This is a genomic window from Rhizobium herbae (assembly GCF_019511375.1).
Lineage (GTDB): Bacteria > Pseudomonadota > Alphaproteobacteria > Rhizobiales > Rhizobiaceae > Pararhizobium > Pararhizobium herbae_A.
Map to the genome: position 1 here is coordinate 1 of NZ_JAEUAO010000008.1, position 57,671 is coordinate 57,671.

At 62.5% G+C, this 57,671-nt stretch carries 43 protein-coding genes and 1 tRNA gene (1 of these 44 running past the window's edge); 26 read left to right on the plus strand and 18 right to left on the minus strand.

The genetic code is table 11. The features are described 5' to 3' along the window. Positions 1 to 472 precede the first annotated feature (472 nt). Complete coding sequence (locus JNB71_RS23605) at positions 473 to 1,951, plus strand: aldehyde dehydrogenase family protein (RefSeq protein ID WP_220374212.1); 1,479 nt, start codon at positions 473 to 475, stop codon at positions 1,949 to 1,951. Positions 1,952 to 2,036: 85 nt separating this feature from the next. Here JNB71_RS23605 and JNB71_RS23610 read toward each other — a convergent pair whose 3' ends face one another. Both JNB71_RS23610 and JNB71_RS23615 read right to left on the minus strand, forming a co-directional pair. After that, positions 2,037 to 2,255: a hypothetical protein gene (locus JNB71_RS23610; RefSeq protein WP_220374213.1), complete on the minus strand. Its 219-nt coding sequence runs from the start codon at positions 2,253 to 2,255 to the stop codon at positions 2,037 to 2,039. Positions 2,256 to 2,409: 154 nt separating this feature from the next. After that, positions 2,410 to 2,862 (minus strand): Lrp/AsnC family transcriptional regulator, encoded by a 453-nt coding sequence (locus JNB71_RS23615; RefSeq protein ID WP_220374214.1) that lies wholly within the window; start codon positions 2,860 to 2,862, stop codon positions 2,410 to 2,412. Positions 2,863 to 2,982: 120 nt separating this feature from the next. Between JNB71_RS23615 and JNB71_RS23620 the strand changes: the two genes are divergently transcribed. Beyond that, a complete protein-coding gene (locus tag JNB71_RS23620) occupies positions 2,983 to 3,960 on the plus strand; it encodes a nucleoside recognition domain-containing protein (protein ID WP_220374215.1) in 978 nt (325 codons plus the stop codon). A gap of 132 nt (positions 3,961 to 4,092) precedes the next feature. On the opposite strand, the gene metH is transcribed toward JNB71_RS23620, so the two are convergent. The 4 genes from metH to JNB71_RS23640 all read right to left on the minus strand — a co-directional run bounded on the left by metH (position 4,093) and on the right by JNB71_RS23640 (position 10,618). After that, the gene (gene metH / locus JNB71_RS23625) at positions 4,093 to 7,866 is read right to left on the minus strand and encodes a methionine synthase (RefSeq protein ID WP_220374216.1); all 3,774 of its coding nucleotides are present in this window, start codon (positions 7,864 to 7,866) and stop codon (positions 4,093 to 4,095) included. Between the two features lie 165 nt (positions 7,867 to 8,031). Next, entirely contained in the window at positions 8,032 to 9,189 is a 1,158-nt protein-coding gene (locus JNB71_RS23630; protein WP_220374217.1) for an AGE family epimerase/isomerase, read from the minus strand. Positions 9,190 to 9,208: 19 nt separating this feature from the next. Further along, positions 9,209 to 9,703, minus strand: coding sequence for a heme-degrading domain-containing protein (locus JNB71_RS23635; RefSeq protein WP_220374218.1), 495 nt, complete (start codon positions 9,701 to 9,703; stop codon positions 9,209 to 9,211). An 18-nt stretch (positions 9,704 to 9,721) separates the two neighbouring features. Next, positions 9,722 to 10,618: an ROK family protein gene (locus tag JNB71_RS23640; protein ID WP_220374219.1), complete on the minus strand. Its 897-nt coding sequence runs from the start codon at positions 10,616 to 10,618 to the stop codon at positions 9,722 to 9,724. Between the two features lie 219 nt (positions 10,619 to 10,837). Between JNB71_RS23640 and JNB71_RS23645 the strand changes: the two genes are divergently transcribed. Next, positions 10,838 to 10,914, plus strand: a tRNA-Arg gene (locus JNB71_RS23645). Between the two features lie 238 nt (positions 10,915 to 11,152). On the opposite strand, the gene JNB71_RS23650 is transcribed toward JNB71_RS23645, so the two are convergent. After that, positions 11,153 to 12,436 carry a cystathionine gamma-synthase family protein gene (locus tag JNB71_RS23650; RefSeq protein WP_220374220.1) on the minus strand — a complete coding sequence of 428 codons (1,284 nt, stop codon included), beginning with the start codon at positions 12,434 to 12,436 and terminating at the stop codon, positions 11,153 to 11,155. Between the two features lie 285 nt (positions 12,437 to 12,721). Beyond that, positions 12,722 to 14,458, minus strand: coding sequence for a cation:proton antiporter (locus JNB71_RS23655; protein ID WP_220374221.1), 1,737 nt, complete (start codon positions 14,456 to 14,458; stop codon positions 12,722 to 12,724). Positions 14,459 to 15,012: 554 nt separating this feature from the next. On the opposite strand from JNB71_RS23655, the gene JNB71_RS23660 reads away from it, so the two are divergent. From JNB71_RS23660 to JNB71_RS23725, 14 genes are all read left to right on the plus strand, one after another. Then, the gene (locus JNB71_RS23660) at positions 15,013 to 15,600 is read left to right on the plus strand and encodes an ANTAR domain-containing response regulator (protein ID WP_018328237.1); all 588 of its coding nucleotides are present in this window, start codon (positions 15,013 to 15,015) and stop codon (positions 15,598 to 15,600) included. A 46-nt stretch (positions 15,601 to 15,646) separates the two neighbouring features. Then, the gene (locus JNB71_RS23665) at positions 15,647 to 16,933 is read left to right on the plus strand and encodes a CmpA/NrtA family ABC transporter substrate-binding protein (protein ID WP_222857408.1); all 1,287 of its coding nucleotides are present in this window, start codon (positions 15,647 to 15,649) and stop codon (positions 16,931 to 16,933) included. A 361-nt stretch (positions 16,934 to 17,294) separates the two neighbouring features. Next, entirely contained in the window at positions 17,295 to 18,593 is a 1,299-nt protein-coding gene (locus tag JNB71_RS23670; protein ID WP_220374223.1) for a CmpA/NrtA family ABC transporter substrate-binding protein, read from the plus strand. A 62-nt stretch (positions 18,594 to 18,655) separates the two neighbouring features. Then, complete coding sequence (gene ntrB, locus JNB71_RS23675; protein ID WP_220374224.1) at positions 18,656 to 19,549, plus strand: nitrate ABC transporter permease; 894 nt, start codon at positions 18,656 to 18,658, stop codon at positions 19,547 to 19,549. Positions 19,550 to 19,559: 10 nt separating this feature from the next. Then, the gene (locus tag JNB71_RS23680) at positions 19,560 to 20,354 is read left to right on the plus strand and encodes an ABC transporter ATP-binding protein (RefSeq protein ID WP_220374225.1); all 795 of its coding nucleotides are present in this window, start codon (positions 19,560 to 19,562) and stop codon (positions 20,352 to 20,354) included. Between the two features lie 20 nt (positions 20,355 to 20,374). Continuing rightward, positions 20,375 to 20,800 carry a globin family protein gene (locus tag JNB71_RS23685; protein WP_220374226.1) on the plus strand — a complete coding sequence of 142 codons (426 nt, stop codon included), beginning with the start codon at positions 20,375 to 20,377 and terminating at the stop codon, positions 20,798 to 20,800. Positions 20,801 to 20,804: 4 nt separating this feature from the next. After that, entirely contained in the window at positions 20,805 to 23,255 is a 2,451-nt protein-coding gene (gene nirB / locus JNB71_RS23690; RefSeq protein ID WP_220374227.1) for a nitrite reductase large subunit NirB, read from the plus strand. A gap of 5 nt (positions 23,256 to 23,260) precedes the next feature. Further along, positions 23,261 to 23,596 carry a nitrite reductase small subunit NirD gene (gene nirD / locus JNB71_RS23695; protein WP_220374228.1) on the plus strand — a complete coding sequence of 112 codons (336 nt, stop codon included), beginning with the start codon at positions 23,261 to 23,263 and terminating at the stop codon, positions 23,594 to 23,596. 244 nt (positions 23,597 to 23,840) lie between these two features. Beyond that, positions 23,841 to 26,498, plus strand: a complete 2,658-nt coding sequence (locus JNB71_RS23700) for a molybdopterin-dependent oxidoreductase (protein ID WP_220374229.1) — start codon at positions 23,841 to 23,843, stop codon at positions 26,496 to 26,498. Further along, a complete protein-coding gene (cysG, locus tag JNB71_RS23705; RefSeq protein WP_220374230.1) occupies positions 26,470 to 27,960 on the plus strand; it encodes a siroheme synthase CysG in 1,491 nt (496 codons plus the stop codon). The genes JNB71_RS23700 and cysG overlap by 29 nt, the downstream gene beginning before the upstream one ends. Next, positions 27,960 to 28,277, plus strand: a complete 318-nt coding sequence (locus tag JNB71_RS23710) for a hypothetical protein (RefSeq protein WP_220374231.1) — start codon at positions 27,960 to 27,962, stop codon at positions 28,275 to 28,277. Before cysG ends, JNB71_RS23710 begins: the two co-directional genes overlap by 1 nt. 104 nt (positions 28,278 to 28,381) lie before the next feature. Continuing rightward, complete coding sequence (locus JNB71_RS23715; RefSeq protein WP_220374232.1) at positions 28,382 to 28,519, plus strand: hypothetical protein; 138 nt, start codon at positions 28,382 to 28,384, stop codon at positions 28,517 to 28,519. A 197-nt stretch (positions 28,520 to 28,716) separates the two neighbouring features. Next, positions 28,717 to 28,929 carry a hypothetical protein gene (locus tag JNB71_RS23720; RefSeq protein WP_220374233.1) on the plus strand — a complete coding sequence of 71 codons (213 nt, stop codon included), beginning with the start codon at positions 28,717 to 28,719 and terminating at the stop codon, positions 28,927 to 28,929. Positions 28,930 to 29,093: 164 nt separating this feature from the next. Next, the gene (locus JNB71_RS23725; protein ID WP_220374303.1) at positions 29,094 to 30,551 is read left to right on the plus strand and encodes an FAD/NAD(P)-binding protein; all 1,458 of its coding nucleotides are present in this window, start codon (positions 29,094 to 29,096) and stop codon (positions 30,549 to 30,551) included. 113 nt (positions 30,552 to 30,664) lie between these two features. Here the strand turns inward: JNB71_RS23725 and JNB71_RS23730 are convergent, their stop codons facing one another. Next, positions 30,665 to 31,087: an META domain-containing protein gene (locus JNB71_RS23730; RefSeq protein WP_220374234.1), complete on the minus strand. Its 423-nt coding sequence runs from the start codon at positions 31,085 to 31,087 to the stop codon at positions 30,665 to 30,667. 152 nt (positions 31,088 to 31,239) lie between these two features. On the opposite strand from JNB71_RS23730, the gene dxr reads away from it, so the two are divergent. Then, entirely contained in the window at positions 31,240 to 32,445 is a 1,206-nt protein-coding gene (gene dxr / locus JNB71_RS23735) for a 1-deoxy-D-xylulose-5-phosphate reductoisomerase (protein ID WP_220374304.1), read from the plus strand. Between the two features lie 26 nt (positions 32,446 to 32,471). Here the strand turns inward: dxr and hemA are convergent, their stop codons facing one another. Continuing rightward, entirely contained in the window at positions 32,472 to 33,689 is a 1,218-nt protein-coding gene (hemA, locus tag JNB71_RS23740; RefSeq protein ID WP_220374235.1) for a 5-aminolevulinate synthase, read from the minus strand. A gap of 495 nt (positions 33,690 to 34,184) precedes the next feature. Between hemA and JNB71_RS23745 the strand changes: the two genes are divergently transcribed. From JNB71_RS23745 to JNB71_RS23755, 3 genes are all read left to right on the plus strand, one after another. Beyond that, a complete protein-coding gene (locus JNB71_RS23745) occupies positions 34,185 to 34,439 on the plus strand; it encodes a YMGG-like glycine zipper-containing protein (RefSeq protein WP_037128172.1) in 255 nt (84 codons plus the stop codon). 270 nt (positions 34,440 to 34,709) lie between these two features. After that, positions 34,710 to 36,632 carry an autotransporter assembly complex protein TamA gene (locus tag JNB71_RS23750; RefSeq protein WP_220374236.1) on the plus strand — a complete coding sequence of 641 codons (1,923 nt, stop codon included), beginning with the start codon at positions 34,710 to 34,712 and terminating at the stop codon, positions 36,630 to 36,632. Positions 36,633 to 36,696: 64 nt separating this feature from the next. Next, positions 36,697 to 42,408, plus strand: a complete 5,712-nt coding sequence (locus JNB71_RS23755) for a translocation/assembly module TamB domain-containing protein (RefSeq protein ID WP_220374237.1) — start codon at positions 36,697 to 36,699, stop codon at positions 42,406 to 42,408. A gap of 25 nt (positions 42,409 to 42,433) precedes the next feature. Here the strand turns inward: JNB71_RS23755 and JNB71_RS23760 are convergent, their stop codons facing one another. After that, the gene (locus JNB71_RS23760; RefSeq protein ID WP_220374238.1) at positions 42,434 to 42,706 is read right to left on the minus strand and encodes a hypothetical protein; all 273 of its coding nucleotides are present in this window, start codon (positions 42,704 to 42,706) and stop codon (positions 42,434 to 42,436) included. Positions 42,707 to 42,750: 44 nt separating this feature from the next. Beyond that, a complete protein-coding gene (locus JNB71_RS23765; protein ID WP_220374239.1) occupies positions 42,751 to 43,194 on the minus strand; it encodes an Lrp/AsnC family transcriptional regulator in 444 nt (147 codons plus the stop codon). Between the two features lie 146 nt (positions 43,195 to 43,340). On the opposite strand from JNB71_RS23765, the gene rocF reads away from it, so the two are divergent. The 3 genes from rocF to JNB71_RS23780 all read left to right on the plus strand — a co-directional run bounded on the left by rocF (position 43,341) and on the right by JNB71_RS23780 (position 46,248). Continuing rightward, positions 43,341 to 44,276: an arginase gene (gene rocF, locus JNB71_RS23770; protein WP_220374240.1), complete on the plus strand. Its 936-nt coding sequence runs from the start codon at positions 43,341 to 43,343 to the stop codon at positions 44,274 to 44,276. Between the two features lie 29 nt (positions 44,277 to 44,305). Continuing rightward, a complete protein-coding gene (gene rocD, locus JNB71_RS23775) occupies positions 44,306 to 45,511 on the plus strand; it encodes an ornithine--oxo-acid transaminase (RefSeq protein WP_220374241.1) in 1,206 nt (401 codons plus the stop codon). Between the two features lie 257 nt (positions 45,512 to 45,768). Beyond that, a complete protein-coding gene (locus JNB71_RS23780; RefSeq protein ID WP_018328693.1) occupies positions 45,769 to 46,248 on the plus strand; it encodes a chemotaxis protein CheW in 480 nt (159 codons plus the stop codon). Between the two features lie 99 nt (positions 46,249 to 46,347). On the opposite strand, the gene JNB71_RS23785 is transcribed toward JNB71_RS23780, so the two are convergent. After that, positions 46,348 to 48,666 (minus strand): rhodanese-like domain-containing protein, encoded by a 2,319-nt coding sequence (locus JNB71_RS23785; protein WP_220374242.1) that lies wholly within the window; start codon positions 48,664 to 48,666, stop codon positions 46,348 to 46,350. 266 nt (positions 48,667 to 48,932) lie between these two features. On the opposite strand from JNB71_RS23785, the gene JNB71_RS23790 reads away from it, so the two are divergent. Beyond that, positions 48,933 to 49,328 (plus strand): hypothetical protein, encoded by a 396-nt coding sequence (locus JNB71_RS23790; RefSeq protein ID WP_220374243.1) that lies wholly within the window; start codon positions 48,933 to 48,935, stop codon positions 49,326 to 49,328. 52 nt (positions 49,329 to 49,380) lie between these two features. Here the strand turns inward: JNB71_RS23790 and JNB71_RS23795 are convergent, their stop codons facing one another. Continuing rightward, positions 49,381 to 50,760, minus strand: a complete 1,380-nt coding sequence (locus JNB71_RS23795) for a virulence factor family protein (protein ID WP_220374244.1) — start codon at positions 50,758 to 50,760, stop codon at positions 49,381 to 49,383. Next, positions 50,757 to 53,360 (minus strand): bifunctional lysylphosphatidylglycerol flippase/synthetase MprF, encoded by a 2,604-nt coding sequence (gene mprF, locus JNB71_RS23800; RefSeq protein ID WP_220374245.1) that lies wholly within the window; start codon positions 53,358 to 53,360, stop codon positions 50,757 to 50,759. Before mprF ends, JNB71_RS23795 begins: the two co-directional genes overlap by 4 nt. A 227-nt stretch (positions 53,361 to 53,587) precedes the next feature. Between mprF and JNB71_RS23805 the strand changes: the two genes are divergently transcribed. Then, positions 53,588 to 54,385, plus strand: a complete 798-nt coding sequence (locus JNB71_RS23805; RefSeq protein WP_220374246.1) for an ion channel — start codon at positions 53,588 to 53,590, stop codon at positions 54,383 to 54,385. Between the two features lie 46 nt (positions 54,386 to 54,431). Here JNB71_RS23805 and JNB71_RS23810 read toward each other — a convergent pair whose 3' ends face one another. The 3 genes from JNB71_RS23810 to JNB71_RS23820 all read right to left on the minus strand — a co-directional run. After that, on the minus strand, positions 54,432 to 56,039 hold the full coding sequence (locus JNB71_RS23810; protein ID WP_220374247.1) for a phosphoethanolamine transferase: 1,608 nt from the start codon (positions 56,037 to 56,039) through the stop codon (positions 54,432 to 54,434). Positions 56,040 to 56,214: 175 nt separating this feature from the next. Then, the gene (locus JNB71_RS23815; RefSeq protein ID WP_220374248.1) at positions 56,215 to 57,336 is read right to left on the minus strand and encodes a mandelate racemase/muconate lactonizing enzyme family protein; all 1,122 of its coding nucleotides are present in this window, start codon (positions 57,334 to 57,336) and stop codon (positions 56,215 to 56,217) included. Between the two features lie 15 nt (positions 57,337 to 57,351). Then, on the minus strand, positions 57,352 to 57,671 hold the 3' portion of the coding sequence (locus tag JNB71_RS23820; protein ID WP_220374249.1) for an aldehyde dehydrogenase. The gene runs 1,180 nt beyond the window's last position; the window shows 320 of its 1,500 coding nt (coding positions 1,181-1,500); the start codon falls outside the window, past its right edge; its stop codon occupies positions 57,352 to 57,354.

Sequence of the window (57,671 nt, forward strand, 5' to 3'; positions counted from 1 at the left end):
TCGCAATTTCCTAAAGAAACTTCAGAGCGAGTTCGTCGGTCGCCAGCAGCGCCGCCGCCCTCGTTGGTGAGCGGTTTATAGTCCCACCCCTCAAACGAAGTCAACAGCTCAATTTCAAAAAAATCAATTTTCTCGTAAGTATCTGATGTTGCTCAGATATTTCAGCAATCGGCGTAACAGGCCATAGAATCGAGAAAATCAGTCATGTTCCGGCGCCCGAAATCTCATCCCCCGGCGAAAATGGAAGAAGTGCCTTTATACGCCCCGAAAGCACCTTCCCGGATGTCGGCGCCGGACGCCGGATCGATCGCTGTCGCCGGGACCGGCCAAGACCTGGTTGCCGCCCTTACGGGCTCCTCGACAATCCGGCGCCGAACGATAAACTCCAGCCAATTCGATGCGGATAAAAATGGTCACCGGCGTCACGGCGGCAGCCAAGCCATTCTCGAGCTGATCTAGAAGGGACGGCGACATGCAGGACAGGCTTTACATCGACGGCGAATGGGTCAGGCCTGAAAAGGGCGGGACACTGGATGTCGTCGATCCGGCGACCGAAGCGGTAATCCACAAGGCTCCGGCCGGCACCAGCGGCGACATCGACAAGGCCGTGAAAGCGGCGCGTTACGCCTTCGATTCCGGTCCCTGGCCGCACTTCACTGGAACCGAGCGCGCCGGCTATCTGCGCGCCATGGCAGAAAAGATCGCCGAGAAGCGGGAGTTTCTCGCCAGGCTCGAGGTCGCCGACAACGGCAAACCCCTGCCCGAGGCCCTGTGGGACATCGACGATGTCGTCAACTGTTTCAACTATTATGCCGGCCTTGCCGAGGAACTCGATCGCAATCCGGAAGAAACGATCCCGCTCAGCGAACCGCGTTTCTCGTCAAGGGTGGTACGCGAGCCGCTGGGTGTCGTCGGCGCGATCACCCCGTGGAACTATCCGCTGCTGATGGCCGCCTGGAAGGTGGCCCCTGCCCTTGCTGCCGGCTGCACCATGGTGCTGAAACCCTCGGAACTGACGCCGCTCACCGCACTTGAACTGGGCGTCATTGCCGAGGAGGTCGATCTTCCGGCCGGTGTGCTCAACATCGTCACCGGTACCGGGCCGCAGGCCGGCGAGCCGCTGACAGAGCATCCGCTTGTAGACAAGCTCGCCTTCACCGGCTCGGTTTCCACCGGCCGCAAGGTGATGATGGCCGGCGCACAGGACATCAAGAACGTCAGCCTGGAACTCGGCGGCAAATCTCCTTTCGTCATCTTCGCCGACAGCGACATCGACAAGGCCGTCGAATGGATCATGTTCGGCATCTTCTGGAACCAGGGCCAGGTCTGTTCCGCCACTTCGCGAGTACTGGTCCAGGCAAGCATCTATGACGCCGTGGTTTCGCGGCTATGCGAGGAAGCGGCGAAGATCAGGATCGGCAACGGCATGGACGAGGGTACCCTGCTCGGCCCGATCGTTTCCAGGGGGCAATACGACAAGATCGTTTCAGCAATCGAGCGCGCCCGCATCGACGGTGCGACGGTTGCCTTTGGCGGCAGGCGCCCCGCCGGTCTCGACCGCGGCTACTTCATCGAACCGACGGTGCTCACCGACATCAGCGAGGACAGCTACGTCTGGAAGGAGGAGATCTTCGGTCCCGTCGTCTGCGTCAAGCCGTTCAAGGACGAGGACGATGCGATCCGCATGGCCAATGACAGCCGCTTCGGGCTTGCCGCCGCCGTCATGTCGAAGGACGTGATGCGCGCCGAGCGCGTGGCCGAGGCGCTGCGCGCCGGCATCGTCTGGGTCAACTGCTCGCAGCCGACCTTCACCGAAGCGCCGTGGGGCGGCTACAAGCAATCCGGCATCGGCCGCGAACTCGGCCGCTGGGGACTTGCGAACTATCTGGAGACGAAGCAGATCACCCGGTACAACAGCGACGAGCCGTGGGGGTGGTATATCAAGGGGTGAGGTGATTTCGAGAAGGGGGCGGTGACTGTCACGCACGGGTGCCCCTCGCCGGCGTCAGTGATGACGCGATCGAAAACACGGTCTGTCACGTCAGACGTTTGAACGTCCATTTGACCACATATTCGCCGCTGCGCTTCCTTTTGGTTTTGGTCCGCACCCGGACCGGTCCGCCGAGCGCAATCTCGGCCTCCGCGAAGGCCCGGCGCGCCTCGGCGACGGCCTGGTGATAGGCGCTGTTGTCACGTTTCGGGCTTTGAGCAATCGCCTTGAGAAGGGCGATCGTGTCCTGCTTGTCTTCGGCCATGGATCTCCTTTGCGGCCGCGCATCAATCCATGTGGCGATGCCGGACACATAGCGGTCCCATACACGAACCAAGGCGCTCTTCTCAATCCCGGCTTCAAATCTGCGGCAGCATGGGACGAAAGTCATCACGCCAGCCAGAGCACGCGGCGCACAATCAGAGCCGAATTGCCGTTTCCTCTTTCGCCGTGCGAATTATCATCATGGTGAAGAAGCGGGCGACATTGGTCTGATCGCGGAATAACCTCTCGCAGAGAGAGTCGAATTCTTCCATATCGCGCAGGCGCAGCATTAAAACGACATCGGTTTCGCCAGTAACGGCATAGGCGTGTGAAACCGCCTCTTCGGCGATCGCGATGTCCAGAAAGCGGCGCATGTGCTGTTCGCCGTGCAATTTCAGTTCCACCGCAACCAGCGCCTTGATCACACGCCCGGCCTTTGCCGGGTTCAGGATCGCGACAATCCGGTCGATTACACCTGATTTTCGCAGCCGCTGTGTGCGGCGCAGGCAACTGGAGGGAGACAGGCCCACCTCGTCTGCCAGATCGACATTCGTGCGCGATGCATCGCGCTGCATAAGGTTCAAGAGTCTCCGGTCGATCCGATCCATCTTTCACAGCATAACCACCAACCGGGTATTTGCAATAAAATTGCACGGAACTGCAATTTCTGACCAAAAATGCGAATCGGCTCGGATTAACAGATCGAGGCAACCAAAAAGGAGCCTCTGATGCTGTTGTTGATCTCCGCCTTGCGCAAAACCAGGGAAACCCTGGAAATCTACTGGGTGCTCGTCAAGATCACGATCTCCATCGCGATCTTGACGGAGCTGTTGTCGAGAATGGGAGCGATCGAGATGGTGGCCCCTGTTTTTGCGCCGGTCATGCGTCTGGTTGGGCTTCCCCCGGAGCTGGGTCTGGCTTGGCTGACGGCAATGCTCGTCGGGATATGGGGCGCAGTCCCGCTTATCTTCACGCTCGTTCCTGCATCGTCCCTCAGCGAGGCGAATATCACGGTGTTCTCGGCGCTCATCCTGTTCGCGCACGGCTTGCCCGTCGAGCAGAAGATCATCCAGAAGGCAGGCCCGGGCATGATCGCCACGACGGTGCTGCGCATCGCGGGCGGTTTGTTCTACGCATTTCTACTGCACCATGTTCTGACGGCCACAGGCTGGTTATCGGCTCCGGCGAGCCCGGCCTGGATTCCCATAAGCTCCGCACCCGATTGGGCCGAATATCTCCGTGGTCTTGGAGAGACCATGATCTGGATGTTAATCATCCTCGTCGTCCTGTCGTGGGGCCTTGAAATTCTCAAGGTGACGGGAGTGCTGGAATTGCTGATGAAGGCTCTTTCGCCTGTCTTGCGCCTTGCCGGTATTGGCAGCGAAGCGGGGCATCTCACCGCTGTCGGATTGTTCCTCGGAATTTCCTACGGCGCCGGTCTTCTGATCCGCGAGGCGCAATCGGGCGCAATATCACCACGTCAGATCTTTCTTTCCTGTGTGTTCATGGGCTTCGCGCACAGCGTGATTGAGGACACTCTGGTCGTGATCTCGCTTGGCGCCAATGTTCACGGCGTTCTTGCCGGGCGGCTCGCCTTCGCGGTAGCGGCAACTGCCGCAATTGCCGCTCTGCTTCGCCACCTGTCGGATAAGACATTCTTTACGCAGATATTTCGGCTGAACACCATAAATGCTGAGGGACGTTGAGCTATGGACGAAAGACTGCTTCTGGCTGGCGAACTACCGTTCGCCGCTCCGCCCGGAAGCTTTGCACGCTCAACAACGACCGGTGCTGCCGCCGGAGTTCACCTGACCCCGACGAGTAACTCCCGATAGAGCCTATTCCGCTGCTTCTGCCTGCGGCGCCGGGACGTAATTGAGGATCGGTCCCAGCCAGCGTTCGACTTCCTCGATCGGCATGTCCTTGCGCGCGGCGTAGTCCTCGACCTGGTCGCGCTCGACCTTGGCAACGCCGAAATAATAGGCTTCAGGGTGGCCGATATAGAGGCCGGAGACCGAGGAGCCCGGCCACATGGCAAAGCTTTCCGTCAGCGTGACGCCGATTTCCTCCTCCGCCTTCAGCAGACGAAACAGGGTGGCCTTCTCCGTGTGATCGGGTTGCGCCGGATAGCCAGGGGCCGGTCGGATGCCGGCGTAGGGCTCACTGATCAGGTCGGTCGGGGCGAAGGTTTCGTCCGGCGCATAGCCCCAAAGGTCCTTTCGCACATATTCGTGCATGCGCTCGGCAAATGCCTCGGCGAACCGGTCGGCGAGTGCTTTCACCATGATCGAGGAATAATCGTCATTGGCGCGCTCGAAGCGTTCGGCGATCGCCACTTCCTCGATGCCGGCGGTGACGACGAAGCCGCCGAGATAATCGCGGTTGCCGCTCTCCACCGGTGCGAGGAAGTCGGACAGTGCCACGTTCGGGCGGCCGTCGCGCTTGCTCATCTGCTGGCGCAGCGTGAAGAACGTGGCAAGGTCCGCCGTCCGCGTCTCATCGGCAAACAGGCGGATATCGTCTCCCACCGCCCCGGCCGGCCAGAAACCGACCACGGCTTTCGGCGCGAACCATTTTTCGGCGATGACCTTGGCCAGCATGGCCTGGGCATCGGCGAAGAGCTGGCGGGCAGCCTCGCCCTGGCGTTCGTCGTCGAGAATTTTCGGGTAGACGCCCTTCAGTTCCCAGGTCTGGAAGAACGGCGTCCAGTCGATATAGCGCGCCAGTTCCGCAAGATCCCAATCCTGAAAGACGCGGGTGCCGAGGAAGGACGGCGTCTTCGGCTGATAGCTATCCCAATCGACCTTCTGCGCGTTGGCGCGGGCCCTTGCCAGCGGCAGCCGCTGCTTTTCCAGCTCGTTGCGGGCATGCGCGTCGGCGACCTTCCTGTATTCGGCGCGGACTGTCTCGACATAGCCATCCTTGGCTTCGGGCGACAGCAGGCTGGAGACGACGCCGACGGCGCGGCTGGCATCGGCGACGTAGACCGCCTGCCCCTGCCGGTAGCGCGGGTGGATCTTGACCGCCGTGTGTACGCGGCTTGTCGTGGCGCCGCCGATCAAAAGCGGAATGTCAAAGCCTTCGCGCTCCATTTCGGCGGCCACATGCGCCATCTCGTCAAGCGACGGCGTGATCAAGCCGGAAAGGCCGATGATATCGACATTTCTCTCGCGCGCGACCTCGAGGATTTTTGCGGCATGCACCATCACGCCGAGATCGATGATCTCGTAATTGTTGCAGGCGAGAACGACGCCGACAATGTTCTTGCCGATGTCGTGCACATCACCCTTCACCGTCGCCATCAGCACCTTGCCGGCGCTCTGGCGCTCGCCCTCGCCGCCACCTGCCAGCCGCTCGGCTTCCATGTGGGGCAGGAGAACCGCGACCGCCTGCTTCATCACGCGCGCGGACTTAACCACCTGCGGCAGGAACATCTTGCCGGAACCGAAGAGGTCGCCGACGACATTCATGCCGGCCATCAACGGGCCTTCGATGACATGCAGCGGCCGGGCGGCATTTTCCCGCGCCTCCTCCGTATCGGCGTCGATGAATTCGGTGATGCCGTTGACCAACGCATGCTCCAGCCGCTTTTCGACCGACCATTCGCGCCATTTCAGGTCCCGCTCCTTGGCTTGCCCGCCGGCCGTGCCCTTGAAGCGTTCGGCCAGTTCCAGGAGCCGCTCGGTCGAATCGGCGCGGCGGTTGAGCACGACATCCTCGCAGGCTTCCTTCAGCTCCGGCTCGATCTGGTCGTACACCGCAAGCTGGCCGGCGTTGACGATGCCCATGTCCATGCCCGCCTGGATGGCGTGATAGAGGAACACGGCGTGCATTGCCTCGCGCACTGGCTCGTTGCCGCGGAAGGAGAAGGAGAGGTTCGAGACGCCGCCGGAAATATGCACATGCGGCAGGGTCTCGATGATCTCGCGGGTCGCCTCGATGAAATCGACACCATAATTGTTGTGTTCGTCGATCCCGGTCGCCACCGCAAAGATGTTCGGATCGAAGATGATGTCTTCCGGCGCAAAACCTGCCTGTTCCGTCAGAAGCCGGTAGGCACGCGTGCAGATTTCCACCTTGCGGGCCTTGGTATCGGCCTGTCCCTGTTCGTCGAATGCCATGACGACGACGGCAGCGCCATAGGCGCGGCAGAGTCTTGCGTGATGCAGAAAGGTTTCCTCGCCCTCCTTCATCGAGATCGAATTGACCAGCGGCTTGCCCTGCACGCATTTAAGCCCGGCCTCGATGATCTCCCATTTCGAACTGTCGATCATCACAGGCACGCGGGCGATATCCGGCTCGGCGGCAATCAGGTTGAGGAACTCGACCATCGCCTGTTTCGAATCGATCAGGCCCTCGTCCATGTTGACGTCGATGATCTGGGCACCGTTCGCCACCTGGTCACGGGCGACATCGAGGGCGCCCGCATAGTCCCCGGCGGTGATCAGCTTGCGGAACTTGGCCGAACCCGTGACGTTGGTGCGCTCGCCGACATTGACGAAGGCGATATCCTTGCTGAGGGCGAACGGCTCCAGACCGGACAGCTTCATCAGCCGCGGCACCTCGGGAATCTGGCGCGGCGGGTGTTTCGAGACGGCCTCGGCGATCGCCCGGATATGGGCCGGCGTCGAGCCGCAGCAGCCGCCGACGATGTTGACGAGGCCCTCGCGGGCGAAGCCCTCGATCTGCGCCGCCATCTCCTCAGGGCTTTCGTCGTAGCGGCCGAATTCGTTGGGCAGACCTGCATTCGGATAGGCGCAGACGAAGGTATCGGCGACGTCGGAGATTTCCGTCAGATGCTCGCGCATGGCATTGGCGCCGAGCGCACAGTTCAGCCCGATGGTGAAGGGGTCGGCATGGCGCACTGAATGCCAGAAGGCGGCGGGCGTCTGGCCGGACAGGGTGCGGCCGGAAAGGTCGGTGATCGTACCGGAGATCATCACCGGCAGGCGGACGCCTTTTTCGATGAAGACCTCTTCGGTTGCGAAGATCGCCGCCTTGGCGTTCAGCGTGTCGAAGATGGTCTCGATCAAAATGATATCTGCGCCGCCGTCGATCAGGCCGCGGATCTGCTCGGCATAGGCGATCCGCAGGTCGTCGAAGGTCACCGCACGAAAGCCGGGATTGTTGACGTCGGGCGAAATCGAGGCGGTGCGGTTGGTCGGCCCGAGCGCGCCGGCGACGAAGCGGCGCTTGCCATCGACCTGCTGCGCCCTGAGCCCTGCACGCCGTGCCAGACGGGCTCCGTCGCGGTTCAGTTCATAGACCATCGCCTCCATGCCGTAATCCGCCTGGGCGATCGAGGTGGAGGAGAAGGTGTTGGTTTCGAGAATATCGGCGCCGGCAATGGCGTAGTTGTAGTGGATTTCCTCGATCGCGCCGGGCTGGGTCAGCGTCAGGAGGTCGTTGTTGCCCTGGAGATGACAGTCACAGCCGGCGAAACGATCGCCGCGGAAATGTTCCTCACCGAGGCCGAGCTGCTGGATCTCCGTGCCCATTGCGCCATCCATGATCAGGATGCGTTCGCGCGCTAGCGCCTTCAATGCGACCATGACTTCCGAACCATCCGGATGGGGTGAAACGGCGCCGAAAAGGGCATCGATGGCGGACATGGGAAATCTCCCGTTCTGAAAACGACCATACAGTAGCACACAGGGATCACATAAAGATATCTTTATGTCAACATATGCATGTCTGCAATCAAACGATCGGGCAAAAGAAACCGGCCCGTTTCAGGCGAAACGGGCCGGTCGGCGAGACATCAATCGAAGCGCGCGTCAGAGCCGCTTCAGGCAATCGTCGAGTTCGTAGATGGCGCAGACGATGTGATAGAAGCTGCTCGCCGGCGCCGGCTCGTCGACAAAGCTGCCGTCAGACTTTTGCTTGTCGCGCCACAAACCCGACACCGGCGTGTCGAGAAACCTCATCAGCGCCGATGCAGCGCGCACCGAGGAACGGAGATAGCGCTCGCGTTCCTCGCCCTGCGTCAGCGCCGCAAAGCGGATCGAGGCCTTCAGCCATTCCGTCTGCGGCCACAGCCGGGCAACCGGATCGGCCACCGAGAAATCGTCGAGAAGCGTCATCACGGCCACGTCGCGCGGCTGCGATATGCCATATTGCTCGCCGATCTCGAACAGGCGGCGCGCCTTGACAAGCGCGTCGGCATTGCCGCGCCGCTCGCCCCAGCGCAGGAGCAGCCAGGCCCACTCGAACTGGTGGCCCGGTTCGACGATGCGGCCCTTGTCGCCCGGCATCGGCGACCAGTCCTGATCGAAGAATTCGCGTAGCGCGCCGGTTTCCCTGTCGATGAAATGCCCCATGCACAGCGCCGCAATCTCATCGGCAAGGTTGGTCCAGGCGACCGCGTCGAATCCTTCGACGGCCTCGCTTGCCAGGCATGCCTCGAACAGGTGCATATGCGGATTGGAGCAGAGCGGCAGGCGCGGCGGATTGTCCTCCTCGAAGCCGGCCGATGGATGCCTGCAATGGGCCTCGAGCTTTTCACGCAACCTGTTGCTGCGTTCGATCATCTCCGCCTTCCGCTCCGGAAAGACCCGGGCGAGATAGGCGAACGACAAAAGGGCGAAGGCCTGATTGTAGAGATCGAAGGACGCGTCGATCAGGTTGCCGTCCGCGTCCGCCAGAGCCCCGTAAAAGCCGCTCGGCTGCAGATAAACCCGATCGAAATAGGCAATGCCGCTCCTGGCCACGCTTTGCCAGTCTCCCGGCCAGCCGCGGCGGCCCGCTTCCGCAAAGCAATAGACCTGGCGCGGCTGGACGCGCGACCGGCGGTTCGCCCGCGTCGGCTCGCCCGTCATGTCGATCGTCTCGACGAAACCGCCACTCGACACGTCAAAGCCCTTGCCGCGCCACATCGGCAGCGCCGCATTGGCGAGCCAGTCATTCAGCTTCGCAGAAAAGCCTCCAATGTCCATCGTCGATATCCGTCCTCTCCTACGCGCCGAGTTTCAGCGCGCCGATATCCTTGCCGAGGATGCCCGCAAGCGCCTCGACCACCATGTTGTGATCCTCGCGCTGCGGCAAGCCGGAAACCGTGACCGCGCCGATGCAGCCCGTGCCTTTCACGACGATCGGGAAGCTGCCGCCGTGCGGCGCAAACTCGGTGTCCGACAGGCCGAACTTGGCCTGCAGCGTGCTGTCCTGCCTGGCGAGCGTCAAGCCGATCGCATAGCTGCTTTTGAAAAAACGGAAGACGCAGTTGCGCTTGCGGCGCACCCAGCTCGGATTGTCGGGCGTCGATCCTTCCAGCGCCGCATAGAAGACCGGCATCGAAAACAGCGTCACGTCGATCACGACGCCGAGCTTCCGTTCAACCGCCATATCCCGCAGCAGCGAGCCGAGTTTCCAGCCGGTTTCCAGTCCGAAGCTGTCGAACTGCAGTTCCTGTTCCTGCAGCGCGATGCGTTCGAGATCCTTGTCGACGTTCATAGCCTTCTCCCTTGCCTGTCAGTCTTTCCAGAGCCAGGCGGCACCGCGCACACCGGAGCTGTCGCCGTGCACCGCCTTGCGGATCGGCGTTTCGAAACTGTCGCCGAAAATATATTTTACAATCAACTCCGGCAGTTCGTCGTAGATCTCGTCGACATTCGACATGCCGCCGCCAAGCACGAAGACATCGGGATCGACGATATTGGTGAGCAGCGCCAGGCTGCGGGCGAGCCGGTCGACGAAGCGCTCGTAGACGGCAGTGGCGACCGGATCGCCATTGCGCTTGTCGGCGATGATGTCGCGTCCGCGCCGGTCGATGCCCGTCGTCATCCGGTAATCGAGTTCGACGCCGGTACCGCAGGCATACATGTCGAGGCAGCCATGCTTGCCGCACCAGCATTTGTGGCCGGGATATTCGTCCTCTGTCATCCAGGGCAGCGGATAGTGGCCAATTTCGGCGGCGATCCCCTGATACCCGGCATGCACATGCTTGCCGATCGCAAGCCCCCCGCCGTGGCCGGTGCCGACGATGACGCCGAAAACCGTATGCGCATCCTTGCCGGCGCCATCGACGGCTTCGGACACCGCAAGACAATTGGCATCATTGGCAAGCCGCACGTCGCGTCCGAGCGCTGCCTGGAGATCGCGCCCGAGCGGCTGACCGTTAAGCAGCACGGCATTGGAATTGCGCACTATGCCGGTGCGCGGATTGGGACTGCCGGGAATGCCGATGCCGATCGTCCCTTGTTCCCCGGCCATCTGCTCGGCTGTCACGACAAGTTCCTGCACAGCGCGGATGCATGCATCATAGCCGCTGGTCGGCGTGGCGATGCGGTGACGGGCACGCGTCGTGCCATCGCGATCAAGCGCGATGACTTCCATTTTCGTGCCGCCCCAATCAATTCCAATGAACATGTCGAATCAAACTCTTGTGCGTCTCGTTGCAATGCGGCGCCTCATCGGCCGGGTCTCCTCCCGTTCCGCCGCCCTTGCTTAGCACCGGAAAAGCATCTCGCGCCAGTCCGTGCGGCTGCGAAGCCGCGCGAGAAAGTCCAGTTCCGGCCATCAGATGCAAAACCGCATCGGAAAACACTTGGCTTCGCGGCCGAGCTTTTGTAAGGGTTCTTTCCGGCTGGTCCCATAGCTCAGCAGGATAGAGCGCAGGATTCCTAATCCTGAGGCCGATGGTTCGAATCCATCTGGGATCACCAGTTTCTTGAGAGAGCGGCAGAGTTCGGCGCCGCCACCGACAGCTGTTCCCTTTGAGCATCCCGTCCGGCACATGCGCGCAAAGAAAAAGGCCGGGTGGAAACCCGACCTCTCCGACCCGCCTCGACAGCACTGCCAGTACATCCGTGGTCAGCCGCTGGAAACGAATTCCATGAGCGCAATATGGTGCACGAATGTAACCGTTTCAAGACATTGCCAGAAATAAGCGCAAATAGCGCCTCAGGCCGCATCCAGTGCCATCGTCAGGTCGGCGATCAGGTCGTCCGGGTGTTCGATGCCGATCGACAGGCGGATGGTCGATTCAAGCACGCCGATCCGCTCGCGCACGTCCACCGGCACGCCGGAGTGGGTCATGGTCGCGGGGTGACTGGCGAGCGATTCGGTACCACCCAGGCTGACGGCCAGCTTGAAGATCTGCAGCGTGTTGAGAAAGCGGAACGAGGCCGGCTGACCGCCGCGGATGTCGAAGGAGAAGGTCGAGCCGGCGCCGGTGCATTGCGCGACGAAGGTCTTGCCGATCGGCGAGCCGGCATCATGGTAGGGCAGATAATGGATCGTCTCGACCTTCGGATGATCGCGCAGGAAATCGGCAATCTGACGCGCGTTGCTGTTGGCCTTTTCCATGCGGATCGATAGCGTTTCCAGCGACCGGCCGAGCATCCAGCAGGAATGCGGATCCAGTTGCGTGCCGATGGCGCCGCGCAACGCCTTGATCTGCTTGATGATCGCCTTGGTGCCCAGCGCCGCGCCGGCGATCAGGTCGGAGTGGCCGCCGACATATTTGGTCAGCGAATAGAGCGAAAGATCCGCACCGTGCTCGATCGGCCGCTGGAAGACTGGCCCGAGCAGCGTGTTGTCGCAGGCGACGATCGGCGTGTGCCCCTGGGTTTCGCCTATCCTGTCGGCAATCCGCCGGATCATTGCGACATCGACAAGACTGTTGGTCGGGTTGGCCGGCGTTTCCATCAGGATCACCGAGACGCGGCCCTTGACCATGGCCGCATCCGCTGCCTGCTGCACCGACGCCTCGCTGACGCCATCGGCAAAGCCGACGGCGGCGACCCCCATGTTGAGGAAGGTCTTCGCCAGGAGCGTCTCGGTACCGCCGTAGAGCGGCTGCGAATGCAGGATCGCATCACCCGGCCTGACGAAGGCAAGAAGCGTCGTGGCGATCGCCGACATGCCGGAGGAAAACAGCGCGCAGCTTTCGGTGCGCTCATAGACCGCCAGGCGGTCCTCGACGATTTCGCTATTGGGGTGATTGAAGCGGGAATAGACGAGCCCCGCGCCTGTGCCCGCTGGCGGTTCGCGGCGACCGGAGACGAAGTCGAAGAAGTCACGGCCCTCCTCCGCCGATTTGAAAACGAAGGTCGAGGTCAGGAAGACCGGCGGCTTGACCGCCCCCTCGGACAATTCCGGATCGTAGCCATAGTTCAGCATCTGCGTTTCCGGATGCAGTTTATGATTGCCAATGTGGGTCTTGGAAGGGTGTGGAGCGGTCATGACGGTCTCCGGCGTTTTGATGCGATCGACGCAGTCTACATCAGTTTCGATCGCTACTTCTTGCCAATCCGACGACTTTTGAGACTAAAAGTTGCGCGCCGGCGATCAAATCTGGACAAAATCCGGAATTTCCGGCGACGCCGGATGTCTCGTAGCCCCGCAAATAATACCGAGGCCCGCCCGGCAGACGCTCTGGGCCGGAGACTGCCGACTTGATTGCAGCCTTCGCCTGATCATTTGCGGCCGATCTGCCGCAAACGGCCCTCCACGCATCAGGTCAGTGCATCAGGTCACGTCGGTTTGTGCATCGTGCAGGATATTCATCTGCTTGCGCTCACGCGCCATGTCGCTGACGGCGGCCCGCAGCCGCGGATGCCGGGTCATGAAGATGTTGAAGTCGCGCCGGTCGAGCTTCAGGAACTGGCAGAAATCCACCGCGATCACGTCGGCGGTGCGCACTCCGCCGCTGAGCAGGGCCATCTCGCCGAAAAAGGCGCCCGCTTCCAGGAGAATCGCCTTGTCCGGCAAGCGCACCTCGACGGCACCGGCAGCAATGAAATACATGGCGTCGCCGCGCTCGCCGACCCTGATGACCTTGTCGCCCGGCGATGCCGACGCCGGCCGGAACAGCAGAAGAAGCTCCTCCAGGGCATGTTCATTGACCTCGGAAAATATCGGAAAGGTGTTCACCAGTTGCTGCTTCTTCAACTGTTGCTGGCTTTCCTTCTCCTCGGCCTTTTCACGGATGACCTCGAGCTCCCGCGTCAGCGCGACAAATTTGGGCTGACCGTACCGGCCCGCGAACGCAGGCATGGCGCTGCCGATTGCCGCTTTCAGTTTCGCCGCGACCCCGAACATCAGCGGGTTCAGCGTGATCGACAGAATGGCGCCGGCGAGTATGAGGTCGTGGCCCTCCTGTGACAGGAGCCCGAGCGAGACGCCGAGGCCGGCGACGATGAAGGAGAACTCGCCGATCTGCGCCAGGCTTGCTGCCACCGTCAGCGCCATCGACAGGGGGTAGCGCAACAGCAGCACGAAACCGGCCGCGATCAGCGACTTGCCGCAGGTGATCAGCGCCAGGATGGCGATCACGGCAAGCGGCTGGTGGATCAGCACCATCGGGTTGAACAGCATGCCGACCGAAACGAAGAACAGCACCGAGAAGGCATTCTGCAACGGCAGCGAATCGGCGGCGGCCCGATGGCTGAGGTGGGATTCGCTCATGATGACGCCGGCGAAGAACGCCCCGAGCGCGAAGGACACCCCGAAGATCGTCGCCGAGCCGAAGGCGATCCCGAGTGCTATGGCCAGAACCGTAAGCGTGAACAATTCCCTCGAGCCAGTGCGCGCGACCAGCGTCAGCAGCCACGGCACCAGCCTCGGTCCGAGCACGACGGCTAGCACCGCAAAGGCGCCGAGCTTGACCAGCGTCAGGAGGATGGTGAGCGCGATCGACGAACCGCCCGCGCCTGCAGCATGCGCCGCTGCCCCATCCCCCAGCACCTCCGCGACGATGGGCAGGAGGACGAGCGTCAGGACCATCGCCAGGTCCTCGACGATAAGCCAGCCGATCGCCACGCGGCCGTTGGGCGAATTGACGAGGTTTCGCTCCTCGAGAGCCTTGAGCAGCACCACGGTGCTGGCAACGGAAACACACAGGCCGAAGACCAGGCCGGCCCCGAGGCTCCAGCCCCAAAGGGTGCAGAGACCCATGCCGAGCAGCGTCGCAAGGATGATCTGGCCAATGGCGCCGGGAATGGCGATACCGCGAACAGCGATGAGGTCCGATGCAGAGAAATGCAGCCCGACGCCGAACATCAGCAGGATGACACCGATTTCAGCCAGTTGCGCCGCAAGGTTGCTGTCGGCGTTCAAACCCGGCGTAAACGGCCCTATCAGAACACCGGCAACCAGATAGCCGACGAGCGGCGGCAAACGAAGCCTGTCCGCAAGATAGCCAAAACCGGCAGCAAGCACGAAGCTGATCGCCACCGTCGCTACCAAAGCCATATCCTGATGCACGCCCTGCTCCCGCCCGCCTACGGCTGTTTGCCGATACTATGTCTCGACATCGTATGCTGCCCCTGACGCCTTTATAAAGTGGCACCTCGGGAAAATGATGGGTTTATCGCCAATAAACGGCCAGCGATCCCGTCAAGTTGCGCGCAAAGCCTCTTCATGTATCAACGTTAACGGGAATTTCCCGTCCGGCTTCACGATGCAATCAGCAGGTACCAGACGTTGACGGACCCAAGCGATGTCTTGTGGAGCGCCCGAATCGCCCGGGCGACACCGCCGTCGCACAGTTAGTCGCTCGATAAGTGGGCCGGATCTCGCGCCACGGCTCGTTGATACAATCGGCCACTGGCCGATCCCGGTACGTGGCGCCTCCTCAATGTCGCTCGCATCGCGGCATCGTGATACTATGCGAACGGCAAGTCTCCGGCCGGCGTAAATGGACGTGCAGCAAAACGATCCGGTCACGTTCTGAGCATGCTGCCCAAATTTTAGGCTGTTGGCACAGAGCACCTATTTTAGGCATTGCCAAGATTATTGCACTGCGTCATCTATGCGCCATGGCTTATTTTGACCTCACCATTCTCGTCATCGACGAGAACGCGATCCGCGCCTCCATCATCGAGGAAGGATTGCGTGAGGCCGGTCACACGAAAGTAACCGTGGTCCATGAAGTCAATGGCATCGCTCGAATCATCGAGACGCTGCAGCCGGACGTGATCGTCATCGATCTTGAAAACCCCAATCGCGACATGATGGAGCATCTGTTCCAGCTCACCCGCACGGTTGGCCGGCCGATTGCCATGTTCGTCGATCGCTCCGACACGGCCTCGATCGAGGCGGCCGTGGAAGCCGGCGTCTCAGCCTACATCGTCGACGGCCTGAAGAAGGAGCGCGTCAAGCCCATTCTCGACATGGCCGTCAGTCGCTTCAATGCCTTCAGCCGGCTGCAGCGGGAACTCGCCGACGCCAAATCGGCGCTGGAGGAACGCAAGATCATCGAGCGGGCCAAGGGCATCCTGATGAAAATGCGCGGCCTTTCCGAAGAGCAGGCCTTTGCCCTGCTGCGCCAAACGGCCATGAACGAAAAGAAGAAGATATCGGATATCGCCCAGAGCGTGGTTACAGCGGCAGGATTGCTGATGTGATGAACGTGCGCCAGTCCGAGATCTTCCGGGAGACATTGGAGTGAACATGATCACCAGCCTCACGGAATTGAGCGGCGACGGCCGCCTTGCCGCACCGGCAGGCCTTGCCAGCGAAGGTTCGCGCACCCTGCGCGCCGGTTTCATTCCGCTGGTCGACGCCTCGGTGCTGATCGCCGCTTGCGAATTCGGCTTTGCACAGAAGGAAGGCCTCACCCTGGACCTGGTCAAGGACGTTTCGTGGGCGAACGTCCGCGATCGCCTTGCCTTCCGGCAGTTCGACATTGCCCACATGCTCTCGCCCATGCCCGTCGCCTCGATGCTCGGCCTGGGTTCCAACCCGTCGCCGACGATCACGCCCTTCTCGTTGGGGCGCGGCGGCAATGCGATCACGCTCTCGACAAGGCTTTTTGCCCGGATGCGCGAGACGGCGGCCTTGCCTGAAACGGCAGGCGCCCTGGAGAACGCGCACGCGCTTGCGAAGGTCATTGGAGAGTTGAAAGCACGCGGCGAACCGTTGCCGACATTGGGCGTCACCTACCCCTTCTCCTCGCACAACTACGAATTCCGCTACTGGCTGGCGGCAGGCGGCATCGATCCGGACCGCGACGTCAAGCTCGTCGTCGTACCGCCGCCGATGACGTCGGACGCCCTCGCCGCCGGCGCCATCGACGGCTTCTGCGTCGGCGCGCCATGGAACATGGTCGCCTCGGAGCGCGGCGTCGGCCGTATCGTCGCCGCCAAGCAGGACATCTGGCCGTCCGCGCCCGAAAAGGTGATCGGCATGCGGCCCGAATGGGCTGAAACGCATCCGGAAACGGTCTCTCGATTGATCGTCGCGCTGGATGCGGCGGCGCGCTGGTGCGACCGTCCCGACAATCACGACGCCCTTTCGGAAGCGCTCGCCGATGCACGGTATCTCGCTGCACCGGTCGACATCATTCGTCGCGTGCTGGCCGGCGAATTTAATCTCGATGACCGGGGCAACCGGCGAATCATCGACAGCTATTTCGCCTTCCATGCCGGGTTCGCCAACTATCCGCGCCCGAGCCAGGCCCTGTGGATCTACAGCCAGATGATCCGCTGGGGCCAGACCGACCTGTCCCCCGCCGGCATGACGGCGTCAGCGGCGGCCTATAGGCCCGACATCTACCGCCTGGCGCTTGGCGCGAACGCCGCACCACTATTGGACGACGATATTCGCATCGAGGGGGCCTTGGACGGAGACCGCTTCCTGGACGGGCAGATCTTCGACCCGTTCCGGATGGAGGACTACATTGCCGGGTTCGCGGTGAAACGCTCGGCGCCCGGCGGCCACGGCGGCGACGAAATCTAGCGCCCGCAGCGTTTGCATTGCACAAAATTCGCACCCGCACTTGCTGCCCCAAGAGCAACAGATGAAATTTTCAGCACAAAATAGCGTCGATCAAAAATTACTCATTTGGCAGATTGACGTAAAAACCCATGTAATTTCATAGGCATAATTCTTCTCCTCCAAAATGGCACGGGCTTTGCATTACATGAATCGCTCCGGTCAATGGCGACCGCAGTAAGACGAACGCGCCATAGGCGTTCGCAAGAGACATCGACGTCGCAAGGGTTTTGCAGTCCGGGATTCCTCCTTCCCGAAGACGCAAATCTCCGAGCGGCGTTTTTTTATGCCCAAATCCGACCGGCCACAGCAGAGGGAACTGTTCATGAAGACGACTTTCAGAAACGGCATCAGCCGCCGCAGCCTACTCAAAACGACCGCCACCGCTGCGCTGTTCGGCGCTATCAAGACGGCCTTCCCGTCTGGCGCCTTTGCCGCCGGCGCAGGCCCGGAAGTGACCGGCGTCAAGCTTGGCTACATCGCGCTGACCGATTCGGCGGCGCTGATCATCGCCAAGGAAAAAGGCTTTTTCGAAAAGCACGGGCTTCCGGACGTCGAGGTTGCCAAGCAGGCTTCCTGGGGCGCGACACGCGACAACCTCGTCCTCGGCGGTGCAGCCAACGGCATCGATGGTGCGCATATCCTCTCGCCGTTGCCGTACCTCATGCATACCGGCAAGGTGACGCAGAACAACGTTCCCGTGCCGATGGCTATCCTCGCCCGCCTGAACTGTGACAGCCAGGCGATCTCCGTTGCCAAGGAATATGCTGATACCGGCGTCCAGCTCGACGCCTCGAAGCTGAAGGCCGCATTTGAGAAAAAGAAGGCTGATGGCGGGGAAGTGAAGGTGGCGATGACCTTCCCCGGCGGCACCCACGATCTCTGGATCCGCTACTGGCTGGCCGCAGGCGGCATCGACCCGGACAAGGACGTCTCGACCATCGTCGTGCCGCCGCCGCAGATGGTGGCGAACATGAAGGTCGGCAACATGGACTGTTTCTGTGTCGGCGAACCGTGGAACGAACAGCTCGTCAACCAGGGCATCGGCTTTACTGCAGCATCGACCGGGGAACTCTGGAAGGGCCACCCGGAAAAGGCGCTCGGCGCTCGCGCCGATTGGGTCGAGAAGAACCCCAACGCCGCCAAGGCGCTGATGATGGCCGTGATGGAAGCCCAGCAATGGTGCGAAAGCATGGACAACAAGGAAGAGTTGGCGACGATCGTCGGCAAGCGGCAATGGTTCAACGTGCCGACGAAGGACATCATCGGCCGGCTGAAGGGCGACATCAACTACGGCAATGGCCGGGTCGTCACCGGCACCGATCTCTACATGAAATTCTGGGCGAACGGCGCATCCTATCCGTTCAAGAGCCACGACACCTGGTTCATGGCCGAGAACATCCGCTGGGGCAAACTGGCGCCCGACACGGACATCAAGGCGCTGGTCGATCAGGTGAACCGCGAAGATATCTGGCGGGCGGCCGCCGCTGATCTTGGCGTTGCCGCATCGGACATTCCGGCCTCGACCTCGCGCGGCAAGGAAACCTTTTTCGACGGCAAGGTCTTCGATCCGGAAAACCCCTCTGCCTATCTCGATAGCCTGTCGATCAAGGCCGCGTCCTGATCAAAACAGCCTCGGCGCGGCCCCCCTGCGCCGATTTCCTCTTAGCTTTCAGGAGTTCTTCCATGCCCGCACTGGCCCGCACGGAAAAAATCGCAACGGCTCAACTGCCGAAGACTAGCGCAAGCGTCCTGCCCTTCTCCGGCCGGCCCGCCACGAAAACGAAGCCGAAGCAGATCGCGGTCGCGCTCGCACGCAATGTCCTGCCGCCGCTGGTCGTGCTCATCGTCATCCTGACGATCTGGCAGATCCTCTGTTCCGGCGCCGGCGCGACGCTGCCGCCGCCGTCGCAGGTCTGGGAGGAAAGCTACGATCTGATCGCCTATCCGTTCTTCGACTACGGCTCGCAGGATATCGGCCTTGGCTGGAGGGTGCTGATCTCGCTGCAGCGCGTTGCCTACGGTTTCGGCCTTGCCGCGATCACCGGCGTGTTCATCGGCGCAGTCATCGGCCAATCCGTCTGGGCCATGCGCGGGCTTGATCCGATCTTCCAGATTCTCCGCACCGTTCCACCGCTCGCCTGGCTGCCGCTGTCGCTCGCTGCGTTCCAGGATTCCAATCCGTCAGCGATCTTCGTGATCTTCATCACCTCGATCTGGCCGGTGATCATCAACACCGCCGTCGGCGTGCGCAACATCCCCCAGGACTACCGCAACGTCGCCAAGGTGCTGTGCCTCAACCAGTTCGAATTCTTCTTCAAGATCATGCTGCCGTCGGCAGCCCCTTACATCTTCACCGGCCTTCGCATCGGCGTCGGCCTGTCCTGGCTCGCCATCGTCGCGGCTGAAATGCTGACCGGCGGCGTCGGCATCGGCTTCTTCATCTGGGATGCGTGGAACTCGTCGCGCCTGCCCGACATCATCGTCGCGCTCGTCTATATCGGCGTCGTCGGCTTCATCCTCGACAAGCTGGTCTCAGCCGTCGGCTCCATCGTCACTCGCGGCGCATCCGCCAACTGAGGATACAGTCATGAGCGCCTATCTCAAACTCGACCATATCGACAAGCACTTCGACCGGGGCGGTCAACGCGCCGAGGTGTTGAAGGGTGTCAACCTGACGATCGACAAGGGCGAATTCGTCTCGATCATCGGCCATTCGGGCTGCGGCAAGTCGACCCTGCTCAACCTGATCGCCGGCCTGACGCCGGTTTCGTCCGGAGCCGTGCTGCTCGAAAACCGGGAGGTCAATGCACCCGGACCGGAACGCGCCGTCGTCTTCCAAAACCACAGCCTGCTTCCCTGGCTGACGGTCTATGAGAACGTCAACCTCGCCGTCTCCAAGGTTTTCGGCAGGACGAAAAGCAAGACGGAACGGCATGACTGGGTCATGGCCAATCTCGACCTCGTGCAGATGGGCCATGCTAGGGACAAGAGGCCGTCAGAGATTTCCGGCGGCATGAAGCAGCGCGTCGGCATCGCCCGGGCGCTCGCCATGGAGCCGAAGATCCTGCTGCTCGACGAGCCCTTCGGCGCGCTCGACGCCCTGACGCGGGCGCATCTGCAGGACGCAGTGATGGAAATTCACGCCCGTCTCGGCAACACCATGGTGATGATCACCCATGACGTCGATGAAGCAGTGCTTCTGTCTGACCGGATCGTCATGATGACCAATGGCCCGGCGGCCTGCATCGGCGAAGTCCTCAACGTGCCGATTGGCCGGCCGCGCAATCGCATCGAGCTCGCTTCCGACCGGACATATCTCAAGTGCCGCGAGGCCGTGCTGAAGTTCCTCTACGAACGCCACCGTTTTGTCGAAGCGGCCTGAACCCACAAGGAAACTAAGCCATGACACCGAATGACATCGATCTCGTGCAGTCTTCCTTCGCCAAGGTCGTGCCGATCAGGGAAGCGGCTGCCGAGCTTTTCTACGGCCGGCTGTTCGAGATCGCGCCCGACGTGAAGCCCATGTTCAAGGGCGAGATGAAGGAACAGGGCCGCAAGCTGATGACCACGCTCGCCGTCGTCGTCAATGGCCTGAAGGACCTGCCGAGCATCCTGCCGGCCGCTGAAGCGCTCGCCGTCAAGCACAACGATTACGGCGTCAAGCCTGAGCACTACACCCCGGTCGGCGAGGCTTTGATCTGGACGCTCGACAAGGGCCTCGGCAAGGATTTCACACCCGAGACCCGCGACGCCTGGATCTCGGCCTACACCACCCTTTCCGGCGTAATGATCGCGGCGAGCCGTCGCAAGATCGAGGCTGCGGAGTAAGATCATGACGGAAAAGCTCGTTATCATCGGCAACGGCATGGCCCCCGGGCGCATGCTGGAGCATCTGCTGGAACAGGCGCCGGGCCTCTATGAGGTCACGATCTTCAACGCCGAGCCGCGCGTCAACTACGACCGCATCATGCTCTCGCCGGTGCTATCCGGCGAAAAGAGCTATGAGGAAATCGTCATCCATGGCGATGGCTGGTACATCGAGCACGGCATCACGCTCTACAAGGGCCACAAGATCGTCTCGATCGACCGCGCCAAAAAGACGGTGACCTCCGATCACGGGGTGACGGAAAGCTATGACAAGCTCGTCATCGCCACCGGCTCCGTACCCTTCATCATCCCGGTGCCCGGCAAGGATCTGCCCGGCGTCATCACCTATCGCGACCTCGACGACGTGCAGGCGATGCTGCTTGCCGCCCAGTCGCGCGAAAAGGCGGTCGTCATCGGCGGCGGCCTGCTTGGGCTGGAAGCCGCTGCAGGCCTTGCCGCGCGCGGCATGGATGTCACCGTGCTACACGTGATGCCGACCCTGATGGAGCGCCAGCTCGATCCGGCTGCCGGCTACCTCTTGCAGAAAGCCGTCGAGGAACGTGGCATCAAGGTCATCTGCAAGGCCAACACCAAGGCGATCATCGGCGATGGCAAGGTCGAGGGCGTCGAGCTTGACAACGGCACGATCATCCCCGCGACGCTGGTGGTCATGGCTGTCGGCATCCGCCCGAACGCCAATCTCGCCAAGGAAGCGGGGCTTGCCGTCAATCGCGGCATAGTTGTCGATGCCGGCATGCAGACCTCCGACGGCGACATCCTGGCGCTCGGCGAATGCGCCGAGGTCGGCGGCATGGTCTACGGTCTCGTCGCACCGCTCTACGAAATGGCCCGCATCGCCGCTTCGCATCTCGCCGGCGACCGCTCGCCCGCCTTTGTGCATTCCGACACGCCGACCAAGCTCAAGGTCACCGGCATCAATCTCTTCTCCCTCGGTGATTTCGCCGAAGGCGACGACCGCGAGGAGATCGTGCTGCGCGACGCGACGGCGGGTGTCTACAAGCGTTTGGTGCTGAAGGACAACCGCATTATCGGCACGGTGCTCTACGGCGAAACCGCCGATGGCGCCTGGTTCAACGACCTGAAGAAGAAAGCCACCGACATATCGGAAATGCGTGAAACGCTCATTTTCGGCCAGGCCTACCAGGGAGGGTCCCCGCTGGACCCTATGGCGGCCGTTGCAGCCTTGCCGGATGATGCGGAAATCTGCGGCTGCAACGGCGTCTGCAAGGGCAAGATCACCGGTACAATCACCGCGAAGGGACTGACCTCGCTCGACGACGTGCGGGCCCATACCAAGGCATCCGCCTCCTGCGGCTCCTGCACCGGGTTGGTCGAACAGCTGATGTCGATGACGCTCGGCGACGCCTACAATCCGGCCGCCGTTCAGCCGATGTGCGCCTGCACCGAGCTCGGACATGACGACGTGCGTCGCCTGATCAAGGCCAAGGGGCTGAAGACCATTCCGGCCGTCATGCAGGAACTGGAATGGAAGACCTCCTGCGGCTGCGCCAAATGTCGCCCGGCCCTCAACTACTACCTCGTCTGCGACTGGCCGGACGAATATGCCGACGATTACCAGTCGCGCTTCATCAACGAGCGCGTCCACGCCAATATCCAGAAGGACGGAACCTATTCGGTGGTGCCGCGTATGTGGGGCGGCGTGACCAATTCGAAGGAACTGCGCGCCATCGCCGACGTGGTCGACAAATTCGACGTGCCGCTCGTCAAGGTCACCGGCGGCCAGCGCATTGACCTGCTCGGCATCGAGAAGGAAGACCTGCCCGCCGTCTGGGCCGATCTCGGCAAGGCCGGCTTCGTCTCAGGCCAGGCCTATGCGAAGGGCCTGCGCACAGTCAAAACCTGCGTCGGTTCCGACTGGTGCCGCTTCGGCACGCAGGATTCGACTGGGCTCGGCATCCGCATCGAGAAGTTCATGTGGGGATCGTGGACGCCGGCCAAGCTCAAGATGGCCGTCTCCGGCTGTCCGCGAAACTGCGCCGAAGCAACCTGCAAGGATATCGGGGTCATCTGCGTCGATTCGGGCTTCGAGATCCATTTTGCCGGGGCTGCCGGACTCGACATCAAGGGCACGGAAGTGCTCGGCCTCGTCAAGACCGAGGACGAGGCGCTGCAGCATATCGTGGCGCTGACGCAGATGTACCGCGAGCAGGGCCGCTATCTCGAACGCATCTACAAATGGGCCAAGCGCATCGGTCTCGATGAGATCCGCCGCCAGATCATGGGCGATGCGCAGAAGCGCCAAGCCTACTACGACCGCTTCGTCTTTTCCCAGAAATTCGCCCAGGTCGACCCCTGGTCGGAGCGTGTCTCCGGCAAGGACAAGCATGAGTTCCGGCCGATGGCAACGGTTGGATACTCGGAAGCGGCGGAGTGACGGACATGGAAACGAACTGGATCGCAATCGGCGACATCAACGATATCCCGCTGCGCGGCGCACGCTGCGTGAAGACGCCGCAAGGCAAGATCGCCGTGTTTCGCACGGCCGAAAACGAAGTCTTCGCCATCGAGGATCACTGCCCGCACAAGGGCGGGCCGCTTAGCCAGGGCATCGTTCACGGCAAGGCGGTCACCTGCCCGCTGCACAACTGGGTGATCTCGCTCGAAAGCGGCAAGGCACTCGGTGCCGATGAGGGCGAGGTCAAGACCATCGCTGTTCGCAACGAGGACGGTGCGCTCTCCATCGCGTTCGAAAGCCTGATGATGGCGGCGGAGTAAGCCGGCATGACAGGAAGGACACCCCCCTCTGTCGCTTCGCGACATCTCCCCCTCAAGGGGGGAGATTGGGCGGCATATGCCGCTGCCTCGTACAGCAATTACAGCGTCTGGAAGATGCGCGTTGCCGTCGGAGGACACGAATGGCGCGGCAGGCTCCTGATCTCCCCCCTTGAGGGGGAGATGTCAGCGAAGCTGACAGAGGGGGGTAAGCCCCGCGGACGACACAGCAACAAGGGGAACAGCGGTGTCGACTGAAACCAAAACCACCTGCCCCTATTGCGGCGTCGGCTGCGGGGTCATCGCCCGGATCGATGATAACGGCACGGTCAGCGTCAAGGGTGACCCGGACCATCCCGCCAATTTCGGCCGCCTGTGCTCCAAGGGCTCGGCGCTCGCCGAAACCATCGATCTCTCTGGACGCATTCTTCATCCGCAGATCGACGGGCGCCGCGCGGGTTGGGATGAGGCGCTTGACCTCGTCGCCACACGTTTTTCCGAAACCATCGCCGAGCACGGCCCGGATTCGGTCGCCTTCTACGTCTCCGGTCAATTGCTGACGGAGGACTATTACGTCGCCAACAAGCTGATGAAGGGTTTTATCGGCTCGGCCAATATCGACACCAATTCGCGCCTTTGCATGTCCTCCTCTGTCGCCGGCCATCGGCGTGCCTTCGGTGCAGATACCGTTCCCGGTACCTATGAGGACATCGAGCTTGCCGATCTGGTCGTCCTGACCGGCTCCAATCTCGCCTGGTGCCACCCGGTCATCTACCAGCGTCTTGCCGCCGCCAAGGCCGCTCGGCCCGGCATGAAAGTCGTCGTCATCGATCCGCGCCGCACGATGACGGCCGATATCGCCGACCTGCATCTGGCGATCCGGCCGGATGGGGACGTAGCGCTGTTCATGGGCCTGCTGGCCCACCTTGCCGGCACCGCCGCGATCGACCAGAACTATATCGGCACGCATACCAACGGTTTTGCAGAGGCTTTCGCGGCGGCCTCGGTCCTCGGCATCGCCGAACTTATGGAATTGACCGGCCTCCCCTCCATGCAGTTGCGCCAGTTCTTCCGCCTGTTCGAGGAAACGGAAAAGGTCGTCACCTGCTACAGCCAGGGCGTCAATCAATCCGCCTCCGGCACGGACAAGGTCAACGCCATCATCAACTGTCATCTCGCGACCGGCCGCATCGGCCGGCCCGGCATGGGCCCCTTCTCCCTCACCGGCCAGCCGAACGCCATGGGCGGACGCGAGGTCGGCGGTCTTGCCAATATGCTCGCAGCTCACATGGCTATCGAAAGCCGCGAGGATTGCGACCGCGTCCAGCGTTTCTGGCGGTCGCCGGCCATCACCCGCAGGCCCGGCCTCAAGGCCGTCGACATGTTCCGCGCCGTCGCCGACGGCCGGGTCAAGGCGCTCTGGATCATGGCCACCAACCCGGTGGTCTCGATGCCGGATGCCGATGCCGTCGCAGCCGCCATCGCCGCCTGTCCCTTCGTCGTCGTCTCCGACGTCCTGCAGGAGACCGACACCACGAAGCTGGCGCACGTCCTTCTGCCCTCGCTCGGCTGGGCCGAAAAGGACGGCACCGTCACCAATTCGGAGCGCCGCATTTCCCGCCAACGCGCCTATCTGGCCGCCCCTGGCGAGGCGAAGGCCGACTGGTGGCAGCTGGCCGAGGTCGGCCGCCGCATGGGATTTGAGGACGCGTTCTCGTTCCCTACCGCCGCCACCATCTTTGCCGAGCACGCGGCCCTGTCGGCCTTCGAAAACGAGGGCGGTCGTGATTTCGATATCGGCGCCTACGCGCGGATCGACGGCGCGGCCTATGACAGGCTTGCCCCCTTCCAATGGCCGCAGCCAGCCGCCTCGCAGGTGCAAACCACCCGCTTCTTCGCCGATGGCGGCTTCTTCCATGCCGATCGCAAGGCGCGTTTCGTCGCCGTCAATGCCCCTGCCACGGATCGCACCACCGCCGACTTCCCGCTGACGCTGAACACCGGCCGCATCCGCGACCAGTGGCACACGATGACACGGACGGGCAAGAGCGCCCGCCTGTCCGCCCATATTGCCGAGCCATTCGCGGAAATCCATCCGCGCGACGCGATCGAAATCGGTGTCGCCAGCGCCGGCCTCGTCGAGATCGAGAGCCCCTACGGCAAGGCCGTGGTACGTGCCTTGGTTACCGAGCGACAGGCTCGCGGCAGCCTGTTCGTCCCGATGCACTGGAACGATCAGTTTGCCGCAAAGGCACGGATCGACGCCGTCGTTGCCCCGATCACCGATCCATTCTCCGGTCAGCCTGCCTCGAAGAACGTCGCCATTGCGGCGCGGCGACTGAAGGTTGCAAATTATGGCTTTGCGGTTTCCGCCACCAAACCGCAGGGTCTCGACACTCCCTACTGGGCACTGGCAAAGGCGGATGGCGGATGGCGGCTGGAACTGGCGTTCGATGCCGCGCCCGAGAGCTGGACTGAATGGTGCCGCGCGCATCTCGGCATCCCCGACCATATCGAACCGCTCGGCTACGCCGACGCTCGGACCGGCGACCTGCGGCTTGCCTTCTTCGACGGCGACCGCCTGCTTGCCGCCTTCTTCCTCGGCCGCGAGCCGGTTGCCGTCGCCCGCAACTGGGCGGTCGAACAACTGACCGTCAAGCATGCCGACATGGCCAAGCGGTTCGCGGTTGCTGCCGGGCGACCCGGCGCCGGCCGCGTGGACCCCGGCGCCACCGTCTGTTCGTGCTTCAGCGTCGGCGTCAATCAGATCGTCGCCGCCGTCAGGGGTGGCTGTCACAGTGTCGAGGCTGTCGGCAAGGAATTGAACGCCGGAACCAATTGCGGCTCGTGCCGCGCCGAGATCAGGGGGATCATCGATGGATGCCTTTCAGCTGCTGCCGAGTGACCGGAACGACCGCCCTGCCCGCATGGCACCGCTCGCCAAATTGCCGGTCTTCTGGGCGCTCGAGGGAAAACGCGCCATCGTTGCCGGCGGATCGGACGCGGCGGCCTGGAAAGCGGAACTGCTGGCGGCCTGCGGTGCCGAAGTCCATGTCTATGCGGACGAGCTGAGCGAGGCGTTCGCAACCCTGATGCGGGACGACGGCCGGTTCGAGCATCACAAGGAACAATGGTCGCCTTCATCCTTCAAGGATGCTGCCATCGCCATTGCCGATTGCCAAGACGATGACGCCGCTGCCGCGTTCTTCGATGCGGCCTGCAGGACCGGCGTGCCGGTCAACGTCATCGACAAACCGAAATACTGCCAGTTCCAGTTCGGTTCGATCGTCAACCGCTCGCCCGTCGTTGTCGCCATTTCAACGGATGGTGCCGCCCCGATCCTCGCCCAGGCGATCCGCCGACGCATCGAGACGCTGCTGCCGCCTGCGCTGAAGTCCTGGGCGGCGCTGGCGCATTCGATCCGGGACAAGGTCAACGCGCGCGTGGGCCCCGGCGCACCGCGACGCGCCTTCTGGGAGAATTTTGTCGATCGTGCCTTCGGCGCGGCACCCGAGGCCGAAGCCGAAGCCGGCCTGCTTGCCGACGCCGGGCGGATTGGCACGAAGCACACATCCGGCAGCGGACGCGTAACGCTGGTGGGTGCCGGGCCGGGCGATGCGGAGCTTCTGACGCTCAAGGCTGTGCGCGCACTGCAGGCGGCCGATGTCATCCTGTTCGACGATCTCGTGTCCGACGACGTGCTGGAACTTGCCCGCCGTGAAGCAAAGCGCATGCTGGTCGGCAAGCGCGGCGGCCGGACGAGCTGCAAGCAGGAAGACATCAACACGATGATGATCCAGCTCGCCAAGGCCGGAAAGCGCGTGGTGCGGCTGAAATCCGGAGACCCGATGATCTTCGGTCGCGCGGGCGAGGAAATCGCCTGTCTCGAACGGCAGGGCATTCCCGTGGACGTCGTGCCGGGCATCACCTCCGCCAGCGCCATGGCCGCCCGTCTCGGCGTATCGCTGACGCATCGCGATCACGCGCAGTCCGTGCGCTTCGTCACCGGTCACTCGCGCCTCGGCGAACTGCCCGAACATCTCGACTGGCAGAATATGGCCGAACCGCGCACCACGACGATATTCTACATGGGCGGCCGCACCGCCGGTCAGATTCGCGCCAGGCTTCTGGCCGCCGGCATGGACGGTGCGACCCCGGCCGTGGTGATGAGCGCGGCCACCCGCAGCAATGAAAAACGCTGGATCGGCACGGTCGGCGATTTGGCGGACGCGGTGGTGCGTATAGGCGTCGACAATCCGATCCTGATCGGCGTCGGCCAGGCCTTTTCGCAGGCACAATCGAAGGCTGAGAGCCCGGTCGGAAAGCCTGTCCCGGAAAACGGCCATCATCGATCCCGGGCGGTGTGATGCCATCCGAACTTCTCGCCGCCCTGTTCCTGAGCCTTGCCATGGGCTTCAGCTTCAGCCGGTTCCGCCAGATTTTCCTGGCGACGACCGATCACGCCATCCTTCTATCGCCCGCCACCGCGCTTGCCAGTTCCATCAGCCTCTCCTCGGCCGCCATGGCCTGCAGCGGCAATGGCATTGGCATTGGCGCAACGATCGCTGCGCTCGGAGTGGCGTTGGCTGTCGTGATCGGCCAGTCCGCGCTTGGCACTTCGGCGCGTCTCGCCTTGGCCGCGGCATGCCTGTTTGCACATGCGGGTTTGGGCGCCTCACCTTAAATCTGGACCAGGTGGTCACAAGAACGGCTTATTTCTCGCGACCGCCCTTCCGGAACAACCCAGCACTCCATACGTTTGCACAGCACCAAACAGGAAACCATGCGATGCAAATGACCATGCGAGCCGTCGTCTTCGTGATCGTGGGTTCGATCCTGAGCATCCTCTTGATCAAATATGTCAGGAACGATCTGAACACTTCGGTTCCTATGATGGATCCTGCCGGCGCAACCGAGCCGCCCTGATATTCCACAATTTGCGACAAAAGCCGCAGCCCCTATCCCATTTGCCAATCTCTCCAGTCAGAAAACCGCCATATTCGGCCGCCACCCATGCCGGGCGCGAGGCAGGCAAGTCTCAGGGGACACGCGCGTCGTGTGGCCGTGGATGACGCTTCTTCGCCGAGCAGACGCATTTTCTGATTGAGATGGGGGCAGGGGGCATGAGGAAATGGTGCAACGAGCCGATGCTGCCGCATCACGTTGAACTATGTCAGCGGGTCTTCGACGCGGCCAAGGTCGCCCGCAACATAACGCCCGACAGCGATGCGAATGATCCGGTGGCAGCGCTGGTGCTGACCCTTTACCGGCATGGCGTATGGGAGGAGGACGAATTGCTCCGCCGCGTTCTTGCTGCTCTCGACGAAAATTCTTGATTGAAAGCCCGACTCACCGCCTTCGGGCCAAATCACATCTTGCTTTTGCGCGTCAAACGGGACGACAACTTACAGACTTGACCGCCGCCTAATATTGATAAAAACTATAGACTATCAGCATTGGCCGACGGTGAGATGTCATGAACCAATTGATCGTCAATCCGATGACCCTGTCAGCACCCGGCGAATCGACAGCCAAAAAAGCGAACCGACCGGTGATCGCCATCATTGGCGGCGGCGTCTCCGGCGCGGCCACGGCGTTCCATCTCGCGCAGGCGGACGGCGGCCCTGCGCCGGAAATCATCGTCTTTGAGCCGCGCGACGGCCTCGGCAGGGGCCTCGCCTATGACACGGCCGAACCCGCCCACCGCATCAACGTCCCCGCCGCACGCATGAGCCTTCTCACCGACGAGCCGGATCATTTCCTGCGTTGGATCGATTCCCATTCGGCAACCGCGGGTGATGCCGATGCCCTGCGGCCGGACGGCAATCTCTTTCCGCGGCGAAGCGTATTCGGCAACTATATCAATGCCATGCTGCAGCCGTTCATCGCCGATGGCGCCGTCCGGCATCGTCGCGCAGCCGTTGCACGTCTGCTGCGCGACGGTCAGCGCTGGTGTCTCGTCGATGAGGGCGGCGGCGAGACCCTGGCCGATATCGTCGTCATCGCCACCAGCCATCCACCACCGGTGGCGCCGGGGGGACTTCAGACGCTGCTGAAGGGCCATCCGCGTTTCGTGCCGGACCCGACGAAAGCAGGCGCGCTCGACGCCATCCGCTCGTCCGACCGGGTCCTTGTCATCGGCAACGGCCTGACCTCTGCCGATGTGATTGCGTCGCTGGCACTCAAGGGGCACACCGGCGCGATCACCGCGATCTCCCGCCGCGGCCTGCGGTCGCGGGGACATGCGCCCTTTCCGCAAGATCCCACCGGTGATTTCCTGACCGATCCAGCCTTCACGGCCCGTGCCCTGCTGAAGAACGTCCGCAACGCCATTCGTGAGGCAACGGCAACTGGTCTCACCTGGCACGGCGTCATCGACCAGGTACGGGCGCAGGGCCAAGCGGTCTGGCAGATCCTGCCGATCGCGGAACGGCGGCGCATCGTCCGGCACCTGCGGCCCTATTGGGATGTCCACCGCTTCCGTGTGGCGCCACAGGTGGAAGCGGCACTGGACCAGGCGATCGCCGAGGGCCGCCTTGAAATCCTTGCCGGGTCGATCGCAGGCACCAGTGTCGAGAATGAGGCGATCCGTTGTGCGCTGCGCCTCCGCCGCCACGGGGAGACTGTGGAGCGGACCTATGACGCCGTCGTGGTGACCACCGGACCCGGACATGGCGGCATCCTCGCCAGCCAGCCTTTTCTCGCGGAACTGGCGCAGAGCGGCTATCTCGAACTCGACCCGACCGGCCTTGGGCTTGCCTGTACCCGCAATTCCGAAGCCATCGGCCCGGCCGTCGGCGTGACGCCGTCGCTGCTGATTGCCGGTCCGCTGGCGCGCGGTACCTTCGGCGAACTCATGGGCTTGCCGCAGGTGACGGAACATGCGGCCTTCGTCGCTTCCGTCATTGCAGAGCGCCTGCAGGCGACGGTGCTTGAACCGGCAGAAAACCCCCGTTAAGCGGCCCGCGGCCAGGACCGAACCTGTTCCAGAAAAGTGCGAGAGGGTTTTCCGTCCGGAATGCGCGAAAACAATGATGGAGAGTCTTTGAAGCGGGGAACAGCGAAACCGCGCTATGAGTGGCGCTGGGCAAGCTGCAAGGCGGTGCTTGAATCGGGTTTCGCAAGCACCAGTCTGGTGCCCTCCGTCCTCCAGGAAAGCCCGCTCTTCAGCGCATCGAGGAACTTCCGTTCCTGGTCCATCACCGCCGGAACGCACGTCCTGCGCGTGGTGGCGGCAGGGCCGAAGATGATCTCGTCGGTCTTCAGGTTGAATGTGCCGGTGTAGTGATTGCAGCCGGCAAAACCGGAATAGGTGCCGTCATCGTTGATCTCGAGCGTCGTCTGCAGGTCGTCGATCACGCCGCCGCCGCCGATATCCTCAGCAAGCCATGTCCCGACGAGTTCGGCCGGCACGGATTTGGCAACGAGGGTCGATACCGAGGCGGTATCGAGCAGCACGCAGGAGCAGGAGAGGAACAGCGCAAGTTTCAACATGTGGGATCCCGCCGTTCCGAATTGACACCGTTTGCCGCGAATCGCGCGGACCGCGACCATATCGCATCGTCCGGTTTTCAGACTACACTTGTTGACGGCCGCGTTCACCTGTAGAGCCTAGCATGAAACAAGAAAAACAACGGGACTTGGCCATGACCTCCGGCGCACCTCAAAAACGCCGCTTGACCATACTGGGCTCTACAGGCTCGATCGGCACCAATACGCTCGACGTCATTGACCAACTCGGCGGCCGTGACGCGTTCGAGATTGCCGCCGTGACCGGCAATGGCAACATCGACCTGCTCGCCGAGCAGGCCAAGGCAACAGGTGCGGAACTCGCCGTGACTGCCAGCGAGCGGCACTACGAAAGCCTGAAATCGGCCCTGGCGGGCACCGGTATCGAAGTCGCCGCCGGCCGCAGCGGCCTGATCGAGGCCGCTGAGCGCGACGCCGATTGGGTGATGGCCGCCATCGTCGGGACCGCCGGCCTTGCCCCGACGCTCGCAGCCGCCGAGCGCGGTGCCGATATCGCGCTCGCCAACAAGGAATGCCTGGTCTCCGCCGGCGATCTCTTCGTGCGCGCGGTTGCCGAAGGCGGTGGACGGCTGATCCCGGTCGACAGCGAACATAGCGCGATCTTCCAGTCGCTGGAGGACGATCAGCGCCACGCCGTCGAACGGATCGTGCTCACCGCGTCCGGCGGTCCCTTCCGCACTTGGTCGCGCGAGCAGATGGCCGGCGTGACGGCGGAGATCGCCCGCGCCCATCCGAACTGGTCGATGGGCCTGAAGATATCGATCGGCAGCGCCTCGATGTTCAACAAGGCGCTGGAGATGATCGAGGCGAAGCATCTCTTCGATGTGGCGCCAAGCCAGATCGAAGTGATCGTCCACCCGCAATCGATCATCCATTCGATGGTCGGCTACACCGATGGCTCCGTGATCGCCCAGCTGGGCTGTCCCGACATGCGCACCGCAATCGGCTATGCGCTCACCTATCCGATGCGGACGAAACTTGATGTCGATCGGCTGGACTTCGCCAAGCTCGCAAGGCTGGATTTCGAGGCGCCGGACGAAGTCCGCTTCCCGGCGCTGCGTCTTGCCCGCACGGCAATGGAGCGCGGCGGCCTGCAGGGCGCAGTCATGAATGCGGCCGAAGAGGTCGCCTTCGATGCCTTTGTTTCAGGCCGTATCGGTTTCCTCGACATGGCTGACATCGCCGAGGCGATCATGGACCGCATGACGGCAGTGGCCCCGGCCGTCTCCATGGATGACGTTTTCGCCGCCGACAGCGAAGCCCGCACCCGTGCCGCCGAAGCGATCGCCGCAAAAGAAAGGGCCGCCGGAGCGGCGGCCTGATTCAATTTCAATAGGTTAGCAATACCTTACGCAACAGCCCTCGCCAGCGCGCAGCGCGACCACAGCTGGTGCAGCGCGCCGACCAGGTGGTCGATGTCGGCGTCCGAATGCAGCGGCGTCGGCGTGATGCGCAGCCGCTCGGTCCTCTTCGGCACCGTCGGATAGTTGATCGGCTGGACATAGATGCCGCAATTGTCGAGCAAGAGATCGGAAATCCACTTGCACTTGGCCGCATCTCCGACGATCACCGGCACGATGTGGCTCGGATTGGCCATGTGCGGAATGCCGTTCTTGTCGAGCAGGTTGCGCAGGCGGCGAACCCGTTCCTGATGGGCGAAGCGTTCGATCTGGCTTTCCTTGAGGTGCCGGATCGAGGCGACCGCGCCGGCGGCGAGCGCCGGCGGCAGCGCCGTCGTGAAGATGAAGCCGGAGGCAAACGAGCGGATGAAATCGCACAGCGCCGCCGATGCGGCGATATAGCCGCCCATGACGCCGAAGGCCTTGCCCAGCGTGCCTTCGATTACCGTCAGGCGATGCATCAGACCTTCGCGCTCGGCAATACCGCCGCCTCGGGGACCGTACATGCCGACGGCATGAACCTCGTCGAGATAGGTCATCGCGCCGTATTTGTCGGCGAGATCGCAGATCTCCTTGATCGGCGAAATGTCGCCATCCATCGAGTAGACCGATTCGAAGGCGATGATTTTGGGCGCGCGCGGATCGGCGGCCGCCAGCTTGGCCTCGAGGTCGGCAACGGAATTGTGCTTGAAGATCACCCGCTCGCATTTGGAGTGGCGGATGCCCTCGATCATCGATGCGTGGTTGCCGGCGTCCGAAAAGACGATGACACCGGGGATCTTCGAACAGAGCGTCCCGAGTGCCGCCCAGTTGGAGACGTAACCGGAGGTGAAGAGCAGTGCTGCTTCCTTGCCGTGCAGGTCGGCAAGCTCGCGCTCGAGAAGAACGTGGTAGTGGTTGGTGCCAGAAATATTCCGGGTGCCTCCCGCACCCGCGCCACACTGATCGATGGCGAGTTTCATCGCCTCGGTTACCTTGGGATGCTGGCCCATGCCGAGATAATCGTTGGAACACCAGACGGTGACGTCCTGCTTTTCGCCCTGGGCGTCATAGCGGGTCGCCTTGGGGAATTGCCCGCGCTGACGCTCCAGATCGGCGAACACGCGGTAGCGGCCTTCCTGATGCAGGCCGTCCAGTTCGCCTTTGAAGAAACTTTCGAAATCCATCATCGTCTCCAGAACCTTGCCGTCTTTTTGATCCAAAGACAGCCTGCGTCAATCCCCAAGCCTGGGATCGCCGCCGCCTGCGGCAAAAGGCCCCTAATTTTGAACAGTTCCAAACTATTCGTCATGGATTTCATTCCACTTAACCTTGATCTGAGTCAAGCCCGCGTGGAAAAGGACGAGCCACTGCCTCCTTATATTCTGTTTCAGCGAAATCGGCCCTGATCGTCCGGAGCAATGGCCTCTTTTCCTAATGACAGTGGCGCCCGAAATTTCTCTGGCGCTGTCACGCCGGGAACAGCACCTTCAGCTTCCGTTCAGGTTGAATGGCATTTCTTGTAACAAGAGGATTTTGCAGGATATCTGTAGACTTTCGCAGGCATGCAATTATCTTCGAAGTTGCAAGTTCGACCGGAGGGGGACCTTTACCGTCCAACTTCCATTCCCGGGGAACGGACGGCGGAAAGGTCAGCTTTCCCGTCCAGATTGGAGAACCAAATGAAAAAAGCCATTGCGCTTGTGTTGATTGCATTGTCGGTCGCAAGCTGCACACAGACTGAAAAGGGCGCCGGGATCGGTGCCGTTTCCGGCGCCATCATCGGCGGCGCGATCACCGGCGACGTCCGTGGCGCCGCGGTCGGCGCGGCGATCGGCGGCGTTTCGGGCGCGGTCATCGGCCATGTCAGCGAACAGCCGGGTCAGTGCTATTATCGCGACCGCTACGGCCGCCGCTATATCGACGATTGCCCGTGATATAACTCACAGGTTGCAGTCGGCAGGGGCAAAGACGTGGCGAGCGCCGTCTGCCCCGGTGACGCGAAATACTGCCGGCCCCGGAGAAATCCGGGGCTTTTTGTTTCCCGCACGTCACACTTGTCGCGGTATTTCCCACATTCCGGCGTTTTGGCTTCATCACCGGAGCAATGCTGTGTAGGGTCATCGTTAATGAAGGGAAAACCTTGTCATGCAATTGTGCCCCTGCCATGAGGGCAGGCGGATGTTGAAAGTAGCCTGGAAAGCGGAATGCGGAAACGGAAGCGTCTGCCGACTGTAAGTGTTGCGTACCGGAACGCTGGCACTGCTTTTGCCGTCGCGGCGCTGGCGGTTTGCGGACCTTTGTCGGTTACCGACGCCCACGCTTTGAAGATCTTCGGCATGCGTTTCTTCGAAAGTGACGAGGAAAAGGTCGAGGTCATCGATCCCGTCAACTACAACCTTACCTTGACGGAAGGCTCGGGCGACGAGGATCTCAAGGAAGCGCTGGAAAACAGTTCGCGCCTGTTCCAGGACAAGGACAAACCCGTTTCTGGCGATCTCGGCCTCGTCATCAAGGCGCGCGACGATCGTGATCGCCTTCTCGCCGCCCTTTATGAGCAGGCCCGCTATGGCGGTACGGTCGACGTCAGGGTGAACGGCCAGGATATCGACACGCTGCCGCCCGATCCGGTGTTTCCGGACGGCGCTCCGGTTCCCGTCGAAATCACGGTGACCCCGGGCCCGGTTTTCACGCTCGGCAGCGTCGTGCTCAAGGGAGACGCCCTCGGTCGCAGACCGGAGGAATACCTCAAACCGGGCGCGCGGGCGGACTCCACCCTCATCATCAAGGCCGGCGAAAAGGTGGTCGAGGACTTGAAGGAAGAAGGTCGACCGCTCGCCCGGCTGACCGAACGCAGCGCCATTGCCGATCACAAGACGAACACCGTTGACGTGGTCATCGCCGCGGAGGGTGGCCCGGTCGCGCCTGTCGGCACTGTGACCGTGACCGGCACCAAGACGGTCGACCCCGCCTTCGTCGCCAGCTACTCGCGCCTCAACGGCGGCAAGCCCTATTCGCCGGAAAACCTGCGCAAGGCATCCGAGCGGCTGCGCCAGCTCGGCGTGTTTTCGAGCATCACCATCAAGGAAGCGAACGAACTGGCGCCGGATGGCACCATCCCGATGACCATCGAGGTCTCCGAAGGCAAACACCGCTATTTCGGCGCCGGTGCGCAATATTCGACCACGGACGGTTTCGGCATCCAGGGCTACTGGGGTCACCGCAACCTCTTCGGCCGGGCCGAATCGTTGCGCGTCGAAGGTTCCGTCAACCGCATCGGTGAGACGACCGATGTCGGCAGCCTCGACTACTCGGCCGGCCTGCTTTTTGCCAAGCCCGGCGCTTTCGGCCCCGCTTCCACCTTCAACGCCAGCCTGAAGGCGCAGCTTCTCGACCCGGATGCCTATAGCGCGACAATCTTCACCGGAGCAGCCGGCGCGACCTTCGAGCTGTCCGATACCGACACGATTTCCGGCGGCGCAGAACTGAGCTGGGCCGATATCGACGACGCCTTCGGCTCCAACGAATATCTGACGGCGGCGATCCCGATCGAATATGTCCGCGACACCCGAGACGACAAGCTGAACCCGACAGCAGGCTACCGCGCCTCGATCAGCGCCAAGCCGAGTTACGAGATCAACGGCCAGGCCTTCTTCAGTTCGTTCGAAGGCTCGGCCTCCACTTATCTGGGGCTTGGCGCAGAAAACCGCTTCGTGCTGGCCGGCAAGCTCGGCGCCGGCATCCTCGCCGGTGGCGACGGCCTCGCCTCCATTCCGGCCCACCGGCGCTTCTATCTCGGCGGCGGCGGCACGGTGCGCGGCTATTCCTACCAAGAGATCAGCCCGCGCAACGACGATGACGAAATCCTTGGCGGACGCTCCTATGTCAATGCGTCGGTGGAGGCTCGTATCAACATCACTGAAAAGATCGGCATCGTTCCTTTCGTCGATGCGGGGACCGTATCGGCCAAAACCGCGCCGGATTTTTCTGATATCCGTGCCGGTGCCGGTATCGGCCTGCGTTATGCAACGCCATTCGGGCCGATCCGGCTGGATTTCGCGGTACCGCTGAATGCCTATCCGGACGGCACCAAATACGGGATCTATGCCGGGATCGGGCAATCCTTCTGATTGCCGAAGGACGGGCCGGAGAGAAGTAATTTCACCGCGACGCAACTTGGACTATGGATAAACCATGAATCGTTTCCTCCGTTTCCTGAAAGCCGCGGCGCGCTGGTTCCTCTATTGCCTCGGTCTCATCCTTGTTGCCGCCGTGCTGTTCCTCGTCTTTGCCGGCTTTACCGCGCCGGGCGCGCGCATGGTCGCCGCAATGATCGAGAAATACGCCTCGACGCCGGACCAGATCGTCCGCATCAACGATCCGAGCGCGCTGCTCACCGGAGACTTCGCTGCGTCCAGCATCACGCTGTTCGACAGCAAGGGCGTCTATGCGGAAATCCGCGAAGTCGCCATCGACTGGTCGCCGACAGCACTTTTTGCCAAACGCTTCGAAGCGACGAAGCTTTCCGCCGGTTCCGTACGCCTCGAACGGCTGCCTGTCCCCTCACAGGAAACCCGCGAGGTCCGCGAAACATTCGCCTTGCCTCTCGATGTCAAAATCGATGCCTTCAACCTCAAGGAAGTGGTCATCGGCAAGGAGATCGCCGGCGTCGACCAGTTCCTGAGCGCTCAAGGCAAGCTGAACGCCACCAATGCCAGCATCGCTACCGCCCTTGCCGTCGCGCAGCGGGACCGGCCCGATGCCAAGGCCATCGCCGATATCGTCTTCAATCCGGCCGGCAACGAGTTGCGACTGGAAACGACGATCGAGGAGCCGAAGGGCGGTCTGCTCGCCAAGGCCATGCGCCTGCCCGGCGAACCGGCGATCAGCGTCAACGTCACCGGCCAGGGCCCGCTTTCAAACTGGAGCGGCACGGCAACAGCCGCACTCGACGGCAAAGGCGTGCTGAAGCTCGGCGGCCAGCACACGCTGGCGGCCGACGGCTTCCGCACCGTGTCGCTCAAGGGCGGCGGCACGTTCGACGATCTTCTGCCGGCCGCCTTCAGGCCTTTGTTCGAAGGCACCACCGACATCGACCTTTCCGCGGCGATCGACGGCAAGACCGTTCGCATCCAGACGGGCAAAGTCGCCACCGGCGCGCTGACGCTGTCGGCATCCGGCACCTACAGCACGACGGGCCAGAACGACCTCAAGGCGAGCCTCACCGGCAAGAACGGTCCGATCGATTTCCGCCTGCCTCTGGAAAAAGGCGAGGCCCGGCTCGCGATCGACACGGCGAGCGTCTCGCTGATCGGCGATGCACAGACCGCCGTGCTCGACATTGGCGCCGCGATCGGCAAGGCGACGTTGCCTGAGGGTGAGATCGAGGCGATCAAGCTGCACGCCTATAGCGACGCCTTCAACCTGTCGACCCGCACCGGCCCGCTCAAGACCACGATAGAAACCGGTGCTACCCGCTTTGCCAGCGCCGATATCGACCGTGTGATCAAGGGACCGGTCAAGATCGACGGCACGCTATCGCTGACGCCGGAGACGGTATCGTTCGATCCGGTCACCATCGAAAGCGCCAGCATCGGCGGCACGCTGACCGGCTCCTACACGATCGCCGAAAACACCGTCGCGACGGGCTTCAAGCTCTTCGCCTTGCCGGCCGTCCTGCCACCGGCGCTGGCCGCGAAATTCGACACGACGATCGCCATCGCCGGCAATCTCGCAACCGGCGCCAATGGCAGCGTCAAGGTGAGTGACCTCACCATCAAGTCCGGGACCGTCGACGTCGCCGGTTCGGCGGCATTCGAAACCGATACGCTCACGGCCGCAATCACCGGCACCGTGCCGGAAATCGGCAAGTTGCTCGCCGATGCCAAGGGCTCTGCCGCCTTCAGCGCCGACCTGACCGGGCCGCTCGATGCGCTGGCCGTCAAGGCCAAGGTCACGTCGAGCGAAACGACGCTTGCCGGCCGCGTCCTGAACGACCTTGCCGTGAATGCCGATGCGGTCATCGGCCGCGACGGCCCGACGGGAGCCGTCACCGCCAGCGGCACCCTCAACGGACAGGCGATCAGCGCCAAGGCTGAGATCGCAACGGCAAAGGGCACCACCGGCATTCCGTCGATCGAAGCCGTGATCGGCTCGAACACCGTGAAGGGTTCGTTCGACCTGACAAAGGAATTCGAGCCGAACGGCTCGCTCACCTTCAATTTCCCGGATGTCGGGCTGCTGGCCGCAGTGGCCGGGCAGACCGCGTCCGGCGACCTCGCCGGCTCCGCCAGCATCACGACGCAAAACGGCGTCACCTCGGTTGCCGTTAAAGCCGGCGGTTCCGGCATCACGCGCGGCGATCTGGTGATCATCAAGCCGGCTGCCGACATCACCATTGCCGATCTCAAGGCGCTGGCGATCAAGGGAGCCGTAACGGTCGAGGAAGTGAAGCAGGGCGCCAACCTGCTCACTGGCCTCAAGCTCGGCTTCGAGCAGCAGGACAAAACGACGAATTTCGCTCTCGCCGGGACCTATGACGCCGCCCCGCTCAGCGCCCGCGGTGATCTGCAGAGCGCGGCCGGCCGCACGACGATCAGGCTGCAATCCTTCGCGGCAGCACCAAGGAAAATCCCGCTGGAGCTCGCCAACCCCACGACCATCGTGATCGAGAACGGCGCGGTCAACCTGCGGCAACTGGCGATCAATGCCTATGGTGGCACCGTCACCCTCACCGGCAGTGCCGGCGAAAAGCTCGCCTTGACGGCGGACCTTGCCGGTATCGACACCCGCCTGCCGCTTAAGGCCGGCGAGGCGCATATCGTCCTTGATACGGCCACCGCATCGATCAACGGCGACATGCAGGCTGCCGTCCTCGATGTTGCGGGCAACATCGCAGAAGTGGCGCTGCCGCAAGGACGCTTCGACGCCATCAAGTTTGCGGCACATAGCGATCGCTTCAACCTCACCAGCCGTGCCGGCCCGGTTGCGGCGACGATCGAGGCCGGCGCGACGCAACTGACCAATGCCGACCTCGACCGGTTGGTCAAAGGCCCGATCAGGGTGGCAACGACGCTCGACGTAACGCCCGAAGCCGTCGGCTTCAGCCCGATCACGATCGGCAGCACCAACCTCGACGGCGCGCTTGCGGGCTCCTTCAGGCTCGCCGACAAAAGCCTGAACACGACGTTCAAGCTCTCGGCCCGCCCCGCTGCTCTGCCGGCCTCCGTCTCGGCGAAATTCGATGCGCCGGTGGATGTCGCCGGCACGCTCGCGACAGGCCCCGACGGCGCCGTGGACATCACGAACCTCAACGTGACCTCCAGCACACTCCAGGCCGCCGGTTCCGTCGCGCTCAAGTCGCAGACCCTGACGGCCACGCTGACCGGCACCGTGCTTGATCTCGGCAAGGTTTTGGCTGACGCAGAGGGCCAGGCCAACTTCACTATTGATGCCACCGGCCCACTCGACAATCTCGGCGTCAAGGCCGACATCACCTCCCGCGGCGCGACGCTTGCCGGTCGCACCTTGACCGATCTGCAGGTGACGGCGGATGCAAGGGCCAATCCGAAGAACCCGCAGGCGAAGATCACCGCCACCGGCGCGCTCGGCGGCCAGGCGATCAACGTCAAGGCCGATCTCGTTTCCAAGGACGGCCGCACCAGTGTGCCGGTGCTGCAGGTGCAGATCGGCGAGAACACGCTGAACGGCGTTGTCGAGTTCACATCCGACTTCCTACCGCAGGGGACGATCGACTTCACTTTCCCCGATGTCGGACTGCTGGCCGCCATGGCCGGCGAAAAGGCCTCCGGCGAATTGGCAGGATCGGCATCCCTCAAAAGCGATGGAGGCGTAACCTCGATCGCCCTCAAGGCCAGCGGCTCCGGCATCAAGCGCGGCGATCTCGTCATCACCAAGCCGGTCGCCGACATCACCATCGCCGACCTGAAGGCGCTGGCGATCAAGGGCAATCTTTCGGTCGAGACGTTTTCGCAAGGCACCAACCGCGTCAGTGGCCTCAAGCTCGATTTCGTCCAGCAGGAAAACCAGACCAATGTCGCGCTCGACGGCAGCTATGACGGCGCACCGCTCAAGCTGCGTGCCGATATCCGGACGGCGGGCGGCAAGACGACTGTCGATCTCGCCTCGTTCACGGCCACCCCGAGAAAGATCCCGGTCAAGCTCTCGGCACCGACAACGATCGCGATCGAGAACGGCACCGTCAGCCTGCAGAAATTGACGCTCGGGGCGTCCGGCGGGATGATCGCGGTGACCGGATCGGCGGGCGAAAAACTCGATCTCGCCATCAATCTCAGCGCCCTGCCCGCCAGGCTTGCCAATACTTTCGCGCCGTCACTCGGCGCCGACGGTACGATCAGCGGCACGGTCGGGGTCAAAGGCACATCGGCGGCACCCGTCGCCGCCTATGACCTGCGCTGGGCGAATGCGATGGTTGCCCAGGCCAGGTCCGCCGGCGTCAGCGCGCTCGATGTCACCGCCAAGGGGCAGTTCGCCGACAACACGGTAACGCTCGACGCGACGATCAGCGGCGCAGGCGGGCTCTCGTTTCGGGGCGGCGGCAAGGTGGGCCTCACTGGTAACCGGCCGATCGACATGAAATTTTCCGGCAACCTGCCCTTCGGTCTCGCCGCCGGTTTGCTGGCGCAGCAAGGTTTTACGCTAACGGGCGCCGCCAATGTCGATCTCGCCATCACGGGGAATGCGACGGCGCCGCAGATCACCGGCACGATCTCGACCTCCGGCGCCCGCCTTGTCGATGTCCGCCGCAACCTCGCGATTACCGACCTGACGGCCAATATTACCCTCGACGGCAAGCAGGCGAGCATTTCCAAACTGTCCGGTCGGCTCGCCAGCGGCGGTTCGCTCGATGTCACCGGCACGGTCGGCATCGCGCCGGGCTCCGGCTTTCCTGCCGATCTCGCCATCCGTCTCGACAATGCGACCTATGTCGACGGCAGCCTGTTCACCGCCAATGTCGATGGCGCCATGACGCTGAAGGGCTCACTGATCGCAACGCCGGTGCTGGGCGGAAAGGTCACCATCCGGAAGGCGGCGATCACAATCCCCGAAAAGCTCCCCGCCTCGCTGTCGGAGATCAACATCAAGCACAGGAATGCGCCCGCCAAGGTCCGCCAGATGCAGGCGGATGTCAAAAGCGACACAGCGAGCAGCGGCGGAGCCAAGAGCGGCGGCGTGGCCTTCGACCTCGCCCTCAGCGCGCCCGGAAAACTCTTCGTCCGCGGCCGCGGCATCGACGCCGAACTCGGCGGCGATCTGACGATCCGCGGCACAGCCGCCCAGCCCGCAGTATCGGGCGGTTTCGAGATGCGGCGCGGCCGCCTCGAAATTCTCGGCAAGCGGCTCGACTTCTCGGAGGGCACGATCAGCTTCGGCGGCAACCTGATCCCGACGCTCGACCTCGATGCAACGTCGACAGCGGGCTCGACGACGATCACCGTTAATGTCGCCGGTCCCGCCAACAATCCGACCATCACCTTCTCGTCGTCGCCCGCTCTGCCGCAGGATGAAATCCTGGCGCAGCTGATCTTCAACCGCTCGCTCTCCAATCTTTCGGCCCTGCAGATCGCGCAGCTCGCGAGTGCCGTGAGCCAGCTGGCCGGCGGCGGCTCCAACTCGCTGCTCGACGGATTGCGCAACAAGCTCGGCGTCGACGACCTCGACGTCTCGACCGACGCCAGCGGCGGCGCCCGGGTCACCGCCGGCAAATATCTCAACGACCGCACCTATCTGGAGCTCCAATCCGGCTCCGAGGCCGGCGGCGGCAAGGCGATCATCAATCTCGACGTCGGCCGCGGCGTCAAGCTGCGCGGCGAAGCCGGCAGCACCGGCACGGGCGGCGGTATCTTCTATGAGAAGGAATATTGAAGAGACCGGTCAGAGCTGGCGTCAACTAGCTGTCGAAAAACTTGTCGACAGCATCCATGTTCTGAACCGCAAGAGCGCCGACAGCGATCATCAAGGCGCTGCCTAGCCACAGGTTGACGAAGGTGCCGACGATCAAAAATATGGAGATAGTTGTTGCGATAGCCATGCCTTGCTTGAGCGAAAATTTGTAAGGCCTTTTCTCGCCTCTAATGCCGCAGACAACAGTCATCAGCACATGGAGGACCGCTATCGCAATCAGAGGACCCCAGGCGCCAAGCGACAAGATGTATTCTCGCATAGTTCTTGAACTCCGTGCAGACACAGGGATCACTTTTTCATTTATCAGAAAGCTGCCGAAATCTTGCTGGTCTTCAGCAGGATATTCGTCTCGGTCAGATTGATGCCGTCGATCAGGCGGATGCGCCGCAGCGTTTCGTCGAAGGTGGCGAGATCCTTGTCTTCCAGCTCGGCAATGAAATCCCAGCGGCCATTGGTGGAATGAAGCGCCCGGACCTGCGGCAGGCCGCGCAATTGCGCAGCAACCTTGTCGGCCATCTTGCCATGAATCTCGATCATGACGATGGCCCTGACGCCGCTGCCGGAAAGTTCCGCGCCGGTGCGGATGGTGAAGGCGGCGATGGTGCCTGACGACACCAGGCGGTCGATGCGGGCGGCAACGGTGGCACGCGAGGCACCGGTCGCGGCGGCCAGCGACGAGACCGGTGTGCGGGCGTTGTGGCGAAGCGCGCTGATCAACGTATGATCGAGATCGTCCAGGCTTATCATTATGGTCGTCCGAACTTATCAGAGTGTCGATTATTGCCGTCTATCTGTCAGTTTTCAATCTATTTGCCAACATCTCAACCGGTCATAATCGCGCACAACCGGAAAAACGAAGAATCACCGGCATCACGCAAACCTGCGGGGAAACCATGGCTGAATCCAAGAAATCCATCGCGCTGATCGGCGCCCCACTCGAGGAAGGCTCCGGCCGCCGTGGTTGTGCCATGGGCCCGGCAGCGCTGCGCATCGCCGGCATCGACACCATCCTCGCCGGACTCGGCCACAGCGTTACCGACGAAGGCGACCTGAAGCCGCTGCCGGCCCGTGACCTTGCCAATCATCCCGGTGCCAACAACCTGCAGATCGTCGCCGCCGTCACCCGCGCGCTGGATGAATCGGTGCATGACGCGGCGCGTGCCGGCAAGTTTCCGCTGATCCTCGGGGGCGACCATGCCCTGTCGATGGGCTCGGTTTCGGGCATGGCGCGCCATGCCAGGGAACAGGGCCGCCCACTCTTCGTGCTGTGGCTCGATGCCCATGCCGACTTCAATTCGCCGGCAACCTCGCCGTCCGGCAACATGCATGGCATGCCGGTCGCCTTCTTCTGCGGCGAGGCCGAATTTGCGCCGATCCTCGACAGGGATCGCCCGCTGGTCGATCCGAGACACGTCTTCCAGGTCGGCATCCGTTCCGTCGATGACCGCGAGCGCGAGGAAATCGCCGAGCACGGCGTCAATGTCTACGACATGCGCGCCATCGACGAGACCGGCATGGCGCATATCATGCACGAGATCATCGCGACGATTAAGGCCGCGAACGGCATGCTGCATGTCAGCCTCGACGTCGATTTCCTTGATCCCGAACTGGCGCCCGGCGTCGGCACCACGGTGCCCGGCGGCGCGACCTTCCGCGAAGCGCACCTGATCATGGAAATGCTCTGCGACAGCGGCCTCGTCTCGTCGCTCGATCTCGTCGAGCTTAACCCCTTCCTTGACGATCGGGGAAAAAGCGCCCGCATCCTCGTCGAACTGACCGCAAGCCTGTTCGGCCGCCGCATTCTCGACCGCCCGACCCGCAGCGCCTGAGCCCACCAACCCGAGCCACCGGAGACCCCATGAACACGACGAACGCACTGATCGAAACCGAATACCGGCTCGGCGCGCATAACTACAAGCCGCTCGACGTCATCCTGTCGCGCGGCGAAGGCGTCTATGTGTGGGACCTCGACGGCAACCGCTATCTCGACTGCCTGTCGGCCTATTCCGCAGTCAACCAGGGTCATTGCCACCCGAAGATCCTGGCGGCAATGATCGAGCAGGCGCGGAAGCTGACGCTGACCTCGCGTGCCTTCCGCAACGACCAGCTGGCGCATCTCTACGAAGAGCTGGCGGCGCTCACCGGCAGCCATAAGATCCTGCCGATGAACTCCGGTGCCGAAGCGGTCGAGACCGCCATCAAGGCGGTGCGCAAATGGGGTTACGAGGTCAAGGGTGTTGCGGACAACAAGGCCGAGATCATCGTCTGCTCCAACAACTTCCACGGCCGCACCATGGGCATCGTCGGCTTCTCCACCGATCCGGACGCACGCACCGGTTTCGGCCCGTTCGCACCCGGCTTCGTCACGGTGCCGTTCGGCGACATCGACGCCTTCCGCGCCGCCATCAACGAAAACACCGTCGCCTTCCTGATCGAGCCGATCCAGGGCGAAGCCGGCGTCATCATCCCGCCACGCGGCTATTTCCCCGAGGTCCGCGCGCTCTGCTCGAGGCATGGCGTGACGCTGATCCTCGACGAAATCCAGACCGGGCTTGGGCGCACCGGCAGGCTGCTTGCCGAAGAACACGAGGGCATCGAGGCCGACGTGACCTTGATCGGCAAGGCGCTCTCCGGCGGCTTCTATCCCGTTTCGGCGGTGCTTTCCAATTCGGAAGTGCTCGGCGTCCTGAAACCCGGCCAACATGGCTCGACCTTCGGCGGCAACCCGCTTGCCTGTGCCATCGCCCGTGCCGCGCTGAAGGCGCTGACCGAGGAAGGCATGATCGAAAACTCCGCCCGTATGGGCGACCGCTTCCAGACGGGGCTGAAGGACATCCGCTCCAATATTATCAAGGAAGTTCGCGGCCGCGGCCTGATGCTCGCCGTCGAGCTCGTGCCGGAGGCCGGTGGCGCGCGCAAATACTGCGAAGCGCTCAAGCAGCGCGGCATCCTCGCCAAGGACACCCACGGCGACACGATCCGCATCGCGCCGCCGCTGGTCATCACGCCGGACCAGGTCGACTGGGCGGTCGAGCAGTTCGCCGGCGTTCTCGCCTCGGCTTGATTGGCCAGCGCACCGGCCGCAACCGGCCGGTGCGCTTTCCTGGCACGCGCAAAAGCATCTCTTAACGATTTGTGATATAAGGTTCTTCGCAGGCGCGAACGGCTCTTTGCCGTGCATGACGCATCGCCCCTGACCGGATGTAGCCGGCACTCCAGACAATTTATCCGAGGCGGTAAGCGCAGGCGCGATCATGATGCCAGCAGCATGCAGCCGAGGTTTGTTATGGCCGGGCGCCACACAACGGGAAGGAACCGCAGATGACGAATGCACTGAAAATGACAGGTTTCGACGGCGAAACACTGGAGATCATCGCCTTCCGGCTTCACGATCAGGAGTTCTGCGTGAAGACCACGACGATCCGCGAAATCCGCGGCTGGGCGCCCTCCACGCCGATCCCGCATTCACCGGCCGACGTGCTGGGCGTCATGAACCTGCGCGGCACGGTCATCCCGATCATCGACCTCGCCCATAAGCTCGGCATGAAGTCGACGGTTGCCAACGAGCGCAGCGCCATCGTCGTCGCTGAAGTGCACAATATGGTCATCGGCCTCGTCGTCGACCGCGTCTCCGACATCCTGACGGTCCAGGGCAACCAGGTGCAGCCGGTTCCGGAAATCACCACCTCCTTCGACAAGAGCTATGCCGAAGGCATCATCGCCAACGAGACCGGCATGATCTGCTTCCTCAATCTCGCCCGCATGTTCAAGGAACGCGAGATGGACGACATGGCCGCCTGACCGGATCAAATCGAATGGACGAGAGCGGCCGGCGGCCGCTCTTTTCGTTTCAGTCGGGCGAGCCGGTAGAGACATGGCCGCAGACGCCACCGCTGGCTCTCAATTGGTCGCCTCCCCGCTGGCAATCGGATAGTGGGCGTCCTCCCAGGCCGGGAAGCCACCGGCGAAATGGTAGACATTCGTGTATCCCCACACCAGCGCCTTTGCGGACGAGTAGGCCGAATCTCCGCAATATTTGCCGTGGCAGGAGAAGATGATCTCCTCGTCCTTGCGCGCAACCTTCGCCAACGTCTCTCTCGAAAGGACGGTGACGACAGGAATGTTGATGGCGCCGGCGGCATGGGAACGGGCAAAGCTCAGGGGGCTGCGCACATCGATCAATTTGACGCCGCGATCGAGCAGCCGCTTGGCAGTGGGAGCATCGATCTTGGTCGTGCCGCGGACGTTGTATTCGCCGTTCGTCTTGCTGATAAATCCGGCATAGGTGTCATAGGGAATATCAATGCCGGCGCCCGGCTGGACGCCGGCCTTGCGCAGGCCCTCTTGCAGCCGGTCACGGTAGGTCCGGTCGTAGTCGAACACATCGCCGTACCACCACCATCCCATCTCCTGCACCGTCAGCGGGAAATAGCCGGCGGGAACGTTGAGCGCGTCGAATTTGTCGATACTGGCCTTCACCCCATCGGTCTTGCCGAGATGGCCGAGACAAGCGACGATCGTCGCATAATCTTCGGCGATATCCGACTGCCGGGAGACGACGACCTGAAGGTTCTTCAGCGCCTCCTCGTATTTCTGCTGGTGGAACAGCGACAAGGCGAGAATACGCAGGTAGCTCGGCGGATATTGCGGATCGAGCCGCATGGCGAGGCGCGCCTCCTGTTCTGCCTCGGGTGCACGTCCGGTAGCGTTGAGAATGCGCGCCCTGCTGACGTGATTTTCGGGATCGTTCGGGGCAAGCTGCATCGCCCGGTTGATCTCGGCAAAGGCCTCGTCGTAGTGGCCTTGTTTGGCCATCACTTCTGCGGAGATTGCATAGGCGAGCGCGTTGGGTTTGCGCATGGCAAGTGCGAGATTCTCCTTCATGCGCTCCATCGCCTTCTCGAAGCCGAGATTGGCCGATTCCCAGTTTGAGGATGCTATCCGCCAATCCGCCATGGCGAGCGCCGCGTAAGCGCGGCTGTAGTCCGTATCGAGCCCGATCGCCCTTTTCAGAAGCGGCACCGCCAGCAGCGTCTCCGCTTCGCTGCCTCGGTTAAGGTGATCCAATGCCTTCAAAACGAGGTCATAGGCCTCCGGACTGCGCGTCTCCACCTGCGCGGCGGCGGCCTTTTCCGCGGAGGTCAGCTCGACGGTGAGCGCCGCGACGATCTCGCCGATGACCTTGTCCTGCAGGGCGAAAATATCGCCCATGGGGCCGTCGTAGCGGTCGGCCCAGAGATGATGATCGCCGCGTGCATCGATGAGCTGGGCGTTGATGCGCACCTGGTCGCCCTGCCGCCGCACGCTGCCCTCAAGCACATAGCGCACGCCGAGGTCTTCGGCGACCTGCCGCAGCGTCGCTTGCTTGCCCTTGTAGGCGAAGGTGGAGTTGCGCGAGGTCACGAAGATGCCCGACAGTTTGGAAAGATCCGTGATGAGGTCCTCCGTCATCCCATCGGCGAAATAGACCTGCTCGGGATCGGAGCTGAGATTGTCGAACGGCATCACCGCTATCGACGGCTTGTCCGGCAGGGCAAGGACCTGGTGATCCGCTGCCGCGGTTCCGGCGCTCGTCACCCACGGACGAAGCCAGACGGCCGAGGTAACCACGAGAAGCAACAGAAGCGCGGCGGCAACAAATCCCCACGCCCCCCTGCGACGGGAGGCGTGGCGCCGGCTTCGCGCCGAACCATCGAACTGCACACGATAGGTGCGCACCGGTCTCGATATGTTTTTCACACGCTGTTCGCCGATGAACTCGAGCGGCAGGCCCAGCTTTCCCTGCAACTGATCATAGGCCGTGCCGGAGACGAACAATCCGCCCGGCTCGCAAAGCTGTTCGAGGCGGGATGCGACGTTGATGCCGTCCCCCAGCAGGTCGTCGCCCTCGACGACGACATCGCCGAGATTAATCCCCATGCGAAAGAGGATGCGCCGGTCCGGCGCAACATCGGCCTGATGCTCGATAACCCCCTTCTGAACCGCAACGGCGCAGGCAACCGCATCGACGACCGAGCTGAATTCGACGATGATACCGTCGCCCATCAGTTTGACGACGCGTCCATGATACTCGTTCAACAGCGGATCGATCACGTCGCATCGCAAGGCCTTGATCGCGGCAAGCGTATTCTCCTCGTCGGCCTCGACGAGCCGCGAGTAGCCGACGATATCGGCGGCGAGAATTGCAACGAGACGCCGCTCCGCATGATCTGTCGCCATGGCACAGCCTCCTCGAACACGGCATGCTGACAGCCTGTTCCTGGGTCCTTCGCCGATTGGGATTTTTCATCGCGTATAAGCAGTTGCTATCTTACTCCCCTTTCCCCGCGACGACGAGCAGAAATGACTCGGATAAGGTTGCGATCGCGGCCGCGACGGACAACGCTCCTCCTCGCGCTTCGAACAGCGCCCGGCGGACCGGGCTTGCGGAACAAAGCCGCCGTCCAGACGGTTATCATTCGACAAGGCGTCAAGGAGGGATTTCCATGCAAGTGATCGGCACACAGGTTCATCAGCAGCCCGGCATCATGATCGTCGAATTCGTCGGCGAGGGCGGCGATGTCATCTCCGTTCAGATGCATAAGGACGAAGGCGCGACCCTCAACCGGCAGAACGCGGTCGACAAAGCCAGGGCGATGATGCTGCAGGTGGCGACGTTCGAGCAGGCTGCCGATATAGGGGATGGCGACAGCGCGCAGCCGGCGACCGCCTCGGGTGAAATATCGCCGGCCGTCCAATCCTTGAGAAGCGCTCGGGCGACCCATGACGCGGCCACCCTGGAGGAAGAACTCGACGAGGGGTTGGAAGACACGTTCCCGGCAAGCGACCCGGTGTCGGCGACCGTGAGCAGCATTCCGGGCGGGAGAACGGGCCAGAAGTGAGCCAAATCCCGACACCCGCGGCGACAGGCCGGCTCACCTATTCGGCTCTGCCCTACGGCCCCGACCTTGCAATCAGCCGGCGATCGAATCCGCCCAGAATGCGCTTCACCAGTGCCGGATAGTCCTCGTCGAAATGGTGCCCCCCGTCGATCGGCAGAACCTCCACCCCGGTGCTGGCCAGCGTCGGGCAGAGATCGTCTTCATCGTCGGTCCCGTATATGCATTGAACAAGCGCAGGATTGATTTTCGCGATGTCGTCCGCCGGATCTCCAGAGCCCTCCGATCCGGTCGCGCCAAGCCAGCCGAGGACGGAAATCTTGTAGTCGACCTGGTGCGACACCGCCATTAGCGAGATCTGGGCCACCCGCTCGCGGTCCGCCTGCGGCAGCAGATTGTAGGTCCTCGGCAAAATATCCGCCCCGAAGGAATAGCCGACCAGCAGGACATGTCTAACGTTCCAGCGCTTGGCGTAGAACGCGATGATGCGATGGAGGTCGTCCGCGGTTTCCTGCGGCTGGCGTTCGGACCAGAAATAACGCAGCGAATCGATCCCGACCACCGGAACCCCCTGCTGCTGCAGCACGTCGCCGACCTCCTTGTCGATATCGCGCCAGCCGCCATCGCCGGAATAGACGATCGCCATCGTATCGCGGCTTGGCTTGGCATCGAGCACCGTCAGCGGCAGGCCGAGCGGGTTGTCGTCATCTGCTGCGACCGAAATGAGCGAAGACAGCGTATCCGACAGCGCCGCCCAGCTGTCTTCGTTTGTTTCGGTGACCCGAATGTCGCTGTGGCTGGCGGTCAGACTGGCGACGTGCGCCCGGCCGTCCGCAGGCGCCGCACCGGTGAACAGCACGGTGACCGGATCGGGCAGCGGCCCGTCGGTCAGGCCGTAGATCATCCGGTCGCCCATCCTTTGCTTGGTCGCCGGGGTGCACAGCTGCTTGGTCAACGCGATGCCGGCCTCCGGGTCGATGGCCAGCGTCTGCCCGATCGTCGCCGCCGGCGTCTGCGCGGCGATCGCAAGGGCAAGCGCGCCGCCGGCGCCGACGCCAGCAACCATCGGCAGCCGATAATTGTCGTTCCTGGCCGCCCGCTGGACCTCCTGGCTCAGCGCCTCGATGTCGGACACCATGTAGACGCAGTCACCATCGTCTTTTGCAAGCGATGCCAGATAGGCCGGCAGATCGATGCCGATCACCAGCGCTCCCTCTCCCGTCAGCGTCTTTGCCAGCGCATCTTCCTTCGTCGACCAGCCGGTCTTGTCGGAGATCAAAAAGACCGCCGCGGAAAGGTTCCCGTCCGGCATCTGGATATGCGGGGCGGGAATCATGCCCGTATCGAAGCCTGATGCATTCTGCGCTCGCGCGCCTGCCGCAGAAAGAAACAGGCAAGCACCCAGCGCCGTAAGGATCACGATTTTCCCGATCATTTCTTCACGACCCCCCTTACGCCGCCGCCGATGAGGAACGTCGCATCCATCAGGGCAAGGACAGGACTGATGCCGCCGCCTGCCGCCATGTAGCGGGGCTGCCAGTGCGGATGGAACTTCGACTTGAAGGCCTTCAGCCCCTTGAAATTGTAGAAGCGCTCGCCGTGCTCGAAGACGGTTCGCCCGACCTTGTCCCAGACGGGCGATGACCGCCGCGCCGAAAGCCCAGCCAGGGGCGCCATGCCGAGATTGAACGTCTTGAACCCCTTGTCGCGCAGGAATTCCATCAGCGACACGAACAGGAAATCCATCGCCCCCCGGGGCGCATCCGGCGAAAACCGCATCAGATCCACCGATCCTTCCGCGAGCGTGTCGGTGACGAGGACGTTGGCGAAGGCGACGATTCGTCCATTCACCCTCAGAACTCCAACCGGCTGGCCGGCAATGTAGTCCGCATCGAAAGCGCCCAGCGAGAAGCCTTTTTCCTTGGCCCGATGATGCGCAAGCCAACTGTCGGACACCGCGGAGAGCTCGTCCATGATGGCAGGCACCCCGTCGGGATCCACCATCTCGAACTCCAGCCCGTCTCTTTGCCCGCGGCTCACCGCCTGGCGCAGGCCGGCCCATTTGCCACCCTTGAGCTCAAATGTCCTCAGATCCACCATCGCCAGTTCGCCTAGCCGTAACGCGCGTAGGCCGGCATCGGCATAGTAGGAAAGGCCGGCGGGCGAAACCTGGTAGAAGACCGGCCGGCAGCCGCAGGATCGTGCCGCCTCGACGAATTGCCAGATCAGTTCCGGCCAGGCGTCCTGCGGGCCGATCGGATCGAAAAGCGCGATCCAGGAGCGGGCCTGCCGCCCGTACATGATGAACGCCCGCCCGTCCGGCGAAAACATCAGACTCTTGTCCCTCATCCGCACAAGGTTGGCGTCTGACATGTCCTGTTTGGCGGCTATGGCGACCGCCTTTTCAAGCGCTTCCTCCGACGAGATATCCGCTGGCGCCCTTGCTGGACGCAAAAGGCTCCACAACGCCACGGTGCCGCAGAAGATCGTCAAGCCGAGCACGGCGCGAAGGCCGCGCGGGGCTTCGCCCGAAAGCTCGAACTGCCACCACAGATCGTGACTGTATTCGACGTCGCGATAGACGAACAGAAGCATGGTGACGGCGAAGAGGCAGAGCGCCAGCATCGCCGAAAGCCAGGATGCGGTGAGCGGCTCGCCGGTGAAGGTTGCCGGCCGGTCGAAGATGCGGCGGGTGGCGAGCAGACTGAGGACGAAGAAGGCGAGAAGGCCGGCCTCGACCAGTGCCACCGCCTTTATGAGCGAAAAGAGCAGGGCTACCGAGGCGATCACCAGCGCCGCCCACCATGCGCCGTCGAGCCGCCGCGCGAGGCCGCGCGCAACGACCACCAGCGCCAGCCCGAGCAGGCTTGCGAGGAAATGCGCGCCCTCCAGGAGGGGAAGCGGAACGTAGCTCGACAAAAGGGCGAGGTTTTCGTCCGGCGTCGGCGTGACGCTGGAAAAGACCAACATGGCGGCCAGCACCAGCGCCAGGGTGGCAAGGAGTATGGGCGTCAGTCGTCCGGCAATTCGGCCGAGGCTGGAGGCGACGGGACGCCGGGACAGGCTGCGCACCTCCGCGCCGATGACGAAAATGACCGCCAGAAGAAGCGGCAGCACATGATAGATCAGCCGGTAGAGCATCAAGGCGCCGAGCACGGCGTCGATATCCGCCGTCCGCCCCAGAGCCGCGATGATGACGGTCTCGAAAACGCCGAGGCCCGCCGGAACATGGCTGAGCACGCCGAGCCCGACGGCAACCGCGTAGACCGCAAGGAAAGCCGGCCAGCCCATGATCCCGTCCGGCAGCAGCACGTAGAGCACCGTCGCGGAGGCGGCTATGTCGAGCACGGAGACAAGAAGCTGCCGCGACGCAGTGCGGGAGTCGGGAAATCGAAGCGCAAAGCGACCGAGTTCCAGGACGCGGCCATCCCGGCCGGCGACCATCAGGCCGCCAAGCCCGGCCAGAGCTACCGCGGCAATCAGCCTCAGCCAGAACGGATCAAGCCCGACCAGCGGCGCAATTTCCGGCGCGATGGCCAGAAGGCTGAATGAGGCAATGCTGGCAAGACCCAGCCCGAAGGCAAGCGTGACGAAGGCGATCACGCCGGCGATTTCTTCAGGCTTCAGACCGAGACGCGAATAGGCGCGATAGCGAATGGCGCCGCCGCTCAGAGGCCCGAAACCGGCGGTGTTTCCGACGGCATAGGCGGCAAACGCCGTCAAGGCCACGTCCACATAGGGCAGCTTGCGCTTCACATAAAAAAGCGCGCCGACGTCATAGAGCGTCAGAGCGGCGAAGCTCAGCGCCGTAAAGAGGATGGCGGAGACGATCGATGGCCCGGACGTTGCCCGCAGCGCCGCCACGACATCGTCATAGCGGACTTCGCTCGTCAGCCGGACGATGGCAAAGCCGATGATGATGAGGATGATGGCAGTAGCGCCGCCTTTGGTAAGCCATCTGTTGCGGCGCAGACGTTGAAACAGGGAGACCGCGATCTCTTCGCGCGCGTCGGTTCGATCGGATATATCTGTCATGCAAACACCCTATCGCCGGGAACCATGGCACTGGAGAGGATATACATCCGCTTCGCACTGCAAAAAAGTGAACTTCCTGTAATCTGGTCGGAAGCGGAATCGCAGGCGACAGGTGCGGAAACGGCGCTTGAGTTTACGTCATTCCTGCCTTTCCGAGGGCGCAGGCGTCGCGGTAACGCGCCACCCGCGATCATTGACCCGCCTCCGTTGCGATCTATCTCGCTTGTATGGCCGAACGGCAGGACCCATCGGATGAAAGAAAAATGGACGCAGTTCGCGAGCGGCTGCGATCGCTTTATCTCGGGACGAGCCGCAAGGCGGTCCGTTTCCAAATCACCATGGCGATCATCGATGTCGCCATCATCGCGTTCTTTTTGGCCGGCCCCTATTTTGGCAGCGGGCGGATCTATCTAATCGTCGACTATGCAATCGCCGTGGTGATCGCGTTCGAACTCGGCGCGCGCGCATTGATCGCACCGAATCTGAGGCGCTGGCTGACACGGCCGATGACCTGGGTCGATACCGCGATCCTCGCGACGCTGCTCTTTCCGGCGACATTCTCGAACTTCGCCTTCCTGCGTGCCTTCCGCATCTGGTCGCTCGGACAAAGCAAGGTTTTCGCGCTTTTGATCAAGCGGGCCGGTTATGGCGAGTGGGAAGAAGTCATCCGAGCTTGCATCAACTTCCTCACGTTCCTCTTCCTCGTTACAGGCTTCGTCTACACGGTATTTTTCTACCATCAGGCGGGGGTGGAAGGATTTGTGGACGCGCTCTATTTCACCGTCGCGACGATCACGACGACGGGGTTCGGCGATATCACCTTGCCCGGGACGCTCGGCAAGCTCACGTCGATCGTGACGATGATCTTCGGCATCTCGCTCTTCGTGCGCCTCGCCCAGGCGATCGTGCGGCCGCACAAGGTCGTCTTCCCCTGCCCGCAATGCGGTCTGCAGCGCCACGATGCCGATGCCGTGCACTGCAAGGCCTGCGGGCATGTGCTGAATATTCCCGACGAGGGGAGTTGAGGTTCCCTCGCTCAGCGCCCAAAGACCCTGTCTATCCCTGTGCCCGTCATGAGCCAACCCGAAGCTGACTGTCCGTAGCTGCCGATCGGCAGGCAGCAAAGACGTCGAGTTCCGGATTGTAGACCTTGGTCTCGACATTCATCATTCCAAGCACCGTATGAAACAGGTTGTCGTGCGAGGTGGCGGCGCCGGCGTACCTGTCGAGACAGTATCTGTCGAGTTTCGTCAGCTCGGCATAGCCATCCGAAAACCATGCGATGAAAGGCACATGCGTCTGTTCGGCCGGCGCGAACATGTAGGGAGCGCCGTGCAGGAACAATCCATTTTCACCCAGGGACTCGCCGTGGTCCGACATGTAAATCATCGCTCCATCGACGCGGCCCTGATGCTTCTTCAGAAGATCGATGACTGCGGCGAGGTTGTGGTCGGTGTAGAGGATCGTATTGTCGTAAGCGTTGACGATCTCCTCGCGGCTGCACTCTGATAGTTGCGGCGTGCGGCAATCCGGCACGAACCGTCGGAATTCCTCCGGATAGCGCATGAAGTAGGCCGGGCCGTGGCTGCCGAGCTGATGCAGAACGATGACGGTATTCCTGGTGATGCCCGCGAGCTTGCTGTCGAGCTTGCCAAGAAAGATATCGTCCAGACATTCGCCTTGCTTGCAATAGGGACTGTTCTTCTGCTTCGTGACGCTCGCAAAGCTGATCAGGTCGGCAACGCCCTTGCTGCCGGTATTGTTATCCCACCAGTAGGCATCCAGCCCGGCGCGACGCAACACATCCATCAATGTATCGGTCGAGCGCGCTTTCCTGTCCGAATAGTTCCTCTTGCCATAGACCGAAAACATGCACGGCAGCGACACGGCCGTTGCCGTCCCGCAACTCGTCGTCTGCGTGAAATTCGTCACGCCACGGGCCTCCAGTTCAGGATTGGTGTCGCGCTGGTAGCCGTTAAGGGAAAAATTCATGGCGCGCGCCGTCTCGCCTGCAACGATAATGGTGACGACGGGTTTTTGCGCCTTGGCAATCACCCGGCCGATTTTGGCGTCAGTCCCCAGAGGAGCGCGAACCAGCCCGATCTCGCGATAGGCGCTGACTACAAGGGCGATGGCCGACGTAATCGGCGCAAACGGCGTCAGTTTCGCCATCATGTCCCGGTGTTCGCGAATGTTGGAAGAGAGACCCGAGTAGTTGGCAAAGGCAAGCCCGGCACAAAGAGACAGACAGACGACGACGGCGGCAAGATTGACGAAGACCTTGCTGAGCAAGGGTCGATGTTTGACCCGCGTCGCCAAGACCAGCGCCGACGGCAGAACACCGTACAGAATGACATGCATGATGAAGGTTGCCGTGATGAGATGGCTCGCTTCTTCAGGTGTTGTGACCACGGCATTCCGGATCATCTCCTTGTCGATCACCACGCCGAAAAAATCCGTATAGTAGGACGCGATCGAGCCTGCGATGATGAGGAAGACGAGAAACGGCTTGATAAGATACTTCGCCGAAAAGACGATCATGCCGGCGAACACCAGGAACATGATCGCAGCGGCGAACATGTAGAATGCGTCGTGCAGCCCACCGAAAACGTGTAAGGCATCGTTCCAGAAGGTGAGATTGAGGGCGACCAGGATGTAAACGCCCACAAACAGGCTCAACGGTATGCTCCCCAAGGTGGGGCGCCTGGGAAAGAGACGGTTCAAGCTTTACTCCAGCAACAAAGGAAGGACAACGATCCGTTCCTTCTGTGCTGCGCGGCTGACATTAAGCTGAACGCCGGCAAAGTCCTTGCCCGGTGACCTCTTCGCCGCGAAGATGACCGCCTGACGCTCCTTATACCCTCGTGGCCCGCAGCCGCTCCTCGTCGAGCACCACGCCCAGCCCGGGCGTTTCGCCCAGTTCCAGCCAGCCATCCTTGTGCGTCAGTGGCGAGAGCATTGCGTAGTCGCGGCGCTCCTCGCTCCATTCGGGATTGTCGTAGGGATATTCGAGGAACGGCGCGTCGCCCACGCCGGCGGTGAGGTGGGCGTTGGCGAGCACCCCGACGCCATTGGTCCAGGAGTGCGGCGTGAACATCACGCCGGCCTCGCGGGCCTGGTAAGCGAGACGGCGGCAGCCGGTGATGCCACCGGTGAGTGCCACATCCGGCTGGATGACATCGAAGGCGCGGGCCTCGATGATGTCGCGGAACTCATAGAGTTCCCGGGTCATCTCGCCGCCGGCAATGCGCACGCTGGTCGCGTCGGAGAGGCGGCGCATCCCTTCGCGGTCGGCGCGAAACAGCGGTTCTTCCATCCAGTAGACTGTCAGCCTTTCCAGCTCTTTCGCCACAGCCAGCGCATCCTTGAAGGTCCAGGCCAGCGTCGTGTCCCACGGCATGCGCCAGCCCTGGTTACAATCGACCATCAGTTCCAACCGGTCGCCAACGCGCGCGCGGATGGCTTCGAGCGCCTTCACATCGGCCTTCCAGCTGCCGCGGCCGCCGGCCGATGAGGAAAAGCGCACCTTCATCGCCGGGAAACCTTCCTCGATATAGCGCTCGGCCTGATCGGCCATGGCCGAGGGCTCGCGCAGGACCCCGGAGGAGGCATAGAGCCGGACCTTGTCGGCCCGGCCGCCGAGCATGCGCCAGACCGGTTCCTGCGTGATCTTGCCGGACAGGTCCCAGAGCGCCAGGTCCATCGGCCAGCAGCGGCCGTAGTGGAAAGAAATATGCGACAGCACCTCGTAATGCCGCTCCAGATGACGCGGATCCGCACCGATGAACAGGTCCTCGTGCCCCTCGAAGCCCTTCATCAGGTCGCCGGAGCCGATCCCCTCGCGGCCCTCATCATCACGGACGCGAACGATCGTCACGTCGAAATGTTGCCGCGGACGGCCGTCCCAACTCGCCTTGAAGGCCGGGTGGAGCGGCAGCCGGTGATGGGTGATCTCGATGGAGTTGATCTTGCTCATGCGGCTCTCCTCGCCTCAGCCGAAATGCTGCCAGATGGTCTTGTAGTCGCAATATTTGTCGATCGCATGCACCGAGCGGTCGCGGCCGAAACCGGACTGCTTGAAGCCGCCGAAGGGCGTGGCGAAATTCGACATGTCGTAAGTGTTGATCCAGACGGTGCCGGCATGGATCGCCTCGGAGAAGCGATGGACGCGGTTCATGTCCGTGGTGAAGACGGCTCCCGCCAGACCGTAGATCGTGTCGTTGGCGATCCTCAAGGCTTCGTCCTCTGTGTCGAAGGGGATTGCCGCGAGAACGGGTCCAAAAATTTCCTGACGGGCAAGGCGCATGTCGT

Coding starts and splice junctions, on each gene's coding strand:
- JNB71_RS23755 (WP_220374237.1), top strand. CDS start 36,697: ATGAATCGTTTCCTCCGTTTCCTGAAAGCCGCGGCGCGCTGGTTCCTC.
- JNB71_RS23680 (WP_220374225.1), top strand. CDS start 19,560: ATGAGCGCCTATCTCAAACTCGACCATATCGACAAGCACTTCGACCGG.
- nirD (WP_220374228.1), top strand. CDS start 23,261: ATGGAAACGAACTGGATCGCAATCGGCGACATCAACGATATCCCGCTG.
- JNB71_RS23750 (WP_220374236.1), top strand. CDS start 34,710: ATGCGGAAACGGAAGCGTCTGCCGACTGTAAGTGTTGCGTACCGGAAC.
- JNB71_RS23795 (WP_220374244.1), bottom strand. CDS start 50,760: ATGATCGGGAAAATCGTGATCCTTACGGCGCTGGGTGCTTGCCTGTTT.
- JNB71_RS23665 (WP_222857408.1), top strand. CDS start 15,647: ATGATCACCAGCCTCACGGAATTGAGCGGCGACGGCCGCCTTGCCGCA.
- JNB71_RS23720 (WP_220374233.1), top strand. CDS start 28,717: ATGAGGAAATGGTGCAACGAGCCGATGCTGCCGCATCACGTTGAACTA.
- JNB71_RS23660 (WP_018328237.1), top strand. CDS start 15,013: ATGGCTTATTTTGACCTCACCATTCTCGTCATCGACGAGAACGCGATC.
- JNB71_RS23780 (WP_018328693.1), top strand. CDS start 45,769: ATGACGAATGCACTGAAAATGACAGGTTTCGACGGCGAAACACTGGAG.
- cysG (WP_220374230.1), top strand. CDS start 26,470: ATGGATGCCTTTCAGCTGCTGCCGAGTGACCGGAACGACCGCCCTGCC.
- JNB71_RS23730 (WP_220374234.1), bottom strand. CDS start 31,087: ATGTTGAAACTTGCGCTGTTCCTCTCCTGCTCCTGCGTGCTGCTCGAT.
- metH (WP_220374216.1), bottom strand. CDS start 7,866: ATGTCCGCCATCGATGCCCTTTTCGGCGCCGTTTCACCCCATCCGGAT.
- JNB71_RS23710 (WP_220374231.1), top strand. CDS start 27,960: ATGCCATCCGAACTTCTCGCCGCCCTGTTCCTGAGCCTTGCCATGGGC.
- JNB71_RS23745 (WP_037128172.1), top strand. CDS start 34,185: ATGAAAAAAGCCATTGCGCTTGTGTTGATTGCATTGTCGGTCGCAAGC.
- JNB71_RS23670 (WP_220374223.1), top strand. CDS start 17,295: ATGAAGACGACTTTCAGAAACGGCATCAGCCGCCGCAGCCTACTCAAA.
- JNB71_RS23765 (WP_220374239.1), bottom strand. CDS start 43,194: ATGATAAGCCTGGACGATCTCGATCATACGTTGATCAGCGCGCTTCGC.
- ntrB (WP_220374224.1), top strand. CDS start 18,656: ATGCCCGCACTGGCCCGCACGGAAAAAATCGCAACGGCTCAACTGCCG.
- mprF (WP_220374245.1), bottom strand. CDS start 53,360: ATGACAGATATATCCGATCGAACCGACGCGCGCGAAGAGATCGCGGTC.
- JNB71_RS23635 (WP_220374218.1), bottom strand. CDS start 9,703: ATGAACGTCGACAAGGATCTCGAACGCATCGCGCTGCAGGAACAGGAA.
- JNB71_RS23640 (WP_220374219.1), bottom strand. CDS start 10,618: ATGTTCATTGGAATTGATTGGGGCGGCACGAAAATGGAAGTCATCGCG.
- JNB71_RS23790 (WP_220374243.1), top strand. CDS start 48,933: ATGCAAGTGATCGGCACACAGGTTCATCAGCAGCCCGGCATCATGATC.
- JNB71_RS23610 (WP_220374213.1), bottom strand. CDS start 2,255: ATGGCCGAAGACAAGCAGGACACGATCGCCCTTCTCAAGGCGATTGCT.
- dxr (WP_220374304.1), top strand. CDS start 31,240: ATGACCTCCGGCGCACCTCAAAAACGCCGCTTGACCATACTGGGCTCT.
- JNB71_RS23620 (WP_220374215.1), top strand. CDS start 2,983: ATGCTGTTGTTGATCTCCGCCTTGCGCAAAACCAGGGAAACCCTGGAA.
- JNB71_RS23605 (WP_220374212.1), top strand. CDS start 473: ATGCAGGACAGGCTTTACATCGACGGCGAATGGGTCAGGCCTGAAAAG.
- hemA (WP_220374235.1), bottom strand. CDS start 33,689: ATGGATTTCGAAAGTTTCTTCAAAGGCGAACTGGACGGCCTGCATCAG.
- nirB (WP_220374227.1), top strand. CDS start 20,805: ATGACGGAAAAGCTCGTTATCATCGGCAACGGCATGGCCCCCGGGCGC.
- JNB71_RS23650 (WP_220374220.1), bottom strand. CDS start 12,436: ATGACCGCTCCACACCCTTCCAAGACCCACATTGGCAATCATAAACTG.
- JNB71_RS23760 (WP_220374238.1), bottom strand. CDS start 42,706: ATGCGAGAATACATCTTGTCGCTTGGCGCCTGGGGTCCTCTGATTGCG.
- JNB71_RS23685 (WP_220374226.1), top strand. CDS start 20,375: ATGACACCGAATGACATCGATCTCGTGCAGTCTTCCTTCGCCAAGGTC.
- JNB71_RS23805 (WP_220374246.1), top strand. CDS start 53,588: ATGGCCGAACGGCAGGACCCATCGGATGAAAGAAAAATGGACGCAGTT.
- JNB71_RS23725 (WP_220374303.1), top strand. CDS start 29,094: ATGACCCTGTCAGCACCCGGCGAATCGACAGCCAAAAAAGCGAACCGA.
- JNB71_RS23615 (WP_220374214.1), bottom strand. CDS start 2,862: ATGGATCGGATCGACCGGAGACTCTTGAACCTTATGCAGCGCGATGCA.
- rocD (WP_220374241.1), top strand. CDS start 44,306: ATGAACACGACGAACGCACTGATCGAAACCGAATACCGGCTCGGCGCG.
- rocF (WP_220374240.1), top strand. CDS start 43,341: ATGGCTGAATCCAAGAAATCCATCGCGCTGATCGGCGCCCCACTCGAG.
- JNB71_RS23630 (WP_220374217.1), bottom strand. CDS start 9,189: ATGGACATTGGAGGCTTTTCTGCGAAGCTGAATGACTGGCTCGCCAAT.
- JNB71_RS23815 (WP_220374248.1), bottom strand. CDS start 57,336: ATGAGCAAGATCAACTCCATCGAGATCACCCATCACCGGCTGCCGCTC.
- JNB71_RS23715 (WP_220374232.1), top strand. CDS start 28,382: ATGCAAATGACCATGCGAGCCGTCGTCTTCGTGATCGTGGGTTCGATC.
- JNB71_RS23785 (WP_220374242.1), bottom strand. CDS start 48,666: ATGGCGACAGATCATGCGGAGCGGCGTCTCGTTGCAATTCTCGCCGCC.